Origin of the sequence: Ramlibacter sp., from assembly GCF_041916345.1 — a bacterium.
GTDB lineage: Bacteria > Pseudomonadota > Gammaproteobacteria > Burkholderiales > Burkholderiaceae_C > Ramlibacter.
The window spans coordinates 1-54,971 of record NZ_JAYRZR010000017.1 but is presented as its reverse complement, the minus strand read 5'-3'; the positions used below and the strand labels follow the sequence as shown (position 1 = coordinate 54,971).

Sequence of the window (54,971 nt, the reverse complement as noted above, 5' to 3'; positions counted from 1 at the left end):
TGCAGGCCGTGGGCGCCGCCATCCTCGAAGGCAGCCTGCCGGCCGAGGGCGCGGCGCGCACCGCCGCCCTGGCGGGCCTGCTGAGCCGTCTGGATGATCTGGTGGCCGGCCTGCCGCCCCATGCGCAGCGCGAGCTGGCGCAACTCCTGCAACTGCTCGGCACCGCGCCCGGCCGCCGCTGGCTGGCCGGGGTGGAGGCCCCCTGGCCCGAGGCTTCGGTGGCGCAGGTGCAGGCCGGCCTGCAGGGCATGCGCGTCTCGCGCCTGAGCCTGCGCCGGCAGGCCTACCAGGCCCTGCACGACCTGGTGGCGGGGGCGTACTTCGCCGATCCGCGCACCTGGGCGCAGCTGGGCTATCCGGGGCCGAGGAGCCTGTGAGATGAGCCGCATCCCCGACCCCATCGCCGAAGGGCTGCAGCGCGGCTGGAAGGTGCACGGCGGCCCGCATGCCCCGCTGCCCGAGACGCTGCAGTGCGACGTGGCCATCGTCGGCACCGGCGCCGGCGCCGGCGTCACCGCCGAACTGCTCACGCAGGCCGGCCTGAAGGTGGTGCTGGTGGAAGAGGGGCCGCTGCGCAGCAGCCGCGACTTCCGCCAACTCGAATCCGTGGCCTACCCTGAGCTGTACCAGGAGAGCGCGGCCCGCAAGACGGCCGACAAGGCCATCAACATCCTGCAGGGGCGCTGCGTCGGCGGCTCCACGGTGGTCAACTGGACGAGTTCCTTCCGCACGCCCACGGCCACGCTGGACTTCTGGCGGGCGCGCTTCGGCCTCTCCGATTTCGACAGCGACCGCCTCGCGCCCTACTTCGCCCAGGCCGAGCAGCGGCTGCACATCGGCCCCTGGCTCACGCCGCCGAACGAGAACAACGACCTGCTGCGCCGCGGCGCCGCGCGCCTGGGCATCGCGGCGGCGGCCATTGCACGCAACGTGCACGGCTGCTGGAACCTGGGTTCCTGCGGCATGGGCTGCCCGACCAACGCCAAGCAGTCGATGCTGGTCACCACGCTGCCCGTGGCCCTGGACCGTGGCGCCACGCTGCTGGTGGAGACGCGCGCCGAGCGCTTCGAGCTCGCCAACGGCCAGGTGCGCGCACTCATCGCCACGCCGCGGGGGGGCACCGGCGCGCGCGAGGTGCGCATCCGCGCCGCCCACTACGTGCTGGCCGCCGGCGCCATCAACTCGCCCGCGGTGCTGCTGCGCTCGCAGGCGCCGGACCCGCATGGCTTGCTGGGCCGCCGCACCTTCCTGCACCCGGTGGTGATGTCGGCGGCCACCATGCCGAACCAGGTGGAAGGCTGGCAGGGCGCGCCGCAGACGATCTACACCGATCACTTCCTGGAGACGCAGCCGATTGACGGCCCCATGGGCTTCAAGCTCGAGGCGCCGCCGCTGCACCCGGTGATCTTCGCTTCCACCGTGGTCGGCATGGGCCACTCGCAGGCCGAGCTGCTGCGCCAGTTCCCGCGCACGCACGTGCTGCTGGCCCTGCTGCGCGATGGCTTCCACGCGGAGTCGCCCGGCGGCCGCGTGCGGCTGCGCGCCGACGGCTCGCCCGAGCTGGACTACCCGCTGAACGACTTCGTGATGGAAGGCGCGCGCCGCGCGCTGCTGGCCATGGCCGAGATCCAGTTCGCCGCCGGCGCGCGCCAGGTGCTGCCGGTGCACGAGCTCGCGCAGCCGCTCGCCGACTGGCCGGCGGCGAAGCAGGCCATCGCCGCGCTGCCGATGCAGCCGCTGCTGACGAAGGTGGTGAGCGCGCATGTCATGGGCGGCTGCGGCATGGCGGCGGATGCCGTGCGCGGCGTGGTGGCGCCCGATGGCACGCACTGGCAGATCGGTAACCTGTCGGTGCACGACGGTTCCATCTTCCCCACCAGCGTGGGCGCGAACCCGCAGCTGTCGATCTACGGCATCGTGAACCGGCTGGCGCAGGGTCTGGCGCACCGGCTCACCGGCCGGCAGGTGGCCCTGGGCGCGCCGGCGGCATGAAGCCGGTCTCGCGCCTGGCCTGGCTGCTGCGCAGTGTGCAGCTGGCCCAGCTGCTGGTGATCGCAGCGGCGCTCGTGGGGCTGTGGCCGCGTTCGCCGGCCTGGGCGCTGGGCGTGATCGTCGGCGTCGTCCTGCTGCTGCCGGCCGTGCTGGCCCTGCAGTTCCTGCTGCTGGCGCACGTGGCCCGCACCGACACGCCGCCCGTGCCCACGGCCGCGCAACTCGTGCGGGCCTGGTGGGCCGAGCTGTGCTGCTTCGTCGTCGTGTTCGGCGGCCGCATGGCCTGGGCCTGGCGCCGCGTGCCGGATCAGCTGCCGGCTGCAGGGGGCGGTCCCGCGGGCGTGGTGTTCATCCACGGCTTCGTCTGCAATCGCGGCCTCTGGACGCCCTGGATGGAGCGACTGCGCGCCGAGGGGCGGCCCTTCGTCGCGGTCAACCTGGAGCCGGTGTTCGGCTCCATCGAGTCCTACCGCCCCATCGTCGACGAGGCCGTCGCGCGCCTGCAGGCCGGCACGGGCCAGCGCCCCTGGCTGGTCTGCCACAGCATGGGCGGGCTGGCCGCGCGCGACTGGCTGGCCCGCACGCCGGGGGCGGCGCAGCGGGTGGCCGGGCTCGTGACCCTCGGCTCGCCACATGGCGGCACCTGGCTGGGCCGATTGAGCTCGGTCACGAACGGGCGGCAGATGCGCCTGGCCAGCCGCTGGCTGCAGGCCCTGGCGCAGCAGGAGGGCGGCCTGCCGCATCCGCGCACCATCTGCTGGTACGCCAACTGCGACAACATCGTCTTTCCCACCTCGTCGGCCATGCTGGCTGGCGCCGACAACCGCCTGGTGCCGGGCGCGGCCCATGTGGACCTGGCCTTCTGCCCTGAAGTGGTGGAGGCCACGCTCGATCTGATGAAGTCATAAGGTTGAACACGAAAGTTGCCGTTTCGGGCGGCGTCGTGCTAGAGTGCCGTGCGGAGGATCAGCACATGACGGCAACTCGCATCGCCTCGGACCAGCAGAAGCTGCTGGCCCAGCTCGATCCGGCCCTGGGCCGGCTGGCGGCCAGGGGCATCTTCCGCACCTATCGCAAGAACACGGTCATCCTCACCGAGGGAGAGCCCGGCGATTCGCTCTTCGTGGTGCTGCAAGGGCAGGTGAAGGCCTACTCCACCGACGAGGAAGGCCGCGAGGTCATCTACGGCACCATCGTCAGCGGCGACTACTTCGGCGAGATGTCGCTCGATGGCGGCACCCGTTCGGCCTCTGTCATGACCGTGGAGCCGACGCTGGTGTCGGTGGTCTCGCGCCAGGGCGTGCAGGAGCACCTGGAGGCCGAGCCCGCCTTCGCCATGCGCCTGGTCACGCAGGTGATCCGCCGCGCGCGCGGCGCCACCGAGAAGGCGCGCCAGATGGCGCTGATGAACGTCTACGGCCGGCTGATCCACGCGCTGGAGGAGAAGGGCGCCGCCCAGCCGCAGCAGCCCATCGAGCTGAAGCCCGTCACCCACCAGCAGATCGCCAGCCAGGTCGGCGCCTCGCGCGAGATGGTGAGCCGCCTGCTGAAGGACCTGGAACGCGGCGGCTACGTGGAGCTGGGCGTCAAGCGGATCACGCTGATGAAGAAGCTGCCGGCGCGCTGGTAGCACGCCCCGGCGGGCGCGCTCAGCCCTTCGTGCCCGTGTCCAGCACGCCACGTCGCATCTGGTCCAGCTCCATCGTCTCGAACAGGGCCTTGAAGTTGCCTTCGCCGAAGCCTTCGTTGCCCTTGCGCTGGATGAATTCGAAGAAGATCGGTCCCAGCTGGTTCTCGCTGAAGATCTGCAGCAGCAGCTCGTTCGGCGTGCCGTCCACCAGGATGTTGCGCTGCTTCAGCGCCTCGATGTCCTCCGCCAGGCCCGGGATGCGCCGGGGTAGCAGCTCGTAGTAGGTCTCGCTGGTGTTCAGCAGCTTCACGCCGTTCATCTGCAGCGCGTCCACGCTGTCGTAGAGGTTGGTGGAGCCCAGCGCGATGTGCTGGATGCCCTCACCGTGGTAGCGGTCCAGGTACTCCTGGATCTGCCCGGGCTTGTCGTTGCCCTCCTCGTTGATCGGGATGCGGATCTTGCCGCAGGGGCTGGTCATGGCCTTGCTCTTCACGCCGGTGGCCTGGCCCTCGATGTCGAAGTAGCGGATCTCGCGGAAGTTGAACAGGCGTTCGTAGAAATCGGCCCACTCCTTCATGCGGCCCCGGTGCACGTTGTGCGTGAGGTGGTCGATGTAGGTGAGGCCGATGCCCGCCGGGTCGAGCGCGTCGGCGGCCTGCGCGCCGGGCAGCGGCTCGAAGTCCACGTCGTAGAAGCCGATGTTGCCGATCTGGCCCGGCTGGGCGCCGTTCTTGCCGCGCCAGCGGTCCACCAGGTAGATCAGGCTGTCGCCGATGCCCTTGATGGCGGGGATGTTCAGCTCGCCCGGGCCGGCCTGGCCGGCATAGCCCCAGGCGCCCAGCGACACGGCGCGCTCGTAGGCCGCCTTGGCGTCATTCACGCGGAAGGCGATGGCGCAGATGCTGGGGCCGTGCAGGCGCGCGAAGCGCTGCGCGAAGGAGTCCGGCTCGGCGTTCAGGATGAAGTTGATTCCGCCCTGGCGGTACAGGATGACGTTCTTGTGGCGGTGTCGGGCGATGGCGGTGAACCCCATGCGCTCGAACAGTTCGCCCATGGCCTTGGGGTCGGGCGCGGCGTACTCGATGAACTCGAAGCCGTCGGTGCCCATGGGGTTCTCCCAGGCGGTGACGGCGGCGGTGGTCTCGGCGGGCAGGGCAGTGTTCATGGGCGGTGTCTCCTCGGGGCAGATCGATGGGCCGCACTGTAGAAGCGCGGGTCATCAACAATCCGTCGAAATCGGGCTTCATGGACCCGCAAGACGCAGTAAAGTTGCGTCATGACCGAATCCGCCGCACTGGACAAGCTCGACCGGGCGATCCTGCGCCGCCTGCAGGAGAACGGCCGCGAGACCTACGACGTCATCGGCGCGCAGGTGGGCCTGTCGGCCAGCGCGGTGCTGCGCCGCGTGAAGCGGCTGGAGGAGTCCGGCGTGGTGGACCGCTACGTGGCGCTGGTGCGGCCCGAGGCCGTGGGCGTGGGCCTCACCGCCTACCTCAACGTGCGGCTCGAAAAGCACACCGAGGGGCACAAGCGCAACCCGATGGAGGTGTTCCGCGCCTCGGTGCAGAACTGGCCCGAGGTGGTGGAGTGCGCCGCGCTGACCGGCGAGATGGACTTCCTGCTGCGCGTGGTGGTGCGCGACATGGCGCACTACAGCCGCTTCATCATGGACACGCTGCTCAAGCACCCGAGCGTGCAGGACTGCAAGAGCAGCTTCGTGCTGGACCGCGTCAAGAGCACCACGGCGGTGCCTGTGTAAGCCCTAAGCATTGGCGGCGCGTACGTAGTGCTACGCAAGCGGGCGCGTCGGTCGGCTTTAGAGAGGCTGCCCGCGTTTTCTTTTCAGGGAAAACCCGTAAATTCCGCCCATGTCTGAAAAGCCGGAGGCGCAGTCCTCCCTCGTCGTCCCCATCCGCTCGCTCGGCCCCGGCCATCGCGAGCGCATCGCCGCGCACCTGCGCGCGCTGGAGGAGCACGACCGCTACCTGCGCTTCGGCTACATGGCCAACGACGAGCAGATCGACCGCTACGTCGCACAGCTCGACTTCGACCGCGACGACATCTTCGGCATCTATAACCGCAAGCTGGAGCTGCTGGCCATGGCGCACCTAGCCTTCATGCACGACCCGGGCGGGCCGACGGGCGCGGAGTTCGGTGTCTCCGTGCTCAAGAAGGCGCGCGGCCGCGGCTACGGCACGCGCCTGTTCGAGCGCGCCGCCATGCATGCGCGCAACGAGGGCGTGGAACTGATGTTCATCCACGCGCTGTCGGAGAACACGGCCATGATCAAGATCGCCCGCAATGCCGGCGCCACGCTGGAGCGCGCGGGCGGCGAGACCGAGGCCTACCTGCGCCTGCCGCCGGCCACGCTCGACACGCGCATGAGCGAACTGGTGGAGGAGCACGTGGCGCAGACCGACTACCAGCTGAAGCTGCATGCACGCAACCTGCTGCAGCTGATCGCGGGCCTGCAGGAAATCCGCCAGGGCGTGCGCGACGCACGCCACAAGGCCGGCAACTGAGGCCCTGGGCCGGTGCCATGCGGCGACCGGCACCAGCTCGACCGCGCCCGTCGGCCCGCCGCGCCCGCCGTGGCGGGCTTCCGGTATCCTAGCGGTCCCTCCACTTCGCCTTCCAGGCTGTGTCAGACCCTCACCCTGCGCGTGCGTCAGCCGAGCGACCGGACAAGCGGACCTTCCTGCAGAAGGTTGCCGAATTCATCCACCCCGGCCCCGACTCGACCGAGGAGCTGATCGAGACCCTGGCCGACGCCGAGGACAACGACGTCATCGGCCCCGAGTCCCGCGTGATGCTCGAAGGCGTGATCCGCCTGGCGGAGCTCACGGCCGGTGACGTGATGGTCGCGGCGCCGCGGATGGACCTGATCCACATCGACGCGCCCTACGACGAGATCCTGCACGTCGTGATCGCGACCGCGCACTCGCGCTTCCCGGTCTACGAGGGTGACCGCGAGAACATCATCGGCATCCTGCTCGCGAAGGATCTGCTCAAGCTGCAGCGCGCGCCCGAGCTGAACCTGCGTGCCCTGCTGCGGCCGGCCGTCTTCGTGCCCGAGAGCAAAGGCCTGAACGACCTGCTGCGCGAGTTCCGCGGCAACCGCAACCACCTGGCCATCGTCATCGACGAGTTCGGCCGCGTGGCCGGCCTCGTGACCATCGAGGACGTGCTGGAGCAGATCGTGGGCGAGATCGAGGACGAATTCGACATCGCCGAGGACGAAGGCGACATCTTCGGCCTGGCCGACCGCACCTACCGCGTGAGCGGCGACACGGCCATCGAACGCGTGAACGAGGCCTTCGGCGTGCAGCTGGTGCCGTCCGAAGCCGACCAGGACTTCGACACCATCGGCGGCCTGGTCGCGCATGAGATGGGCCATGTGCCCAAGCGCGGCGAATCGCTGGTGCTGGGCGGGCTGCGCTTCGTGGTGCTGCACACCAAGGGGGGGGCCGTGCGCTGGTTCAAGGTGTCGCCGGCCACCGACGGCGCCGCGCCGGCTTGAACGCACCCGCGCTGGCGCTGGCCGCGTTCGCCGGCCTGCTGCACGCCGCATCCATTGCCTGGCCCTGGGGCGGCGAGCCGCTGTGGCCCTTGCAGGTCCTGAGCCTGTCGGTGCTGGCCGGCCTGCTGCTGCGCACCCCTTCACCCTGGCGTGCCACCTGGCTCGGCGCCGTGTTCGCGCTGGCCTGGCTGGCCGGCAGCTTCTGGTGGCTCTTCATCTCCATGCACCGCTACGGCGGGCTCGCGGCACCGCTGGCGGCGGCGGCCGTCGGGGCGCTGGCGGCCTTCCTCGGGCTGTACACGGCGGCCGCGGCGCACATCGCAGTGCGCTGGCGATCCGGCGTCGGCGCGGCGTGGCCGGCCCTCTTCGCGGCCGGCTGGCTGCTGGCGGAGCTGCTGCGCGCCACCTGGTTCACCGGCTTCCCCTGGGGCGCGGCCGGCTATGCGCATGTCGACGGGCCGCTGGCGGCGCTGGCGCCGTGGATCGGGGTGCATGGCATGGGCGCCGTGTCGGCGGGCTTCGCGGCGCTCATCGCACAGCTGGCCATGGGGGCGCATGGCACCCGGCGTGCGAGCGGCATCGCGCTCGCCGGCCTCTCGGCCTTCGTCGTGGCGGCGCACCTCGTCCCCCCCGGTGACACCCGACCGCTGGCGCAGCCGCCGCTCAGCGTGGCGCTGCTTCAAGGCAACATCCCGCAGGACGAGAAGTTCCAGCGCGGCACCGGCGTGGCGGTGGCCCTGAAGTGGTACGGCCAACAGTTGCGCGAGGCGCGCGCGGATCTGGTCGTGGCGCCGGAGACGGCGTTGCCGATGCTGCCGCACCAGCTGCCGGATGGCTACCTGCCGGCGATCCTGGCCACCTATGCGGATGCCGGGCGCATCGCACTGGTGGGGGTGCCGCTCGGCAGCTACGAGGAGGGGTACACCAACTCCGTCATCGGACTGCGCGGCGGCGAGATCGCCTACCGCTACGACAAGCACCACCTGGTGCCCTTCGGTGAATTCATCCCGCCGCTGTTCAAGTGGTTCACGCGCATGATGAACATCCCGCTGGGCGACTTCAACCGCGGCGACGTGGGCCAGCCCTCGATGGCCTGGCGCGGCGAGCGGCTCGCGCCCAACATCTGCTACGAGGACCTGTTCGGCGAGGAGCTGGCGGCCCGATTCCAAAGGCCCGGGGACGCGCCGACGGTCTTCGTCAACGTGAGCAACATCGCCTGGTTCGGGGACTCGGTGGCGATCGACCAGCATCTGCAGATCAGCCGCCTGCGCGCGCTGGAGTTCCGCCGCCCCATGCTGCGCGCCACCAACACCGGCGCCACCGTGATCATCGACCGCGAAGGCCGCGTCACGCACAGCCTGCCGCGTCTCACGCGCGGCGTGCTCGCGGGCACGGTGCAGGGGGGTGAGGGCCTCACACCCTATGCCTGGTGGGCCTCGCGCTTCGGCCTGTGGCCGCTGTGGCTGCTGGCGCTGGGCACGCTGGCCCTGGCGGCCGGGGCCAGCCGACGGCGAGCTGGCGCGCCTTGATGCGCTGCGGCCTCAGTGCCCGGCCCGCACCAGCCGGCCCGGCCGTGCGGGCGTGAGCGCATCGCCCTGCCGCACGCACTCACCGGCGACCCAGGTGCCCAGGTAGCCGCGGGCCTTCTGCAGGAAGCGCCGCCCGCCAGCCGGCAGGTCGCGCACCAGCTCCGGCGTGCCCACGTGCAGGGCGGCGGGGTCGATCAGGTTGAGGTCCGCCCGCAGGCCCGGCGCAATGACGCCGCGGTCGGCCAGGCCCAGGTAGCGCGCATTGCGCGACGTGAGCAGTTCCACTGCCTGCTCCGGCGCGAGGCGCTCGCCCTGGCGGTGCTGCGCCCAGTGGGTGAGCAGGAAGGTGGTGCAGCTTGCGTCGCACACCGTGCCCACGTGTGCGCCCGCATCCGACAGGCCGAACAGCGCCTGCGGGTGGCGCAGCATGCGGGCCACGGTGTCGAGGTTGCCCTCGTTGTAGTTGAAGATCGGGAAGTAGACGAGGTTGCTGCCGTCGCCAGCCGCGAACCAGTCGTACAGCGCCTCCAGCGCGCTGCAGCCGCGCATCTTCGCGCGGGCAGCGAAGCTGTCGCGCACCGACGGCTCGTAGTCGGGGTCTGCGGCCAGCAGCGGGAACATGCGGCCGCTGATCAGCTCGATGCGTTCCAGCAGGATGTCCACCAGCGGCGGGATGGGCGTGCCATCCCCCGCGAGCTTCTGCGACTTCTCGGCCAGGATGCGCGCCTTGCGCGCCGGGTCGCGCAGGGCCGCCGCCCGTTCGGCCAGGGGCAGCTGTGCCACCTCCAGGTAGCCGGGGAAGCCCATGAAGGGGTGGAAGCTCGCATCCAGCCCGTTGATCACGCCGATCCCGCGCGAGGCCGTCTGCAGGTACACGGGCAGGCCGGCTGCGCGCGCGGCCTCCGCGCGCTGCTGGATGGCCTTGTACTGCTCGCCGCCGGGGTCGCGCTGCAGCCAGGTCATCGAGAGCGGCCGGCCGCTGGCCCGCGCCAGCACGTCGACCAGGTCGAACTCGGCACCGAAGCGCGCCGGGTCGCGCAGCAGGTCGAAGTCGCTCACGAGCTGCACCACGCCGTGACCCAGGCCTTCGAAGGCGCCTGCCAGCCCTTGAAGCTCCGCCACGCTGGCTTCGGAAGCGGGCGTCCAGGCGCCGCGCGAGGTGCGGTGGTTGTCGGTGCGGCCGGTGGAGAAGCCCACGGCGCCCGCCTCCAGCGCCGCGCGCAGATGCATGCGCATGGCGGCGATGTCCTCCGGCGTGGCGGGCGTCTGCGCCTGCGCCCGTTCGCCCATCACGAACATGCGCAGCGGGTCGTGCGGCACCAGCGCCAGGAAGTCCACGCTGTGCGGCATGGCATCGAGGGCGTCCAGGTACTGCGGAAAGCCCTCCCAGCCCCAGCGGATGCCCTCGGCCAGCGCGGCGCCGGGGATGTCTTCCACGCCTTCCATCAGCTGGATCAGGTCCGCCTCGCGGCCGGGCCGCACCGGTGCGAAGCCAACGCCGCAGTTGCCCATGACCAGCGTGGTCACGCCGTGCCAGATGCTCGGGCTGAAGGTCTCGTCCCAGGTGGCCTGGCCGTCGTAGTGGGTGTGAATGTCCACGAAGCCGGGCGTGAGCCAGGCGCCGTCGGCGGCCACCGTCTCGCGCGCGGGCTCGTCCACGCGGCCCACGGCGACGATGCAGCCATCGCGAACACCGACATCGGCGGTGGCCGGCGCGGCGCCGGTCCCGTCAAGGACCGTTGCCGACTTGAACAGCAGATCGAGCATCCTGTCTCCTCCAGGTGAACGCGCAGGCCAGGCCGCTGACGATGTGCCAGATGCCCCACAGGCTGGCGATGATGACCATGCCCAGGTCGCTGCCGAACTGCACCGCGATGATGCCGAGCGCGAGGCCCGAGTTCTGCATGCCACCCTCGATCATGATGGCGCGGCGCTCGCGCAGGCCGACGCGGAACGCCATGGCGCAGGCCCAGCCGAGGAACAGGCCGAGGGCGTTGTGGGCGATCACCAGCGCCAGGCTGGGCAGCAGGCCCAGGTTCAGCAGCTGCCGCTCCTTCACCAGGCCCACCGCGATGAACAGGAACAGCGCCGCGAGCGAGAAGTTGGCCAGCGGCTTGCGCAGGCGCAAGGTGAGCGCTGGCGCGCGGTGCGCGACGATCAGGCCCAGCGTCATGGGCAGCGCGAGCAGCACCGCCAGGCTGCGCCAGATGGCGCTGCTGTCGATGGCGAGCTGGCGCAGCCAGGAGTCGGTGGCCGGATTGGTGGCCACCATCCACGAGAAGTTGAAGGGTGTGGCGAACAGCGCGATCACGCTGGCGACAGCGGAGATGCTGACCGACAGCGCGGCGTTGCCGCGCCCCATGTGCGTGACCACGTTGGAGAGCGAACCGCCCGGGCAGCAGGCCACCAGGATCATGGCGGCCTCCACGTTGGGCGGCAGGTCCAGGGCCAGCGTCAGCAGCCAGGTGCCGACCGGCAGCAGGATGAACTGGGGGATGAGGCCCGCCACCACGGCCCTGGGCATGTGGGCCACCCGGCGGAAGTCTTCGACGTGCAATTCCAGCGCCACCGCGAACACCATCGTGAACAGCACGGCGCCCAACACCCATTGCTGTGCAGGCATGCGGCGAGGTTATACGCGGCCCCTGCCTCTAAAATCAAGGGTTTACGCCAACGAGAGGCCGGGCGCATGCGCCCGCCGGACATGCTGAGCTTTCAACAGATCATCCTCAAGCTCCAGTCGTACTGGGACGCCCAGGGCTGCGCCCTGCTGCAGCCCTACGACATGGAGGTGGGTGCGGGCACCTCGCACACCGCCACCTTCCTGCGCGCCCTCGGCCCCGAGCCCTGGAAGGCCGCCTACGTGCAGCCCAGCCGCCGCCCCAAGGACGGCCGCTACGGCGACAACCCCAACCGCCTGCAGCACTACTACCAGTACCAGGTGGTGCTGAAGCCGGCACCGGCGAATATCCTCGACCTGTACCTCGGCAGCCTGGAGGCGCTGGGCTTCGACCTGAAGCACAACGACATCCGCTTCGTCGAGGACGACTGGGAGAACCCCACGCTGGGCGCCTGGGGCCTGGGCTGGGAGGTGTGGCTGAACGGCATGGAAGTCACGCAGTTCACCTACTTCCAGCAGGTGGGCGGGATCGACTGCAAGCCCATCACCGGAGAGATCACCTATGGCCTGGAACGCCTGGCCATGTACCTGCAGGGCGTGGACAACGTGTTCGACCTGAAGTGGACGGAGGGTCTGACCTATCGCGACGTGTACCACCAGAACGAGGTGGAGCAGTCGGCCTACAACTTCGAGCACAGCGACGCCGACTTCCTGTTCACCGCCTTCGGCGCGCACGAGAAGCAGGCCAAGCACCTGATGGAGCAGCAGCTCGCGCTGCCGGCCTATGAGCAGGTGCTGAAGGCCGCGCACACCTTCAACCTGCTGGACGCGCGCGGCGCCATCAGCGTGACGGAGCGTGCGGCGTACATCGGCCGCATCCGCAACCTGGCGCGCAGCGTGGCGCAGAGCTACCTGCTGAGCCGCCAGCGCCTGGGCTTCCCCATGGCCCCGCGTGACTGGGCCGAGGCCGCCACGGCAAAGATGGTCGCCGACAAGCCCGTGCCGGAGGCTGCATGAGCGCTGCCGTGAAGAATCTGCTGGTCGAACTCTTTGTTGAGGAGTTGCCGCCCAAGGCCCTGCGCAAGCTGGGCGATGCCTTTGCGGGCGTGCTGTTCGAGCAACTCAAGGCGCAAGGCCTGGCCACCGCGGAGTCGCGCCTGAGCGCCTTCGCGTCGCCGCGCCGGCTGGCCGCGCACGTGACCGCCGTGGCGGATCGGGCCGCCGACAAGGCTGTGTCGCAGAAACTCATGCCGGTCAGCGTGGGCCTGGACGCCGCTGGCAACGCCACGCCTGCGCTGTTGAAGAAGCTGCAGGCGCTGGGCGCGGATGCCGCCGCCGTGGCGCAACTGCGCCGCGCGCCGGACGGCAAGGCGGAGGCGCTGTTCCATGACAGCACCGTGCCGGGCGCCACGCTGGCCGAGGGTCTGCAGAAGGCCCTGCACGAGAGCCTGGCCAAGCTCCCGATCCCCAAGGTCATGACCTACCAGCTCGCTGACGGCTGGAGCGACGTGAAGTTCGTGCGGCCGGCGCATGCGCTGGTGGCGCTGCATGGTGCCGACGTGGTGCCCGTCACCGCACTGGGCCTGCAGGCTGGGCGTGTGACCCACGGGCACCGCTTCGAGGCGGCGATGGAGCAGGTGACGATCCCCGACGCCGACAGCTACGCCGCCACGCTGGCGCGCGATGGCGCGGTCATCGCCAGCTTCGACGAGCGCCGGGCCGAGATCGTGCGCCAGTTGCAGGCGGCAGCGGCGCAGGTGGGCGGCGGCGTCCGGCCGATCGAGGACGATGCCCTGCTGGACGAGGTGACGGCCCTGGTGGAGCGCCCCAACGTGCTGGTCTGCCAGTTCGAGCCCGAGTTCCTCGCGGTGCCGCAAGAGTGCCTGATCCTCACGATGAAGGCCAACCAGAAGTACTTCCCGCTGCTCGACGCCGCCGGACGGCTGACGAACCGCTTCCTGGTGGTGAGCAACATCCGACCGGCCGACGCCAGCGCGGTGATCGGCGGCAACGAGCGCGTGGTGCGCCCGCGCCTGGCCGACGCCAAGTTCTTCTTCGACCAGGACCGCAAGCGCACGCTGGAGTCGCGCGTGCCTGGCCTCGCGAAGGTCGTCTATCACAACAAGCTCGGCACGCAGGGCGAGCGCATCGAGCGCGTGCGCGCCATCGCGAAGGTAGTGGGCGCGCAGATGGGCAGCGACCATCTGGCGCATGAGGCCGACATCGCCGCGCGCCTGGCCAAGGCGGACCTGCTGACCGACATGGTGGGCGAGTTCCCGGAGTTGCAGGGCATCATGGGTGCGTACTACGCGCGCCACGACGGCCTGGGCGACGAGATCGCCAACGCCATCGAGGACCACTATCGTCCGCGTTTCGCGGGCGACGAATTGCCGGCCAGCCAGACGGGCCTGGTGGTGGCCATCGCCGACAAGATCGAGACGCTCGCCGGCCTGTTCGCCATCGGCCAGCTGCCCACCGGCGACAAGGACCCGTTCGCGCTGCGCCGCCATGCGCTGGGCATCGTGCGCATGCTGATGGAGCGCGACCTGCCCATCCGCCTGAACGAGCTGGTGATCGAGGCCCTGGGCCTGTTCCCGCAGGCGCAGCCCGACACGGCGACGCAGCTCACCGACTTCATCTACGACCGCTTCGCCGGCCTGCTGCGTGAGCAGGGCTACAGCGTGCAGGAGGTCGAAGCCGTGCTGGCGCTTCGGCCGCAGCGCCTGGGCGACGTGGCCAAGCGGCTGGCGGCGGTGCGCGCCTTTGCCGCGCTGCCCGAGGCGCCGGCGCTGGCGGCCGCCAACAAGCGCATCGGCAACATCCTCAAGAAGGCCGACGGCGCGGTGGACCCGCACGTGAGCGAGGTGCTGCTGCAGGAGGACGCCGAGAAGGCGCTTTATGCGGCGATGCGCAAGCTGGCGCCCGAAGCGCTGGCGCAGTTCGAGGCCGGCGACTACACCGCCTCGCTGCGCACGCTGGCCGCGCTGCGCGGCCCGGTGGACGCCTTCTTCGACGACGTGATGGTGAACGCCGAGCAGACCGACCTGCGCCTGAACCGCCTGGGCCTGCTGGCTACGCTGCATCAGGCGATGAACCGAGTGGCGGATCTGTCGCGGCTGGCGACCTGAGGGGCGCCATGAAGCTCGTCATCCTCGACCGCGACGGCACCATCAACGCCGATAGCGACGAATTCGTCAAGTCGCCCGAGGAATGGCGGCCGCTGCCGGGTGCGCTCGAGGCGATCGCGCGGCTCAACCACGCGGGCTGGCGCGTGGCCGTCGCGTCCAATCAGTCGGGGCTGGGTCGCGGCCTGTTCGACGTGGCGGCGCTCAACGCCATCCACGCCAAGATGCACAAGGCGCTGGCGGCGCTGGGCGGGCGCATCGACGCGGTGTTCTATTGCCCGCACGGGCCGGACGAGGGCTGCACCTGCCGCAAGCCGCTGCCGGGCCTGTTCGAGCAGATCGGCGAGCGCTTCGGCGTCGACCTGCCGGCTGTGCCGGCGGTGGGCGACAGCCTGCGGGACCTGCAGGCCGGCGCCGCCGTGGGCTGCCCGCCGCACCTGGTGCTGACGGGCAAGTCCGAGCGCCTGCGCGGCCAGCTGCTGCCGGCCGAGTACCCGGTGCACACCGTCGTCCATACCGACCTCGCCGGTTTCGCCGACTGGCTGCTGGCCCAGCCGCAAGCCCCCCGCCCCGGCGCGTAAGGCCACAGGCTGCGATACTCACGGCCCATGTCGTTCCTGCGTTCGGTCCTGCACGCGTTGCTGATGCTCGTGACGGTGGTGCCCTGGGGCATCTGGATGGTCACCGCCTCGATCTGGGCGACCGGCGAGGAGATGTACTGGAAGGCCGCGCGCTGGCTCGGCTGGCAGATCCGCGGCGCCCGCGTCCTCTGCGGCATCGAGGTGCGGGTGACAGGGATGGAGAACCTGCCCACCGGCAAGACCAGCCCCGCGATCCTGCTGGTGAAGCACCAGTCCACCTTCGAGACCTTCCTGATGCCCACGCTGATGCCGCACCCGCTGGCCTACGTGTTCAAGCGCGAGCTGATCTACATCCCCTTCTTCGGCTGGGCCATGGGCCGCATGGACATGATCCACATCGACCGGCGGCTGCGCACGCAGGCCTTCGCCAAGGTGGTGGAGCAGGGCAAGCGGCTGCTGGCGCAGGGCATCTGGGTCATCATGTTCCCGGAAGGCACGCGCATCCCGCGCGGGCAGAAGGGCACCTACAAGACCGGCGGCACGCGGCTGGCGGTGGAGACCGGTGCGCCGGTGATCCCGATCGCCGTGACCTCGGCCAAGTGCTGGCCGCGCAAGGCCTTCGTCAAGCATCCCGGCGTGGTGGATGTGTCCATCGGGCGGCCCATTCCCAGCGAAGGCCGCGAGGCCGACGAGCTGATGCGCGAGGTGGAGACGTGGATCGAGGCCGAGATGCGGCGGCTGGATCCCGAGGCCTACGCGCATGAGGCCCCCGCCGCGGCCACCACCCCCGCTGCGCCACCCGCGCCCGAGCGCGGCTGAGCCGGCGGATCCGCTGCCCATGCGTTCACCGTTGCAGCTGATCCTCGATCTGTTCGACGAGCCGCCCGCGCCAACGGCGCCGCGTGCCGCTCCACCTGTTGCTGCCGTGCCGGTACCCGCCGGTCCGCCGGCCGAACCGCTGGCGCGCGTGCTCACGCCGCAGGCCTTCCGCCACCCCGAGGCGAACCGCGAGATCCTGCTGGGCGATCTGGTGGTGGGCTACGCCTTCCGCCGCGCCCGCCGCAAGAACATCGGCTTCGTCGTCGGTGCCGAAGGCCTGGTGGTCAGCGCGCCGCGCTGGGTGCCGCTGACCGAAGTGGATGCGGCCCTGCGCGCCAAGACGCGCTGGATCACCGCCAAGCTGGAGCAGGCGCGCGAGCGCCAGCAGCGGCTGGAGGCGGCGCGCATCGAGTGGCGCGATGGCGCCACCTTCCCCTTCCTGGGCGAACCGGTCATCGTCGTCATCGATCCCCGCCATGACTTCCGCGAGACGGGCGCCGTGCTGCACACCGACGCCGAGGCGCTGCCCGGCGTGCCGCGGCTCACGCTGCACGTGGGCCTGCCGCACACAGCGCAGCCGGCCCAGGTGCGCGATGCGGTGCAGGCCTGGCTGATGCGGCAGGCGCGACGCCTCTTCACCGAGCGGCTGGACCACTTCGCGCCGCGCCTGGGCGTGCAGTGGCGCAAGCTCAGCCTCAGCAGCGCCGGCACGCTGTGGGGCTCGGCCCATGGAAGCGGCGCCATCCGCCTGAACTGGCGCCTGGTCCATTTCCGCATGCCGGTGATCGACTACGTGGTGGCGCACGAGCTGAGCCACCTGCGGGTCATGGACCACAGCCCGCGCTTCTGGGAGACGGTGGCCTCGGTCGTGCCCGACTACCCCGCGCTGCGTGCGCAGCTCAAGGACGAAGCGCTGCCGCCCTGGCACTGAGGGCGCGCCGGCCGCAGCCGCCTGGCGTTGACGTTGACGTAAACGTCAGATGTAATCCGCAGCCATGGCTGCACCCCAGACCACCTACACCATCAGCGATCTCGCCCGCGAGTTCGACCTGACCACCCGCGCCATCCGCTTCTACGAGGACATGGGCCTGCTCACGCCCGAGCGCTCCGGCCCCGGCGGCCGCAACCGCATCTACAGCTCACGTGACCGCACGCGGTTGAAGCTCACCCTGCGGGCCAAGCGCCTGGGCCTGTCGCTCACCGAGGCGCGCGACATCATCGACATGTACGACAGCCCGCGCGACACCGGGCCGCAACTGCGCAAGTTCCTGGCTGTGCTGGCCGAGCACCGCAGCCAGCTGGAAGAGCAGCTCGCCGAGCTGCAGGCCAACCTGGACGAGGTGAAGACGCACGAGAAGGAGGCGCGGGCGCTGCTCGCTCGCCTGGAAAAGCCGGTCAGGGCATAATTGACGTTTACGTAAACGTCAACTTGGGGACGCCATGGAACCGCAGCGCTTCGAGCCGGCTGATCCGGCCTACGCCGACCGCGTGCGCGCCAGCTTCGCCCGCCAGGCGGCCATGGGCACCATCGGTGCCACGCTGGCCGCGGTGGAGCCCGGCCGCGTGGTGATCGAGCTGCCGTGGCAGCAGGCGCTGACGCAGCAGCACGGCTTCCTGCACGCGGGCATGGTGGCCACCGCGCTCGACTCCGCCTGCGGCTACGCCGGCTTCAGCCTCATGACGGCCGATGCCGCCGTGCTCACCATCGAGTTCAAGATCAACCTCATCGCGCCGGCCGAGGGCGAACGCTTCCGCATGGAAGGCGTGGTCATCAAGCCGGGGCGCACCGTCACCGTGACCGAGGGCCGCGCGTATGCGCTGAAGGGCGGACGCGAGAAGCTCATCGCCACCATGGGCGCCACGTTGATGGCCGTGCGCGGCCGCGAGAACATCCAGAACTGATCCACCGAGAAGGAGACATCCCATGGAACTGCCAGGCCTGAATTTCGAGCTGGGCGAAGACATCGACGCCCTGCGCGAGGCCGTGCGCGCCTTCGCCGAGGAGCAGATCGCGCCGCGCGCGGCCGAGATCGACCGCAGCGACCTCTTCCCCGCCGACCTGTGGCGCAAGATGGGCGATCTGGGCGTGCTGGGCATCACCGTGCCCGAGGCCTATGGCGGCGCCGGCATGGGCTACCTGGCCCACATGGTGGCCATGGAGGAGATCTCCCGTGCCTCCGCCTCGGTCGGCCTCTCGTACGGCGCGCACAGCAACCTGTGCGTGAACCAGATCAAGCGCAACGGCAACGAGGCGCAGAAGCAGAAGTACCTGCCGAAGCTGATCTCCGGGGAGCACGTGGGCGCACTCGCCATGAGCGAGCCAGGCGCCGGCAGCGACGTCATCAGCATGAAGCTCAAGGCCGAGGACAAGGGCGGCTACTACCTGCTGAACGGCAGCAAGATGTGGATCACCAACGGGCCGGATGCCGACACGCTGGTGGTCTATGCGAAGACCGAGCCTGAGCTCGGCGCCCGCGGCGTCACCGCCTTCCTGATCGAGAAGGGCATGAAGGGCTTCTCCATCGCGCAGAAGCTCGACAAGCTGGGCATGCGCGGCAGCCACACGGGCGAGCTCGTGTTCCAGAACGTGGAGGTGCCGGCCGAGAACGTGCTCGGCAACCTGAACGGCGGCGCGAAGGTGCTGATGTCCGGCCTGGACTACGAGCGTGCGGTGCTCGCGGCCGGGCCGGTGGGCATCATGCAGTCGGTGATGGACAACGTGGTGCCCTACATCCACGACCGCAAGCAGTTCGGCCAGAGCATCGGCGAGTTCCAGCTGATCCAGGGCAAGGTGGCCGACATGTACACCATCCTGCAGGCGAGCCGCGCCTACTGCTACATGGTGGGCAAGAACCTCGACCGCCTGGGCGCCGAGCACGTGCGGCAGGTGCGCAAGGACTGCGCGGCCGTGATCCTGTACACGGCCGAGAAAGCCACCTGGATGGCCGGCGAGGGCATCCAGATCTTCGGCGGCAACGGCTACATCAACGAGTACCCGCTGGGCCGCCTGTGGCGCGACGCCAAGCTGTACGAGATCGGCGCCGGCACCAGCGAGATCCGCCGCATGCTGATCGGCCGCGAGCTGTTCGCCGAGACGATGTAGCCCCGCGCCGCCCTTCGCTACCATCGGCGCATGAGCGACAACGACACTTCCCTCCAGCACCTGCTGGACCACAACCGCGCCTGGGCGGCGAACATGGAGCGGGAGCGTCCCGGCTTCTTCACGAAGCTGTCGCAGCAGCAGCACCCGCGCTACATGTGGATCGGCTGCGCCGACAGCCGCGTGCCGGCCAACCAGATCACCGGGCTGGATCCGGGCGAGGTCTTCGTGCATCGCAACGTGGCCAACGTGGTGGTGCACTCCGACCTGAACGCGCTGTCCACCATCCAGTTCGCGGTGGAGCACCTGAAGGTGCAGCACATCATGGTGGTGGGCCACTACGGCTGCGCGGGCGTGCGTGCCGCGGCCCGTGGCCTGCGCGTGGGCCTGGCCGACAACTGGCTGCGCCACATCCAGGACGTGCGGCTGCGCCACCGCAAGCGCATCGAGCACCTGCCGGAGGCGCAGCAGGAAGACGTGCTGTGCGAGGTGAACGTGATCGAGCAGGTGGGCAACGTGGCCTTGTCCACCGTGATGCAGGATGCCTGGGCCCGGGGCCAGCAGGTCACCATCCATGGCTGGGTCTATGGCCTGAAGGACGGCCTGCTGAAGGACCTGCAGGTCAGCATGAGCCACCCCGGCGAGGTGGTGGACGTGTTCCGCAACGCACTCAAGCGCTATCCGCGCGCCGCCGGCGTCGCGCATGAGGAGGATTGAGCCGATGTTCCCCCAGCGCCTGGACTCTCCCCATGCCTACGACATCGCCAAGGCGATGATGGACGGCTTCAACCGCCACTACCGCCTGTTCCGCACCGAGTCGGCGCGCGCCAAGCACCGCTTCGAGACGGCCGACTGGCACGGCCAGCAGCGCGCCCAGCGCGAGCGCATCGAGTTCTACGACCTGCGCGTGAAGGAGGCGGTGACCCGGCTGGAAAAGGAGTTCAAGGCCGGCGAGCAGCCGATGGAGGTGTGGCAGCAGGTCAAGCTGCACTACATCGGCCTGCTGATCGACCACCACCAGCCGGAGCTGGCGGAGACCTTCTTCAACTCGGTCACCACCAAGATCCTGCACCGCACCTACTTCCACAACGACTTCATCTTCGTGCGGCCGGCGGTCAGCACCGAGTACATCGAGAACGAGGAGCCGGCGGCGGCGCCCACCTACCGCTCGTACTACCCCACGCGCACCACGCTGCACGACACGCTCGTGCGGCTGGTCAACGACTTCGGGCTGCAGCGGCCTTTCGACGACCTGGCGCGCGATGCCGGCTACGTGCTGGAGGCCATGGACGGCCGGCTGAGCCAGGTGAAGCTGCGCGCCAACTTCCAGATCCAGGTGCTGTCGTCCCTGTTCTTCCGCAACAAGGGTGCCTACGTGGTGGGCAAGATCATCAACGGCTTCACCGAGCTGCCGTTCGCCCTGCCCATCCTGCATCGTCCGGCGCGCGAGGGTGCCAGTGGCAGCCAGCTGGTGATCGACGCCTGCCTGTTCGGCGAGGACGAACTGCAGATGCTGTTCTCCTTCGCGCGTGCCTACTTCATGGTGGACATGGAGATCCCCTCGGCGTACGTGCAGTTCCTGCGCTCGCTCATGCCGCGCAAGCCGCGCGCCGAGATCTACAACGCGCTCGGCCTGGCCAAGCAGGGCAAGACGCTCTTCTACCGCGACTTCCTGTACCACTCGCGCCACTCCAGTGACCGCTTCCGCATCGCGCCTGGCATCAAGGGCATGGTGATGCTGGTGTTCGACCTGCCCTCGTTCCCGTACGTCTTCAAGGTCATCAAGGACTTCTATCCACCGCAGAAGGACACCACGCGCGAGCAGATCCAGGGCAAGTACCTGCTGGTGAAGCAGCACGACCGCGTGGGCCGCATGGCCGACACACTGGAGTACAGCGAGGTGGCCTTCGCCCGCGACCGCTTCGAGGAGGAGCTGATCGAGGAGATCCGCAAGTTCGCGCCCAGCCAGCTGGAGATCTCCGACCGCGACGGCGACGGCCAGGAGGAGGTGATCATCAAGCACCTCTACATCGAGCGCCGCATGATCCCGCTGAACATCTACCTGCAGGAGGCCTTTGACGCCCTGCAGTCCGGCGATGCCTCGGCGGTGGCGCCGGCGCAGGCGCAGATCGAGCGCGCGGTGGTGGAGTACGGCAACGCCATCAAGGACCTGGTGGCCGCCAACATCTTCCCCGGCGACATGCTCTGGAAGAACTTCGGCGTCACCCGCAACGGCAAGGTCGTGTTCTACGACTACGACGAGATCGAGTACATCACCGACTGCAACTTCCGCCGCGTGCCGCCGCCGCGCAACGAGGAAGACGAGATGTCGGGCGAGATCTGGTACTCGGTCGGCCCGAAGGACGTGTTCCCCGAGACCTTCGGCCCCTTCCTGCTGGGCAACACCGCCGTGCGCGAAGTCTTCATGCGCCACCACGCCGACCTGCTGGACCCCGCCTTCTGGCAGGCCCACAAGGAGCGCATCGCCGCCGGCCACGTGCACGACGTGTTCCCGTACGACCGCGAGCGCCGCTTCAATCGCCGCCAGCAGGCGGCGGCCGCCGGCGCCGAGACCGAGGCCGTGTCGGCCGAGTAGGCCCGGCCGCCATCCACCCGTTCCATTGAAGGAGAACCATCATGGCTGAATCCATCGTCATCGTCGGCGCCGCGCGCACCCCCATGGGCGGCTTCCAGGGCGACTTCACCGCGCTCGCCGCGCACGACCTGGGCGGCGCCGCCATCCGTGCCGCCGTGCAGCGCGCCGGCGTGCCCGCCGACGCCGTGGGCGAGGTGATCTTCGGCAACTGCCTGATGGCGGGGCAGGGCCAGGCGCCCGCGCGCCAGGCCGCCTTCAAGGGCGGGCTGCCCAAGAGCGCGGGCGCGGTGACGATGTCCAAGATGTGCGGCTCCGGCATGAAGGCCGCGATGTTCGCGCACGACATGCTGCTGGCCGGCACGCACGAGGTGATGGTCGCCGGCGGCATGGAGAGCATGACCAACGCGCCCTACCTCATGCTCAAGGGCCGCGGCGGCTACCGCATGGGCCACGACCGCATCTTCGACCACATGATGCTCGACGGCCTGGAGGACGCCTATCAGCCCGGCCGCTCCATGGGCACCTTCGGCGAGGACTGCGCCGCGAAGTACAGCTTCACCCGCGAGCAGCAGGATGCCTTCGCCGTGGCCTCGGTCACGCGTGCCAAGCAGGCCACCGAGAGCGGCGCCTTCGCCGCCGAGATCACGCCCGTGACGGTGAAGGACCGAGCCGGCGAGCGCGTGGTCAGCATCGACGAAGGCCCGGGCAAGGTGAAGCTGGACAAGATCCCGCAGCTCAAGCCCGCGTTCAAGAAGGACGGCACCATCACGGCCGCCTCCAGCAGCAGCATCAACGACGGCGCGGCCGCGCTGGTGATGATGACCGAGTCGACCGCCCGCCGCATGGGCGCGCAGCCGCTGGCCCGCATCGTGGCGCACGCCACGCACGCGCAGGAGCCGGAGTGGTTCGCCACCGCGCCGGTGGGCGCCACGCAGAAGCTGCTGGCCAAGGCCGGCTGGTCGGTGGGCGACGTGGACCTGTGGGAGGTGAACGAGGCCTTCGCCGTGGTGCCGATGGCGCTGATGGCGGAGCTGAAGATCGCGCACGACATCGTCAACGTCAACGGCGGCGCCTGCGCCCTCGGCCACCCCATCGGCGCCTCGGGCGCGCGCATCATGGTCACCCTGCTGCACGCGCTCAAGGCCCGTGGCGGCAAGCGGGGCGTGGCCACGCTGTGCATCGGCGGCGGCGAGGCGACGGCGGTGGCGCTGGAACTCGCTTGAACGTCCTCGTCCTCGGGGCCTCGCGCGGGATCGGGCTGGAGTTCGTCCGGCAATACGCGCATGCGGGCCACACCATCACCGCGACGGCGCGCGACAGCGAAGGCCTCGCGCGGCTGCAGGCCCTGGGCGCGCGGGCACTGAAGGTGGATTTTGCCGAGCCGGCCAGCGTGAGCGGGCTGGCCTGGCAGCTCGATGGGGAGCAGTTCGACGTGGCGCTCTACGTGGCGGGGGTCATGTCGCGCGGCAATGCCACCGTGCCGCCCACCCGCGAGGACTTCGACCGCGTGATGCGCACCAACGTCTGGGGCGCGATGCAGGCCATCACCCAGGTCGCACCGCTGGTGGAGGCGGCCGGTGGCCGCTTCGCCTTCATCAGCAGCGAGATGGGTCACATCGCCGGTGTGCCCTCCAGCTACTCATGGGTCTATCGCACCAGCAAGGCGGCCTTAAACATGGCTGTGGCCGCGGCGCGGCACGACTACCCGCGCGCGGTGATGGTGGCGCTGAGCCCGGGCTGGGTGAAGACCGACATGGGCGGCGCCGGTGCGCCGCTCTCGGTGGAAGACAGTGTGGCGGCCATGTGCCGCACGATCGAGGGGCTCACGGCCGATGACCGGGGTCGCTATCTCAGACACGACGGAGCGCCCTTTGCGGGCTGGTGAACCATGCTGCTGACCCAGGACCAGGAAATGATCCGCGACGCGGTGCGCGACTTCGCCCGCGAGCAACTGTGGCCCCATGCCGCGCGCTGGGACCGCGAGCACGTGTTCCCGCGCGAGGCGCACCAGGGCCTGGCCGCGCTGGGCGCCTATGGCATCTGCGTGCCCGAGGAACTGGGCGGCGCCGGCCTCGACTACGTGACGCTCGCGCTGGTGCTGGAGGAGATCGCCGCCGGCGATGGCGGAACCAGCACCGCGATCAGCGTCACCAACTGCCCGGTCAACGCGATCCTGATGCGCTACGGCTCCGCGGCGCAGCAGCAGCGGTGGCTCACGCGGCTGGCGCGCGGCGAACTGCTGGGCGCGTTCTGCCTGACCGAGCCGCACGTGGGCAGCGATGCCTCGGCGCTGAAGACCACCGCTCGGCGTCAGGGCGATGGCTATGTGCTCAATGGCGTCAAGCAGTTCATCACGAGCGGCCAGAACGGCCACCTGGCCATCGTCATCGCCGTCACCGACAAGGCTGCTGGCAAGAAGGGCATGAGCGCCTTCCTGGTGCCCACCGACACGCCCGGCTACGTGGTGGCGCGCCTGGAGGAGAAGGTGGGCCAGCACTCCAGCGACACCGCGCAGATCAACCTGGAAGACTGCCGCATTCCGGCCGACCATCTGATCGGCGAGGAGGGCGAGGGCTACAAGATCGCGCTGTCGGCGCTGGAGGGCGGTCGCATCGGCATCGCGGCGCAGAGCGTGGGCATGGCCCGTAGCGCCTTCGAGGTCGCCCTGCAGTATGCGAAAGATCGCCAGAGCTTCGGCACCGCCATCTTCAACCACCAGGCCGTGGGCTTCCGCCTGGCCGAGTGCGCGACGAAGCTGGAGGCCGCGCGCCAGCTGATCTGGCACGCGGCCAGCCTGCGCGATGCCGGCCGGCCCTGCCTGAAGGAGGCCGCCATGGCCAAGCTGTTCGCCAGCGAGATCGCCGAGCAGGTGTGCAGCGCCGCCATCCAGACGCTGGGCGGCTACGGCTACGTGAGCGATTTCCCGGTGGAGCGCATCTGGCGCGACGTGCGCGTCTGCCAGATCTACGAGGGCACCTCGGACGTGCAGAAGATCCTGATCCAGCGGGCGCTGTAGGGGAGCTGCCACGCGCCAGCACGGCCGTGGCTATGATCGCGGGCAGGCGCGGCCCCGGCCGGCGGCACGCGACCCCGAGGCATCATGCGAATCATCATCCTGGGCGCCGGCCGTGTCGGCGAAAGCGTGGCGGAGAGCCTGGTCTCCGAGCGCAATGACATCACGGTGATCGACCCCGATCCGCAGCGCCTGCGCGCGCTGGAGGAGCGGCTGGACCTGCGGGGCGTGCCGGGCAACGGCATCCATGCCGAGGTGCTGCGCCGCGCCGGCGCGCCCGATGCCGACATGCTGGTGGCCTGCGCCTCGCTGGACGAGACCAACCTGGTGGCCTGCAAGATCGCGCATGACCTCTTCAGCGTGCCCACCACCATCGCCCGCCTGCGCGCGCCGGAATTCGTGGAAGGCGCCCCCCTGATGGACAAGTCCGGCTTCGCGGTGGACCACGTGATCTGCCCCGAGGAATCGGTGGTGCGCTACGTGCAGAAGCTGATCGACTACCCCGAGGCGCTGCAGGTGCTGGAGTTCTCGCGCCAGCGCGCGGTGCTGATCGCGGTGCGCGCCGCCGCCGGCAGCCCGGGCGTGAACCACACCATCGCCGAATTCCGTGAGCTGTTCCCGGATGCGCCGATGCGACTGGTGGCCCTGTACCGGCAAGAGACGCTGATGCAGTGCGAGGGCCCCACGCGCATCCTGCCTGGCGACGAGATCTTCCTGCTCGCCGACAGCCGCCGCATCGGCCCGGTGCTGCGCGCCATGCACCAGTCGGACGCCCCCGTGCGGCGCGTGATGATCGCCGGCGGCGGCAAGGTGGGCCTGCGCCTGGCGCGCCGCCTGGCCGGCCAGTACCAGGTGAAGCTGATCGAGCGCGATGCCAAGCGCTGCGAATACCTGGCCAGCCAGCTGCCGGCCGACATGCTGGTGCTGCAGGGCGATGGCACCGACGAGGAGCTGCTGGCCGACGAGAACGTGAAGGACATGGACATGTTCCTGGCCCTCACGAGCGACGACGAGGACAACATCCTCGCGGCCATGCTGGCCAAGCGGCTCGGCGCGCGCCGCGTGCTGTCGCTGATCAACCGGCGCGCGTACGCCGACCTGATCCAGGGCAGCACCATCGACATCGCCGTGTCGCCCGCGCAGACGGTGATCGGCGAGCTGCTGGCCCACGTGCGGCGCGGCGACGTGAAGGCCGTGCACAGCCTGCGCCGCGGCGCGGCCGAGGCGCTGGAGGGCGTGGCCCGTGGCGACGCGCGCACCTCGCGCCTGGTGGGCCGGCGCGTGGGCGAGGTGCCGCTGCCGCCGGGTGTGCGCATCGGCGCCATCGTGCGCGGGCAGGGCGACGATCCGCAGGTGCTGATGCCCTTCCACGACACGCAGATCGAGACCGACGACCACCTGATCATCTTCATCCCCAGCAAGCGCCAGGTGCGCGAGGTGGAGAAGCTGTTCCAGGTGAGCGCCACCTTCTTCTGATGGACAGCCTGCAACCCGTCCTGGCGGTGCTGGCGCGCGTGCTCGCCGGCTTCGCCTTCGCCTTCCTGGTGCCGCTGGCCTGGGCCGCCGGCCTGCGCGAGGACCCGACCCGCATCGTCTGGGCGACGGGGTTCGTGCTCACGCTGGTCGCGGGCTGGGCGCTGGGGCGATCGGTGCGCCGCTACCGGCGCGAGCTGCAGCCGCGCGACGGTTTTCTGCTGGTGAGCCTGGTGTGGGTGGTGCTGCCGGCCGTGGCGGCGCTGCCGCTGCTGTGGACGGTGCCGGGCATCGACTTCGCCATCGCCTACTTCGAGGCCATGAGCGCGCTCACCGCCACCGGCGCCACGGCGCTGTCGGGGCTGGACCAGCTGCCGGTGAGCGTGAACGTGTGGCGCTGCTTCCTGCAGTTCGTCGGCGGCCTGGGCATCATCCTGCTGGTAGTGGCGGTGCTGCCGCTGCTGGGCCTGGGCGGCATGCAGCTCTATCGGGCCGAGACGCCGGGGCCGATGAAGGACGACAAGCTGACGCCCCGCATCGCGGACACCGCGCGCGGCCTGTGGTCGGTCTACTTCAGCCTGTCGATCGTCTGCCTGCTGGCGTATCGCTGGGCCGGCATGGACTGGCCGGACGCCTTCATGCACATGTGCAGCACCATGGGCCTGGGCGGCTTCTCCTCGCACGACGCCGGCTTCGCGCACTGGAATTCGCCGCTGATCGAGGCGGTGGCCATCGTCTTCATGACGCTGGCCGGGGTGAGCTTCGTGCGCTACTTCGCGGTCTGGCACATGCGTTCGCTGGGCGTGCTGCTGCGCGACGTGGAGGTGCGCACCTATGCGGGCGTGCTGCTGGGCGCCGCCCTGCTGCTGAGCCTGGTGCTCGCAGCCCATGGCACGTACGACACCTACCTGGCCAGCCTGCGCGCCTCGGCCTTCCATGTGGTCTCGCTCGCCACCACCACCGGCTACGCCGCCACCGACTACACGCTGTGGCCGGCCTTCGCGCCGGTGCTGATGATCTTTCTCGGCTGCTTCGCCTCGTGTGCCGGCTCCACCGGCGGCGGCATCAAGATGGTCCGCATGATCCTGCTGGTGAAGCAGGCGCGGCGCGAACTGGTGCGCATCATCCACCCGCGCGTCATCAACCCGGTCACGCTGGGCGGCGCCACCGTGCCGGCCACCGTGCTGGCCGCGGTGCTGGCCTACATGCTGATCTACGGCGCCAGCATGGTCGGCCTGACGCTGCTGATGCTGATGTCGGGCCTGGACCTGGTCACCGCCTTCTCGGCCGTGATCGTGTGCGTCAACAACATCGGCCCCGGCCTCGGCCTGGTGGGGCCGGCCAGCAACTTCGGCGTGCTGAACGACTTCCAGCTCTGGATCTGCAGCTTCGCCATGCTGCTGGGCCGGCTGGAGCTGCTGTCGGTGCTGGTGCTCTTCACGCCCCAGTTCTGGCGAAAATAGCGGTCAACACAGGAGACGATGCATGCCCATCACCAAGGGATTTCGTGCGCTGGTGGACGAAGCCATGGCGCAGGTGAAGACCTACACCGTGGCCCAGGTGCGCGAGCGTGCGGCCGACGCGAAGCTGCAGATCGTGGACATCCGCGACGTGCGCGAGCTGCAGGCCGAGGGCACGGTGCCCGGCAGCTACCACGCGCCGCGCTGCATGCTGGAGTTCTGGGTCGACCCGGAGTCGCCGTATCACAAGAAGATCTTTGCCGACGAGGGCAAGGAGTTCGTGCTGTTCTGCGGCGCCGGCTGGCGCAGCGCGCTGGCGGCCAAGACGCTGCAGGACATGGGCATGACCAACGTCGCCCACATCGACGGCGGCTTCACCGAGTGGGTGAAGCAGGGCGGCCCGACCGAGACGCTGGAACAGCGCAAGGCGCGCAAGCCGGCGTGAGGCGCCGCACGGGGCCGGGCCGGCCATGAACGTCGCGGCCGACGCGCCCTGCCCCTGCGGCCGCCTGGATGCGCGCGGGCGACCGCTCCTGCACGCCGCCTGCTGCGGGCCGTGGCTGGCGGGCGCGCCCGCACCGGATGCCGAGGCCTTGATGCGGTCCCGCTACTGTGCCTTCGTGCTTCAGGACGCCCCGTATCTGCTCGCCACCTGGCACGCCTCCACCCGCCCGCCCGCGGTCGACTTCGAGCCGGGCCTGAAGTGGCTGGGCCTGGACGTCCGGTCGCATCGGCAGACGGACGATGACCGGGCCGTAGTGGCCTTCGTGGCGCGCTCGCGCCTGGGTGGCCGCGCCCACCGGCTGCAGGAGTGGAGCCGCTTCGTGCGCGAAGACGGCCGCTGGTTCTATGTGGATGGCGATGTGGCGTAGATTCCGTCGACTCGCGCTGCTCGTGGCGGTGCTGCTCGTGCTGGTGTGGACGGTGGGCATCGAGCCCCGCTGGGTGGCCGCGCGCGAGATCGAGGTGGCCGTGCCGAAGTGGGCCGGCCCGCCCGGGTTGAAGGTGGCGGTGGCGAGTGACTGGCATTTCACCAAGCGGCCGTTGCGCCGGGTGATGACGGTGGAGCGCGCTCGGCGCATCGTGGCCGAGATCAACGCGGCGCGGCCGGACGTGATCCTGCTGCCCGGCGACTTCATCGCCGATGCCGACTACCGCCCCGAGCACGCGGCCACGCCCGAGGACGAGATCGCCCAGGAACTGGGCCGCTTGAAGGCGCCGCTGGGCGTGTTTGCCGTGCTGGGCAACCATGACTGGTGGCATGACGGCCCGCGCTTCATGGCGGCGCTGCGCCGGCAGGGCATCGTGGTGCTGGAGAACGAGGCGCGTGCCATCGACGCCAACCTGTGGGTGGTGGGCGTGGGCGACCACTCCACCGGCCACTCGCGCCCGCGCGAGGCGATGGCAGGCGTGCCTGCGCGGGCGCAGGCGCTGGTGATGATGCATGACCCGGCCAGCCTGTTCGATCTGCCCCCGGTGCAGGGCCTGGTGGTGGCGGCGCACACGCATGGCGGCCAGATCCGCCTGCCCTTCATCGGCGCCCCCGTGGTGCCCGGCGCTGCGCCGCGGGAGTGGGCCCATGGCTGGGTGGCACACGGTGACCGGCAGATGTACGTCACCAGCGGGCTGGGCGTGAGCATCCTGCCCGTGCGCTTCAACAGCCGGCCCGAGTGGGTGCTGTTCCGCCTGGCCGGCGCCATGGGTTGAAGGAACAACGATGATTCGAAGCAGGAGGCGCCATGGCGCGATATGACGCGGTGCTGTTCGATTGCGACGGCGTGCTGGTGGACAGCGAGGGCATCACCAACGGCGTGCTGCGCGACATGCTGGAGGAGCTGGGCTGGAAGCTCACCCGCGCTGAGTGCATGCGGATCTTCGTCGGCAAGGCGGTGAGCGACGAGCGCGCGCTGATCGAGGCGCACACCGGCCAGCCCCTCACCGAGGACTGGTTCGTGCGCTTCCGCGAGCGCCGCAACCAGGGCCTGATCGCGCACGTGGGGCCGATTCCCGGCGCGGTGGAGGCGGTGCAGGCGCTGCACGCGGGCCTGCAGGGCCGCATCGCCTGCTGCTCGGGCGCGGACCGCTTCAAGGTGGAGATGCAGCTCGGCAAGTGCGGCCTGCTGCCGTACTTCGAGGGCCGTGTCTTCAGCGGCCACGAGATGCCGCGATCCAAGCCCGCGCCCGATGTCTACCTGGCCGCCATGGCCCGGCTGGGCGTGGCGCCCGGGCGCTGCCTGGTGGTCGAAGACACCGTCACGGGCGTGCAGGCCGGTGTGGCCGCCGGCGCCACCGTGTGGGGCTATTGCCCGCCCGAGGCCGGGCACGACGCGCCCGATGCCCTTCGGTCGGCCGGGGCGGTGGGGCTGTTCGCGGCGATGGGCGGCCTGGCGGGGTCGGTGCTGGCCGATTGAGGCCCGCGCGGGCGACACGCCCGCCGCCCGGGGCCGGGATTCAGGCGGTGCCCACTTCCTCCGCGTGGTTGCCCACATGCATCGCATGCGCGGCGGCGTACTGGCGCTTGTCCAGCCGGCCGTACGCGAAGTGCGGCATCAGCGGCCCGGCATGGGCCTGGAATCGCGTGATGGCCGCGCGCAGGCGGTCGGCGCCGGGCTGCAGGTCGGCCGTCATGGGCAGTGCCGGTGCACCCGGGATGGGCTCGGCCAGGCCGTGGCTCATGCGGCCGCGCCACTGGAAGAAGGCGAAGGCGGCCGCGCCGGCCGTGGCCTGGAACAGGGCGCTCTTCGGGGCGGGGTAGCCGTCCAGGCTCATCTCGATGCTCTGCGCCAGGTGCTGCAGCACGGTGCCGATGGGCCACTGGCCGCGCATCGTGACTTTGGGGGCGCGTTGCAGCGTGTCCAGCCAGCGTAGCGCGTCGTCCAGCGTGTGAACGGGAATCGATGCGGGTGTGGCAGGCTGGCTCATGGCGGGGCGGGTGAGGGCGGGCAGGGTCAGCGGCAGGCTGGCCAGCAGGAGGTGACGGCGGCGCATGGGCGCCCATCGTATCGGCTGAAAGCCCGTCCGGCGGGACAATTGCACGCGCATCCGGGTTGGCGTCGGCGTGGCCCGGCAGGCCGCCGGCCCCGGTGCGGTAGGCTTGCGCCCATGCGAACCGTCCTCCGTGCCCTGCCCGTCCTTGCGGCCCTCGTCCTCGCCGGCTGTGCAAGCGCCCCGCCGGCGCCGTCCGCGGCCAGCCCCGCGCGCATCACCTTGCCCAGCGGCGTGGTCGTGGAGACCGTGCAGACAGGCCTGGGCGATCCGCCCGGCCCGCGCGACGTGGTGCGGGTGCACTACCGCGGCACTTTCGAGGATGGCCGCGAGTTCGACAGCAGCTACGCCCGCGACCGCCCGGCGGAGTTCCCGCTGGACCGCGTCATCCGCTGCTGGACGGAAGGCCTGCAGCACATGCGCGGCGGCGGCAAGGCCCGGCTCTACTGCCCGTCGGCCACCGCCTATGGCGAGAAGGGTGCGCCCCCCTTCGTGATGCCCAACACCCCCCTCCAGTTCGAGATCGAGCTGCTGCTTGTTCTGCGCCGCTGAGAACCCACCGCCCCCAGGAGACGACGATGCTCACCTTCTACTACGGCCGCGGCACCTGCGCCGTGGCCACCCATCTCGCGCTCGAGCACACCGGCGCCCCCTACGACGCGCAGCGCGTGGACCTCAAGGCGGACCAGCAGCGTTCGCCCGAGTACCTGAAGCTCAATCCCAAGGGGCGGGTGCCCGTGCTCGTCACGCCGCAGGGCGTGCTCACCGAGACCCCGACCCTGCTGCTGTACGTGGCGCAGGTGCATCCCCAGGCGGGGCTGGCGCCGCTGGATGACCCGTTCGCGCTGGCGCGCATGAACGAGTTCAACAGCTATCTGTGCAGCACGGTGCACGTGAACCACGCCCACAAGGGCCGCGGCCATCGCTGGGTCGATGCCGCGGACACCGCCGCCATCGAGGCCATGCGCCGCAAGGTGCCGCAGACCATGGCCGATTCGTTCGCCCTGATCGAAGGCGGCATGCTGCGCGGCCCCTGGGTCCTGGGCGACGTGTTCAGCACCGCCGACTACTACCTCTACACCATCGCGAGCTGGCTGGAGGGCGATGGCGTGGACATCGCACGCTTCCCGCGCGTGGCGGACCACTTCGCGCGCGTGGGGGCGCTCCCGGTCACGCAGCGCGTGCTGGCGGCGCAGGCGGCGGACTGAGGCGTCCGCGCATGGGTGACGGGGAACGCGGCGCCGCGGACCTGTCCGTGGCGCCCCTGGCGGCGCGCGTGGCGCGGCACTTCTTCGTGCACAGCGGCCACGTGCCGCTGGTGCTGCTGATCCTGGAGGCCTTGCTGGCGGCGCCCGGCTACTTCAGCCGGCCCGACGCCTACATGCTGCTGGCCGCTGGCGTGCTGCAGGCCTGGGTGGCCGAGGGGCCGGCAGCCCGTGACCGCAGCCTGCGGGCGCTGGCGAACTTCGCCGGGCCCCTGGTCTACACGCTGCTGGAGTGGGGCCTGGAGGGGCCGGTCTTCTTCACGCAATGGCATCACCAGGCCTACTGGGTCTTCGCGGCCCTGTTCGCCCTGCTGCACGCGGTGCCCGAGCGGGCGGCCGGGGTGATCGCGGAAAGCGTGGTGCGGTCCTCCATCCCGTTGATGCTCTATGCCCTGTTCGAGGCGCGGCTGAAGAACGTGGTGCCCACCCCGGCCTGGTTCTTCGCCGATGCCGCGCATGTCTTTCTCGCCATCGTGCAGGTGCTGCTGGGCCTGCTGCTGGGGCTGGCCGACTGGCACCTGCGCCGCTCCATGGCGACCATCGCCGCGCTCACCGCCCGGCTCGCGCGCTACTCGCAATGGGCGCTGGGCGCGGGCGTGCTCGGACGCGCGCTCACCGACGAGCGAACGCTGTCCCTGCAGCGGCTGGAGCGCACCGTGCTCTTCATGGACGTGCGGGGCTTCACGGCGTGGAGCGAGACCCAGTCGCCCGAGGCGGTGGTGGACCTGCTGCATCGCTACTACGCGGCGGCCGAGCAGTTCGCCACCGGGCCGCGGCTGGTCAAGCTCAAGTACACCGCGGACGAGGTGATGGCGGTGTATGACGATCCCTCGGCCGCGCTCTCGGCCGCCGCCGGGATGCTGAAGGCGGCAGGCGCCGTGCTGGCCGCGCAGGGCCTGGGCGCCGGCTGCGGCGTGCACCAGGGCCTGCTGGTCGAAGGGGTGCTGGGTGGTGCGGACAGCAAGGCCTATGACTTCATCGGCGACACGGTCAACACGGCGCAGCGCCTCTGCGACGCGGCGGGCCGTGGCGAATTGCTCGCCACGCTGGCCACCTGCCGCGCGGCCGGGCGCGTGCCGCGCGAGGAACGGGCGATCACGGCCAAGGGCAAGCGCGAACCGCTGGCCGTGGGCGTGCTCGCAACCTGAAAGCTGGAAGGAGACGACATGGACCCCCTCATCCGCCGCCAGACCCTGGCGGACCTGCTGCATCGCACGGCCCGGCGCCTGCCCGGCAAGCCGGGCCTGATCTGCGGCGACACGCGCTGGACGTTTGCCGAGTTCGACGCCGTGGTGGACCGCGTGGCCGCCGGACTGGCCGCGCTGGGCGTGGGCCACGCCACCCGCGTCGCGGTGCTGGCGCGCAACTCCCATGGCTTCGCCGCGCTGCGCTTTGCCCTGGCCCGGCTGGGCGCGGTGCTGGTGCCGATCAACTTCATGCTCAAGGCGGACGAGGTGGCCTACATCCTGCGGCATGCCCAGGCCGGCATCCTGGCCACCGATTCCGGCCTCGCCGATCTGGCCCGGGCCGCCGCGGCGCTGGACACGGCGGTGCGGCAGTTCATCTGGCTGCCCTCGGAAGACCCGTCGCCGCCGGTGGCCGGCATGGTGTCGTTCGACGCCCTGGCGCGCACGGCGGCGGCTCCGCCCCCGGTGGCCGTGCGCAGCGACGACCTGGCCCAGATCGTCTACACCAGCGGCACCGAGAGCATGCCCAAGGGCGCGATGCTCACGCACGACGCCATCATCTGGCAATACGCGAGCTGCGCGGTCGACGCCAGCATCGCCAGCGGTGACGTGATGCTGCACGCGCTGCCGCTCTACCACTGCGCCCAGCTCGACGTGTTCCTGGGCCCCTGCGTCTATGTGGGCGCCACCAGCATCATCACCGCCAAGCCCACGCCCGAGAACCTGCTGCCGTTGCTGCAGCGGCATGCCATCACCTCGTTCTTCGCGCCGCCCACGGTGTGGATCTCGCTGCTGCGCTCGCCGCTGTTCGATGGCACCGATCTCTCACGCCTGCGCAAGGGCTACTACGGCGCCAGCATCATGCCGGTGGAGGTGCTGCGCGAGCTCGCGCGGCGCCTGCCGGCGGTGGGCTTCTGGAACCTGTATGGCCAGACCGAGATCGCGCCGCTCGCCACCATGCTCGGCCCGGAGGACCAGCTGCGCAAGCCCGGCTCCTGCGGCCGCGCGGTGCTGAACGTGGAGACGCGCGTGGTCGACGACGCGCTGCGCGACGTGGCGCCCGGTGAGGTGGGCGAGATCGTGCACCGCTCGCCCCACCTGATGCTGGGCTACTTCCACGACGACGAGCGCACCCGCGCCGCTTTCGAGGGCGGCTGGTTCCACAGCGGCGACCTGGCCACCATCGACGAGGAGGGCTACATCACCGTCGTGGACCGCAAGAAGGACATGATCAAGACCGGCGGCGAGAACGTGGCCAGCCGCGAGGTGGAGGAGATGATCTACCGCCTGCCGGCCGTCAGCGAGGTGGCCGTGATCGGCGTGCCGCATCCGCGCTGGGTGGAGGCGGTGGTGGCGGTGGTGGTGCCCAAGGCGGGCCAGGCGCTCACTGAGCAGGCGGTCATGGACCACTGCACCGCGCACATGGCCGGCTTCAAGGCGCCCAAGGCGGTGGTGCTGGCCGAATCGCTGCCCAAGAACCCCAGCGGCAAGTTGCTCAAGCGCGAGCTGCGCACGCAGTACCAGGGCGTGTTCGCATAAGGGTGGCCTCAGGCCTCGGCCGTCGGCAGTGGCTTCACTTCTTCCAGCGGGCCCTCGCGCGTTTCGCCGAAGACGATGCGGCTGGGCGTGGCGAAGGCCGCGCGCGACAGGGCGCGGGCAGTGGCTACGGCGGCGCCGGCGCCGTCGCGACCCTTGCCCAGCGTGATGCCGATGCCGGCCTCGGCCACCCAGTCGGTGGCGACGGTGGCGCCCTCGGTGTCGCTGGCGGCGGTGTCCACGTGCACCGGCTGGGTGAGCGCGCGCAGCACGCGCGCGGCAATGTGCTTCAGCAGGGCCGGGTCGTCGGTCCGCATGAGCACCAGGAAGCCGTCATCGCCCAGGCGGCCCAGCTCGCTGCCCAGCGGCGCGGCGCGCCGCAGGCGCACGGCGCAGATGTAGAGCGCGTGGTTGTAGGCGGCGCGGCCGTGCAGGCTTTCCAGCGCGCCGAGGTTGGCCACCGAGACCGCGACCACGCCCAGCGGCATGGAAGGCCCGGCACGCAGGAAGCGGCCGACCAGCCGGCCGGCCTGCGCGTGCGAAGGCAGGCGCGTCACCGGGTCGAAGCTGGGTCCCTGGGCCATCACCTGCCGCAGGTCCAGCGCGTGGCTGTAGCGCATCCACATGGTCCAGCCCATCACGGTGACGTAGCCGATGCAGGCCGTTGCCGTGAGCCCATGCACCGCCACGGGCACGCGCCCGCCGTGGGTGTGGATCCACACCATGCCCACCAGGCTGGTCAGTGCCAGTGACACGCCACCCACCGAGAGCCACGCAATCGGGTTGCCGCGCAAGGCCTTGCGCAAGGCGGCGGCGGCCACCCACAGGCACTGCAGCGTCGCGTAGGCCGTGGCCAGCCACAGGCCTTCGCGCGCGGGCAGCAGCCACGAGACGCCCAGCACCACCGCGCCAGCCAGCAGCAGGGCGACCTGCAGGCGCTGGTCGGTGATGGGCTTGCGGTAGCTGCGCAGCACCAGCATGAGCTGCAGCATGAGCACCACGGTGCCCAGCACGTTCAGGTGGATCAGCCAGCGGGTCAGCACGGACTGGTCGCGCAGCGGCAGCAGGCCGACGTAGGCCAGCACGAAGAGCGCCGGCACCACCGAGTAGGTGACGCCCGCTGCCGCCAGCACGCGGAAGCCGCGCGCCGCCGCGCCCACGGCGGCGGCCAGCATGAAGGTGGCCACGGTGAAGAAGCCACCCCAGAATGCTGCGGCGAGCGGGTCCATCCGTTCCAGCGTAGCGCAGCCGGCGGCCGGCCGCCACTGCGGGCGTCCCGCAGGCGGCGTCGGCGCGATTGGCGGCGCGCGCCGGGCGCCAGGCGGCGTCAGCCGCCGTCCCGGAAGGCCAGCGGCGACAGGCCCGTCCAGGCCTTGAAGGCGCGGCCGAAGCTCTTCTCGTTGCGGAAGCCGACCGCGGCGGCCACCTGCTTCAGGGGGCGGGTGGTGCGCAGCAGCATGTCGCGCGCACGCTCCAGGCGCACCTCGTCCTTCAGCTGCTGCAGGCTGGCACCCTCCTCCTTCAATTGCCGGTGCAGGGTGCGCGGCGACACGTTCAGCAGGGCGCCCAGGCCCTCGGCGCTGTGCGCCTGTGCCGGGTGCGCGGCCAGCGCCTGGCGCACCTGCGGCACCAGCAGGCGGTCCCGCCGGTAAGGCAGCACGGTGATGGAGAGCGCGCGCTGCAGCATCTGCGCCAGGGCCCGCTCGTCGCGGCGCAGCGGCAGCGCCAGGTAGCCGGCGTCGAAGCGCACCTCGCCACGCGGTGCACCGAAGGTGATCGGCCCGGGAAACATGTGGGCGTAGGCATCGGCATGCGGCGGTGCGGCAAAGGGAAAGTCGGTCCCCAGCAGGGGAATGCGCGAGTCCACGTACCAGCAGGCCAGTCCGTGGATGTTGCGCAGCACGAAGGCCAGGCTCAGCTCGCGCAGCTCGGCCGGCAGGGGCGCACGCTCGACGTGGGAGACCACGGCCTGACCGTCGCGCACGTCGACGCCGAGCGCGATGTCGTCGGTCAGCAGGCCGTGATGGCGGCACCAGCGCTTGAGCGCCACGCCCAGCGTGGGCGCAGTGAGCGAGGCACGGGCCAGCATGCCGTAGCTGCCCCAGGGCAGGCGGCGGCGGAAGGCGCCCAGGCCCTCGTCGTCCAGCTCCTGCATCGCGTGGGCGGAGAGCTGCTCCATCTGGCGGGCGGTCATGCGCGCCTCGGCGCGCTGCAGCTGGGCTGGCGTGATCTGTGCCAGGCGAAGCGCCGGCGCCGGATCCAGTGCGCGCTGCCGGTAGGCGGCGGCGATGGCCCGTGCGAAAGCCATGGGCGTCACGGCCGCCGGCGTGGCACGGCTGGGAGAGGGGCGGGGCCGTTGCGCGGTGGGCATCGGCCGAGTGTGGCCGGCGTTGGCACGATTTGCAACCTGTGCGGCAACCCCGGGCCGACCCGCTGGCCTAAGCTGTCGGGGCCGCGCTATCGTGCGGCGTGCCGTGACCCGAGGAGACAGCGTGCCCACCCTGCGTTCCCAGTTGAACCCCCGTTCCGCCGACTTCCAGGCCAACGCCGCCGCCATGGCGGCCATGGTCGATGACCTGAATGCCCAGATCGCCCTGCATGCGGCCGGCGGCGGCGAGGCCGCTCGCAAGAAGCACTCGGCCCGCGGCAAGCTGCCGCCGCGCGAGCGCGTTCAGATGCTGCTGGACCCCGGCACCCCCTTCCTGGAGATCGGGCCGCTGGCCGCGCACGGCATGTACCTCAACAAGGAAGGCGTCATGGACGCGCCCTGCGCCGGCATCATCACCGGCATCGGCCGCGTGAATGGGGTCGACTGCGTGGTGGTCTGCAACGATGCCACCGTCAAGGGTGGCACCTACTACCCCATGACGGTGAAGAAGCACCTGCGCGCGCAGGAGATCGCCTTCCAGAACCGGCTGCCCTGCGTCTACCTGGTGGATTCCGGCGGCGCCAACCTGCCCAACCAGGACGAGGTATTCCCGGACCGCGAGCACTTCGGCCGCATCTTCTACAACCAGGCCAACCTCAGCGCCCAGGGCATCGCGCAGATCGCGGTCGTCATGGGCTCGTGCACCGCCGGTGGCGCCTACGTGCCGGCCATGAGCGACGAGACCATCATCGTCAAGGAGCAGGGCACCATCTTCCTGGGCGGCCCGCCGCTGGTGAAGGCGGCCATCGGCGAGGTGGTGAGCGCCGAAGACCTGGGTGGCGGCGACGTGCACACGCGCCTGTCCGGCGTGGCCGACCACCTGGCCCAGAACGACGAACACGCGCTGGCCATCGCCCGCGACATCGTGGGCACGCTCAACCGGCCCAAGCAGCCGGTGGTGCAACTGCGCACGCCGCGGCCGCCGCGCTTCGACGCGAAGGAGCTGCATGGCGTGATCCCCACCGATGCGCGCAAGCCTTTCGACGTGCGCGAGATCATTGCCCGCATCGTGGACGACAGCGAGTTCCACGAGTTCAAGGCGCGCTTCGGTGCCACGCTGGTGTGCGGCTTCGCGCACATCGAGGGCATGCCGGTGGGCATCGTCGCCAACAACGGCATCCTGTTCTCGGAGTCGGCGCAGAAGGGCGCGCACTTCATCGAGCTGTGCTGCCAGCGCAAGGTGCCGCTGGTCTTCCTGCAGAACATCACCGGCTTCATGGTGGGCCGCAAGTACGAGAACGAGGGCATCGCGCGCCATGGCGCCAAGATGGTCACGGCCGTGGCCACCGCCACCGTGCCCAAGTTCACCGTCATCATCGGCGGCAGCTACGGGGCGGGCAACTACGGCATGTGCGGGCGCGCCTACTCGCCGCGCTTCCTGTGGATGTGGCCGAACGCGCGCATCAGCGTGATGGGCGGCGAGCAGGCGGCCAGCGTGCTCGCCACCGTCAAGCGCGACGGCATCGAAGGTCGCGGCGGCAGCTGGAGCGCCGAGGAGGAGGCGGCCTTCAAGAAGCCGCTGCTGGAGCAGTTCGCGCACCAGTCGCACGCGTACTTCGCGAGTGCCCGCCTGTGGGATGACGGCGTGATCGACCCGGCCGACACCCGCCGCGTGCTGGCGCTGGGCCTGTCGGCCGCGCTGAATGCGCCGATTCCGGAGCCGAAGTTCGGGGTGTTCCGGATGTAGAATGTGTATCTTGGAAGATTATCATACACATCATGCGCACCAACATCGACATTGACGATGCGCTCATGGCCGATGCCATGAAGGCAGGCCCCTTCCAGACCAAGAAGGACGCGGTCGAGGCCGGCCTGCGCCTGCTCAAGCGCCAGGCGGCCTACCGGGAGATCCTCAAGTGGGAGGGGCGCCTCCGCTGGGAGGGGGGCGAAGACGTGGACTGGACAGCGCCGGCCGGCGCTGCCCCGTTGCTGGCCCAGGAGCCAGCGCCAAGGCGCGCCCGTGCTCGTCGTTGACGCCAGCGTCTGGATCGACTTCTTCAACGGCCGCGAGAGCGCGGGTCGCGTGGCCTTGCGCCGGCTGCTGAACGAGGGTGAGGTGCGTGTGGTCGTGCCGGATCTCGTGCTGTACGAGGTGCTTCGCGGCTTCCGCCACGAAAGGGATCATCGCAACGCCCGCGCGCTGATGGAAAGCCTGGACATCGAGGTGATCGGCGGCCATGCACTGGCGGTCTCGGCTGCCCAGCACTACCGCGCCCTGCGCGCGCAGGGCATCACCGTCCGCAGCGCGGTCGACGTGCTCGTGGCCACCTTCTGCATCGAGAACGACTACGCCCTGCTGCACGACGACCGCGACTTCACCGCCTTCGAGCAGCTGCGCGGCCTGCGGGCCTGGATCCACTGAGAGAGAGAAGGACACGCCTTGGACTCCATCTACCTCACCCCCGAGCACGAGCTGCTGCGCGACCAGGTGGCGAAGTTCATCGCCCGCGAGGTCGAGCCGCATGGCGACCGCTGGGAAGAGCAGGGCTTCGTGCCGCGCGAGGTGCTGCGCCGCATGGGCGCCGCCGGCCTGCTGGGCCTGATGTACGAGCCGGCCTACGGCGGTGGCGGCGCGGATGCCCTCACCAACCTCGTGTTCGCCGAGGCGCTGTCGCAATCCACCTACGCCGGCTTCATCATCACCGTGCTCGTGCACACCGACATGGCGGGGCCGCACCTGCACCACGCGGGCCACCCGGCGCAGAAGGACCGGTACCTGCGCGCCGTGTGCGCCGGCGAGAAGATCTGCGCCGTGGGCATCACCGAGCCGGGCGCCGGCTCCGATGTCGCGGGCATCCGCACGACCGCGCGGCGCGACGGCGATCACTGGGTGCTCAACGGCACCAAGATGTTCATCACCAACGGCGTGCACGCCGACCTGTACTTCGTGGCCGCGAAGTCGGGCCCGGGCAAGCGCGAGGTCTCGATGTTCATCGTCGAGAAGGGCACGCCGGGCTTCAGTGTCGGCCGCGCGCTGAAGAAGACCGGCTGGCTCTCGTCCGACACCGCTGAACTGGTGTTCGACAACGTGCGCGTGCCGGCCTCGCACCTGCTGGGCGAGGAGGGCAAGGGCTTCTACTCGGTGATGAAGAACTTCCAGACCGAGCGCATCGCGCTGGCCGCCATGGCGGTGGGCCATTGCCAGCGGGCCATCGCACTCACCCTCGACTACGTGCGCCAGCGCCAGGCCTTCGGCGGGCCGCTGTGGAACCAGCAGTCCATCCGCCAGCGGCTGTCGATGATGGACGCGAAGACGCGCGCCGCACGGCAGTTCATGTACCACTGCGCGTGGCGGGTCACGCAGGGCCACGATATCGTGCAGGATGTCTCCATGCTCAAGGCGCTGACTGGTGAGCTGGTCAACGAGGTGGTGCAGACCTGCCAGCAGTTCCACGGCGGCATGGGCTACATCCGCGAGACCGCCATCGAGCGCCTGTGGCGCGATGCACGGGTGCTGGCCATCGGTGGCGGTGCCACCGAGGTCATGCTGGAAGAAGTGGCCAAGCGCTATTGATGATCCATGGACAAGCCCAGATGACCCTCCCCCTCTTCACCCCCGGCTTCGCGCGCGCGCTGGCCACTGGCGCGTGGCTGGCACTGGCCGCGCTCGGTGCCCACGGGCAGCTGCAGCCGCCGGCGCCGGCCCCGGCGCAGTCCTCGGCCATCGGGGCCGCGACGGACCTGGACGCCGGCCTCAACGAATCGGTCATCACGCTATCGAAGAAGGTCGGCCCCTTCACCGTCGACCTGGAGACCACGGTCTACCGGCCCGATGGCGACGGCCCGTTCCCGGTGGCGATCATCAATCATGGCAAGGCGACGGGCGATGCCCGTTTCCAGGGGCGCTACCGGCCGGCCCAGGCCGCGCGCTACTTCCTGCAGCGGGGCTACGCGGTGGTGGTGCCGATGCGGCAGGGTTTCTCCAAGTCGTCCGGCAGCTACGTCACCGGCCAGTGCCATGTGGAGAGCAACGGTCGCCTGCAGGCCGAGGATGTGCAGGCCGTGCTGTCGCAACTGGCCACGCTGCGCTGGGCCGACCGCGAGCGGATCGTGGTGGTCGGTCAGTCCCACGGCGGATGGACCACGCTGGCGCTGGGGGCCACGCAGCCGGCCGGCGTGAAGGGGCTGGTCAATTTCGCCGGCGGCCTGCGCCAGGAGACCTGCCCTGGCTGGCGTGACAACCTGGTCGATGGCGCCGCGGCCTATGGCCGCACGACGCGGCTGCCCTCGCTCTGGTTCTACGGCGACAACGACAGCTTCTTCGACCGCGACACCTGGACCCGCATGCATGCCCGCTACACGGAGGCGGGTGCGCGCGCGCAGCTGGTGGCCTTCGGCAGCTTCGGCACCGATGCGCACAACCTGTTCGCCTCGCGCGAGGGCACCAGCATCTGGCAGCCCGAGCTGAGCCGCTTCCTCGCGGCCATCGGCCTGCCGCACGAGGTGCGCTCCGAGTACGCGCACTACGGCCAGCGGGGCGGCCTGCTGCCGCCGCCGCGCACCGACCACGCGCCGCTGGACGAGGTGATGCGCGTGCCGTACCTGCGCAACAACGGCCGCGGCGGCTACCAGGCTTTCCTGGCCAAGCCGACGCCGCGGGCCTTTGCCATCGCGCCCAACGGCGCCTGGGGCTGGGCCGAAGGCGGTGACGACCCGCTGCAGCGCGCCCTGGACAACTGCAACCGGCATGCGGCGGCAGGTGGTTGCCGCCTGTATGCCGTGGACGACTACGTGGTCTGGAAGGAAACCCCATGAAGAACCTGCTGCTGCACGTGCAAGGCGGTATCGCCACCGTCACCCTCGACCGCCCGGAGATGCGCAACGCCTTCAATGACGAGGTGATCGCCGAGCTGGCCGACACCTTCGCCAGCCTCGGCGCCCGCGACGATGTGCGCTGCATCGTGCTGGCGGCCAACGGCCCCGCCTTCTGCGCCGGCGCCGACCTGAACTGGATGAAGCGCATGGCCGACTACAGCCGCGAGGAGAACGTGGCGGACGCCACCGGCCTGGCCGCGATGCTGCGCACGATCTACCAGTGCCCCAAACCCACTATCGCCAAGGTGCAGGGCGACGTGTATGCCGGCGGCACCGGCCTGGTGGCCGCCTGCGACATCGCCGTCGCGGTGGAGACGGCGGGCTTCTGCCTGAGCGAGGTGAAGCTGGGCCTGATTCCGGCCACCATCAGCCCGTACGTGATCCGCGCCATGGGGGCGCGCGCGGCACACCGCTACTTCCTCACCGCCGAGCGCTTCAGCGCCGCGGAGGCGCACCGCATCGGCTTCATCCACGAGGTGGTGGCGTCCGAGGCGCTGGACGACCGCGTGGCCGAACTCGCGAAGCTGCTGGTCAACGCCGGCCCCGCCGCCATGAAGGCCTGCAAGCGCCTGGTGCAGCAGGTGGCCGGCGCCGAGATCGACGACGCGCTGATCGAGTCCACCGTCGAGCAGATCGCCGACATCCGTGCCAGTGCCGAAGGCCGCGAGGGCGTGCAGTCCTTCCTCGGCAAGCGCAAGCCCGCCTGGCTGCTGGCCAGCTGAGCGCACCCGTCGCCCGCCGTCATGGAAGCCTGGAAGGACCTGCTCGACGCACCGCAGCTGCTGGCGCTGGCGGCCGCGCTGGGCTGGCTGAGCGGCATCCGGCTGTACGCGGTGGTGTTCCTGGTCGGCGCGGCCGGCTACCTGGGCTGGTGGACGCTGCCGGCGGGCCTGCAGATCCTGCAGCACCCGGCGGTGCTCGCGGCGGCCGGCTTCATGTGCTTCATCGAGTTCTTCGCCGACAAGGTGCCGCTGGTCGATTCGGTGTGGGACGTGGTCCATACCGTGATCCGCATTCCCGCAGGTGCCGCACTGGCCGCCGCCGCGCTCGGCGCCGAAGGCCAGGCCGCGGCTTGGGTGGCCGCCATCCTGGGCGGCACGCTCGCGGCCACCGCGCACACCACCAAGATGACCACGCGTGCCGCGGTCAACACCTCGCCCGAGCCGTTCTCCAACATCGGCGTCTCGCTGCTGGAGGACGGTTTCACCGTGTTCCTGCTCTGGCTGGCCGCCACGCAACCGCTGGTGTTCGCGCTCGTGCTGCTGCTCACCGTCGCGGTGTCGGTGCTGCTGCTCGTCGTGCTGTTCCAGTTCCTGCGCGCGGTGCTCTCGCGCCTGCAGGCGTTCTTCGCGGGCACACGCTCGCCCCAAGGAAGCTGACCCATGTTCAAGAAGATCCTGATCGCCAACCGTGGTGAGATCGCCTGCCGCGTCGCGGCCACCGCGCGCCGCCTGGCCGTGCGCACCGTGGCCGTGTACTCCGACGCCGACTCGAACGCCAAGCATGTGGCCGCCTGCGATGAGGCCGTGCACATCGGCGGCAGCGCCCCGCGTGACAGCTACCTGCAGTGGGAACGCATCATCGCGGCGGCCAAGGCCACCGGCGCCGAGGCCATCCACCCGGGCTACGGCTTCCTGAGCGAGAACGAGGGCTTCGCGGCCGCCTGCCACGAGGCCGGCATCGTCTTCATCGGCCCGCCCGCCTCCGCGATCCAGGCCATGGGCCTGAAGGCGGAGTCCAAGCAACTGATGGAGAAGGCCGGCGTGCCGCTGGTGCCCGGCTACCACGGCGCTGACCAGGATCCCGAGCTGCTGCAGCGCGAGGCGGATCGCATCGGCTACCCGGTGCTCATCAAGGCCAGCGCGGGCGGTGGCGGCAAGGGCATGCGGGCGGTGGAGAAGGCTGGGGATTTCGCCGCGGCGCTCGCCTCCTGCCAGCGCGAGGCGCGCAACAGCTTCGGCGATGCCGCGGTGCTGATCGAGAAGTACGTCACCCGGCCCCGCCACGTGGAGATCCAGGTCTTCGGCGACACCTTCGGCAACTACGTCTGGCTGTTCGAGCGCGATTGCTCCGTGCAGCGCCGGCACCAGAAGGTGCTGGAGGAGGCACCCGCCCCCGGCATGACCGAGGCCCTGCGCCAGCGCATGGGAGAGGCGGCCGTGGCCGCCGCCCGCGCGGTGAAGTACGTGGGCGCGGGCACGGTGGAGTTCATCGTCGAGCAGCGCCACGGCGAGATGAACTTCTTCTTCATGGAGATGAACACGCGACTGCAGGTGGAGCACCCGGTCACCGAGGCCATCACCGGGCTGGACCTGGTCGAGTGGCAGCTGCGCGTGGCCTCGGGTGAGCCCCTGCCACTGCGCCAGGACGACCTGCGCATCCACGGTCACGCCATCGAGGCCCGCATCTGCGCCGAGAACCCCGAGAAGAACTTCCTGCCCGCTACCGGCACACTCGCCGTGTATCGCAAGCCGGCTGCCACCGCGTTCACCCATGGCGCCGTGCGCATCGACGACGGCGTGCGCGAGGGCGATGCGATCTCGCCGTTCTACGACTCGATGATCGCCAAGCTCATCGTGCACGGGGCGACGCGTGAGGAGGCACTGGCCCGCCTCGACGCCGCCCTGGCGCAGACGCGCATCGTGGGCCTGGCCACCAACGTGCAGTTCCTGCGCCACGTGGTGAAGTGCCGTTCGTTCGCCCAGGCGGATCTGGACACGGCGCTGATCCAGCGCGAGCAGGCGGCGCTGTTCGGCCAGCAGCCGGTGGGCCTGCCGGTGGCCGCCGCCGCCGCGGTGGCGCGCACGCTGCTCGATGAGCAGGCGCGCGCCGGCACCGACCCGTTCAGCCGGCGCGACGGCTGGCGCTCGCATGGCGTCGCCTCGCGCCGCTTCGCCTTCGAGTTCGGCGGCCAGCACACCGATGCCGTGCTGACCTACCTGCACGATGGCGCGCTGCGGCTGGCCGTGGGCGTGGACGCGCGGCCGCTGGCCTTCCAGGCCGCCGGGGATGCCATCGACCTGCACTTCGGCGCCGACCGCATCCGCGTGCATGTGCACGTGCAGGGCGAGACCGACCACGTGTTCACCACCGACGGCGCCGCGGCCATCCTCTCCATCGACACCCTGGCCCATGCCGGCGAGGGTGCGGTCGAGGGCGGCCGGCTCACCGCGCCCATGCCGGGCAAGGTGGTCTCGTTCGCGGTGAAGGCCGGCGACACGGTGACCAAGGGCCAGGCGCTGGCGGTGATGGAGGCGATGAAGATGGAGCACACCATCGCCGCGCCCGCCGATGGCACGGTAGCCGAACTGCTGTACGCGCCCGGTGACCAGGTGGCCGAGGGCGCGGAGCTGCTGAAGTTGAGCGTCTAGGCATCCGGCGGCCCCGGCGCATCTGGGTTAAGGTCACGCGCCATGCGCATCCTTTTCTGTGCCTCCCATACCAAGGCGGCCCCCTGGCTGGACGCCCTGCGCGCCGCCCTGCCCGGCGCCGACGTGCAGGAGTGGCAGCCCGGCGCGCCAGCGGCCGAGCACGCGGTGGTGTGGTCGCCGCCGCAGCAGTTCTTCGACGAGCAGCCGGGCCTGAAGGTGATCTTCAACATGGGCGCCGGCGTCGATGCCCTGCTGTCGCTGGAGCTCCCGCGTGACGCCCTGGTCGTGCGGCTCGACGATGCCGGCATGTCGGTGCAGATGGCCGAGTTCGTCTGCCATGCGGTGATCCGCCACTTCCGCGAGCTGGACCAGTACGCGCGCGATGTCGCCGTGGGCCGCTGGTCGTACCGCCGCCCTCGCGCGCGGGCAGACTACCCAGTGGGCATCATGGGCCTGGGGGTGCTGGGCGAGCGCGTGGCGCGCGCGGTGGCGCAGTTCGAGTTCCCGGTGCGTGGCTGGAGCCGCAGCCCCAAGGCGATCCCGGGCGTGCAGTGCTACGCGGGCGCCGAGGAGCTGGACGAGTTCCTGGCGGCCACGCGCATCCTGGTGTGCCTGCTGCCGCTCACGCCGGACACGGCCGACATCCTGAACCGCCGCACGCTCTCACAGCTCATCCCGGGTGCCTACGTCGTGAACGTGGCACGCGGCGGCCACCTGGTGGACGAGGACCTGCTGGCCCTGCTGGACGAAGGCCACATCGCCGGCGCCACGCTGGACGTGTTCCGTGAGGAACCGCTGCCGCGTGACCACGCCTTCTGGCGGCACGAGGCGATCACCGTCACGCCGCACACCTCCGCGCGGACCCTGCGCGAGGAGACGGTGGCGCAGATCGTCGACAAGATCCACGCCCTCGGCCGTGGCGAGGCCATCGCCGGCGTGGTGGATCGCCAGCGCGGCTACTGACCCCCGCATCGAATGGAGAGATGAACATGCAACTGCCAACCCGCGTGAAGCTGGTGGACGTGGGCCCGCGCGACGGCCTGCAGAACGAGAAGGGCACGGTGCCGGCCGCCGTCAAGATCGAGCTGGTGCACCGCCTGCAGGCGGCCGGCCTGAAGGAGATCGAGGTCACGAGTTTCGTGTCGCCCAAGTGGGTGCCGCAGATGGCCGACAACGCCGAGGTGATGGCCGGCGTGCAGCGCCAGCCCGACGTGCGCTACTCGGTGCTCACGCCCAACCTCAAGGGTTTCGAGGCCGCGGCCGCCTGCCGGCCTGACGAGGTGGTGGTGTTCGGCGCCGCGAGCGAAGCCTTCAGCCAGCGCAACATCAACTGCTCCATCGCCGAGAGCATCGAGCGCTTCGCGCCGGTGGTGGAGGCTGCGCGCGCCCAGGGCATCGCGGTGCGCGGCGCCATCTCCACCGCGGTCGGCTGCCCCTACGAGGGCGAGGTGTCGCCGGAGCGGGTGGGCTACGTCGCCCGCCTCATGAAGCAGATCGGCGTGCAGCACGTGGGCGTGTGCGACACCATCGGCGTGGGCACGCCGCGCAAGGTGCAGGCCGCGATGGAGGCGGCGCTGGCGCACTACGAGCTGGACGAGGTCTCGGGCCACTTCCACGACACCTACGGCCAGGCGCTCGCCAATACGCTGGCCAGCCTGGAAATGGGCGTGTGGCAGTACGACACCTCCGTCGCCGGCCTCGGCGGCTGCCCGTACGCCAAGGGCGCGACTGGCAACGTGGCGACCGAAGACGTGGTCTACCTGCTGCACGGCATGGGCATCGAGACCGGCGTCGACCTGGATCGCCTGATCGACGCCGGCCAGTACATCAGCGACTTCCTCGGCCGCAAGCCGAACTCGCGCGCGGCCACGGCCATCCTGAACAAGCGGGCGGGTTGAGGCGCCGGGGGCGGATCGCATGGCCGACATGCGCACGGCGCCCCTGTCTTCGACGCTGGCCTTCGTGCCGGCGCCGCCGGATCTCGCGCCGGCGATGCTGGGCGTGGTCGTGCAGCAGGCCGGGCCGGGGCACGCGGTGGCCGTCCCGGCGCATGCGCTGGCCCTCTGCACGGTGGTGCTGTCGACGGGCGCCGGGCCGGGCGGATCGGCCTTCGTCACGGGCAGCGCCACGCAGGGGCGCCGGGTGGAGGCGCCGGCGGGCCTCTCGCTCAGCGTGTTGTGGCGCGCCAGCGTGCTGCCGCGGCTGAGCGGCGAGCCGGCCAGCACCTTCACCGATCAGGTGTTCGACGCGCAGGATCTGTTCGAGCCCCTGCCGCTCGCGCAGTGGCAGGCCTGCGCCGCGGACGGCCCGGCTGGCCCCGGTGTGCTGGCGGGGCCTGTCTTCGACTGGGCGCGCCGGGTGCTCGCTTCGATGGCGGCGCCGCGTCCGGCCGCGGCACGCTTTGCGCAGGCACTCGCCGCGTGGCGCCCCCAGCTGGGTCAGGGCCTGCCCGACGGTTGGGGTGAGCGCCAGTGGCAGCGCGCCTGCCGTGATGAACTGGGTGTGCACCCGGGCCTGCTGCGGCGGCTGGCCCGGCTGCATGCCAGCGTGCGTGCGCAGGCGGACCACCCGGCCCGCTGGGCCGAGCATGCGGCGGATGCCGGGTTCAGCGACCAGGCGCATCTCGCGCGGGAGTATCGGGAGCTGGCGGGCCTGACGCCCTCCCGCGGGCAGGGCGTCGATGCGTTGCGGCTGAGTGCACAGGCCCTGGCCCCCCGCTTCTTCGGCGCCTGACGGATTTTTTCAAGACGGGCGCACGCAGGCCCGCTACGCTGGCCCCATGCCGATGCCGCACGAGATCCAGCACCAGATCGACATCCAGGTTCCGCCCTCCGTGGCCTACCAGGCCTATGCCGACGTGGCCCGATGGTCCGAGTGGGACCCCGACACGCGCGCCGCCGCGCTGGAAGGGCCGCCGGTGGCGGGCACGGACGGGTGGCTGCAGCCCCGCAAGGGCCTGCGGGTGCGCATGCGGGTCACCGAGGCGCGGCCGGGTGAGGTGTTCACCGTCGTCTGCCCGGTGCTGGGCAGCCGCATGCGCTTTGCGCATCGCATCGAGGCCCTGGCCGACCGCGTGCGCGTGACCCACCACGTGCGCTTTGAAGGCTGGCTGGCCCCTGTGCTGGCTGCGACCGTGGGCCGTGACGTGCAGAAGGGGCTGCCCGTGACGCTGCAGCGCTTGAAGCACCACCTGGAGCAAGGGTCAGGCGCGCCCGGCTAACATGCGCGCATGTGCGGATCCGAACTGAGCCAGCTGCCTGAAGGCGTGCAGCGCGTCGCGCGCGTGCTGCAGGAGAAGGGCCATCCCCATGCCCCCGTGATGCTGGACGACGCCGCGCGCACCGCGCAGCAGGCGGCCGATGCGCTGGGGATCCACGTGGGGCAGATCGCCAAGAGCATCATCTTCCGCCGCAAGTCGGACGACGCGGCGGTGCTGGTCATTGCCTCCGGTGACCGGCGGGTGGATGAGAAGAAGGTGGATGCCATCGTCGGCAAGACCGGCCGCGCGGATGCCGAGTTCGTGAAGGCGAAGACGGGGTTCACCATCGGGGGTGTCTCGCCCGTGGCGCATGCGCAATCGCCGGTGACGCTGATCGACCGCGAGCTGTTCCGGTTCGAGGAGATCTGGGCCGCGGCCGGCCATCCGCATGGCGTGTTCAAGCTGCGCCCGCACGACCTGGAGCGCCTCACGGGCGCGCCGGTGGCGGATGTGGTCACCGCCGTCGTCCCCGCGCAGGCGGGGACCCAAGAGGTGCCGGCGGGCAAAACCCTTCGGGATTCCCGCCTGCGCGGGAATGACGGGGAGTCATGACACCCTCTCAGCGCGATACGCTGGCCGCCCGCTGGCAAGCCGTGGTCCGCGGCGGAGAGCCGGTGTCCCCCTGCAATGGCGTGTGCCGCATCGATGCGGACACCGCGCTGTGCGCCGGCTGCCTGCGCACCATCGACGAGATCACGGCCTGGAGCACGCTGCCCCTGGCCGGTCGGCGCGCGGTGTGGCTCGCCATCGCGCAGCGCGGGGCCCTGGCGGGAGTGACGGCCGAATGAAGCCCATCACCTGCTGGCTCGACTTCATCTCGCCCTATGCCTACCTGGCGTTCGAGCACCTGCCCGTGGCCCTGCAGGGCCTGAGCTACCGCGTGGACTACCGGCCGGTCCTGTTCGCGGGCCTGCTCAAGCACCACGGCCAGCTCGGCCCGGCGGAGATCCCGGGCAAGCGCACGTGGACGTACCGCCAGGTGCAGTGGCTCGCGCGCACGCACGGCATCCCCCTCGATCTGCCGGCCGCGCACCCCTTCAACCCGCTCGGCCTGCTGCGTCTCGCGGTCGCCTGTGGCCGCGACGGGCTGGCCAACCGCTATGTGTGCGAGACCGTGTTCCGCCATGCGTGGCGCGGCGGTGCCGATGCGGCCGACGCCGCGCGGCTGCAGGCGCTCACCGCGCAGCTCGCCCCCGCGCGGGATCCGTCGGGTGACGAAGTGAAGGCCGAGCTGAAGTCCAACACCGATGCAGCCATCGCGGCGGGCCTGTTCGGTGTGCCCACGTTCACCGTGGACGATCAGGTGTTCTGGGGCTTCGATGCACTGCCGCTCCTGCGCGCGTGGATCGAGGGTGACGCCTGGTTCGCCGATCCGCGCTGGATGCACGCCGGGGATCGGCCGGGCGCGCAGCGGCCCCGCTGAGCAGGCCTCGCATATCCGGACGCCCGTCCGGTTCGGGGGCCTGAGGCCTTCCTTCATCGCATCATGAAACGCGCCCTCAGGGTTTACCCCTGACTGGTAAGTGCGTGTTCAGATTCACGCAAGCCATCGTTGGTTTGGGGTCAGGGCTGGGTCAGAGCGGACGCGAAGAATCCGCATCCACGCATCCGCCGGATGCACCCCCCTTTTGAGGAGACAAACCATGGCAAGCGCAGTGGCCGAGAACCGGCCCATGACCCCGGAGGAGAAGAAGGTCATCTTCGCCTCGTCGCTCGGCACCGTGTTCGAGTGGTACGACTTCTACCTGTACGGCTCGCTGGCGGCCATCATCGCCAAGCAGTTCTTCAGCGGCCTCGACGCGGGCTCGGCGTTCATCTTCGCGCTGCTGGCCTTCGCCGCCGGCTTCATCGTGCGTCCGTTCGGCGCCATCGTGTTCGGCCGCCTGGGCGACATGATCGGCCGCAAGTACACCTTCCTGGTCACCATCCTGATCATGGGCCTGTCGACCTTCATCGTCGGCATCCTGCCCACGTACGCCAGCATCGGCGTGGCCGCCCCGGTCATCCTGATCGGCCTGCGTCTGCTCCAAGGCCTGGCGCTGGGCGGTGAGTACGGCGGCGCGGCCACCTACGTGGCCGAGCATGCCCCGCACGGCAAGCGCGGCGCCTACACGGCGTGGATCCAGACCACCGCCACGCTGGGCCTGTTCCTGTCGCTGATGGTCATCCTGGGCACCCGCACCGCCATCGGCGAAGCGGCCTTCGCCGACTGGGGCTGGCGTGTTCCGTTCATCGTCTCCATCGCGCTGCTGGCCATCTCGGTGTGGATCCGCCTGAGCATGAACGAGTCGCCCGCCTTCCAGAAGATGAAGGCAGAGGGCAAGACCTCCAAGGCGCCGCTGACCGAGTCCTTCGGCCAGTGGAAGAACCTGAAGATCGTGATCCTGGCGCTGATCGGCCTGACCGCCGGCCAGGCCGTGGTGTGGTACTCGGGCCAGTTCTACGCGCTGTTCTTCCTGACGCAAGCCCTCAAGGTCGATGGCGCCACCGCCAACATCCTGGTGGCCGCCTCGCTGCTGATCGGCACGCCGTTCTTCATCGTCTTCGGCGCGCTGTCCGACAAGATCGGCCGCAAGCCCATCATCATGGCCGGCTGCCTGCTGGCCGCGCTGACCTACTTCCCGGTGTTCGAGGCGCTGACCAAGGCCGCCAACCCCGACCTGCACGCTGCCCAGCAGAAGAACAAGGTGGTCGTGACCGCCGATCCGGCCGAGTGCTCGTTCCAGTTCAACCCGACCGGCACCGTCAAGTTCACCAGCTCGTGCGACATCGCCAAGCAGGTGCTGGCCGGCGCTTCGGTGAGCTATGAGAACGCCGTGGCCGCCGCCGGCACGCCCGCCACCATCAAGGTGGGCGAGACGGTGATCCCGGGCTACAGCAGCAAGGGTCTCTCCGCCGATGAAGCGAAGAAGAAGGACGCCGAGTTCAAGAAGGGCGTGGCCGACGCGCTGAAGGCGGCGGGCTACCCGACCAAGGCCGATCCGGCCAAGGTGGACAAGGTCATGATCGTCGTCATCCTCACCTACCTGGTGCTGCTGGTGACCATGGTCTACGGCCCGATCGCCGCCATGCTGGTGGAACTGTTCCCGACCCGCATCCGCTACACCTCGATGAGCCTGCCGTACCACATCGGCAACGGCTGGTTCGGCGGCCTGCTGCCCACCACCGCCTTCGCCATCGTGGCGCAGACCGGCAACATGTACAACGGCCTGTGGTACCCGATCATCATCGCCGCCGCGACCTTCGTCATCGGCACGCTGTTCGTGAAGGAAACCAAGGACGTGGACATCTACGCGCAGGATTGATCGCGCAAGCGAGGACTCTCGCTGAAGGGCCCTGCGAAGGGCCCTTTGTCGACAGACTCAAAGGAACATCACCATGTGGAAGATCGCAGTCGGATTCGTCGCCTTCGCGGCGCTCGCCATGTTCGTCATCATGAAGGGCGGGGACAACCTCGACATGGGCGGCGAGAAGCACGGCGCCGATGCGGTGCACGCGCCGGCGGCCCCGGCCTCAGCGGCGGCGCCTGCTGCGGCCGCTGCGCCCGCAGCGTCGACGCCCGCGCCTGCCGCGGCGCCCGCCTCCGCGGCCAAGTAAGCCCGTTCGCGGCGCGCGTTCAACGCAGGCGAACGAAGGCCGGCTCCAGCGCGCGGATCCGCTCGGCCGCCTGCGACTGGCAGTGCTGGCAGGCCACCTGCTGGAAGATCGCCGCGCGGAGCAGCCACAGCTCCTGCGCGCTGGCCGCCTGGCGCAGCCGCCAGCGCAGGCGTTCGCTTTCGCTGCCCCTGCAATCCGCCAGGCTGGCAATGGCCTGTTGCCGGGCCTCCTCGAGCTCGATGGCCGGCGGGGACGGCAGTGCCGGCGTGTCGTGGCTGCCCAGGCTGGAGAGCCAGCGGGTCCAGGTCGACATGATCGCTTCCATGGCGCGCGCTCAGCGGCGGAAGCGCCCTTCGGCGGTGACGATGGAGAGGTCCGCGAAGTCCAGGCCGGTGTGGTCCTCGGGCGAGAAGTTCAGCTCCAGCCCGCCCAGGTCGAAGCGGCGCATCGATTCCAGCGCGGCCTGCACCTTCTCGCGCGTGGGCTTGGGGCCGGCGCGGCGCAGCGCCTCCATCAGCACCTTGCCGGCCGCGAAGCCTTCCAGCATCGCCGGGCTCACTTCGGCCAGGCCCTGCTCGCGCGCCAGTTCCATCGCCTCCTTCACGAACGGGTAGGCATACGAGCGCTCGTAGGGAAACACCTGCGTGACGATGACGCCGCGGCCCTGGTCGCCCAGGCTCTTCACGAAGCCGGAGGAGGCGTTGTTGGACAGCGTGACCACCTGCGCCGCCGAGCCCGCGGTGCGCAGGGCCTTCACGCCGTCGGCGACGGCGGAGCCGCTGCCGATCCACACCACGGCCTGGCTGCGCGCCTGCACCAGCGGCGGCACGAGCTGCGCGTAGTCGGGCTTGGCGCGGTCGGCCTTGAGCACGGCCACCGCCTTCAGGCCCGACTTGGCAAAGCCCTTGTTCGCGCCTTCCAGGCCGTCGCGGCCGAACGAGTCGTCGGCATGCACGACCGCGATGCGCTCGATGCCCAGGGTGTGCAGATGCACGATGGCTTTCTCGGCCTCGCGCTGGTAGGTGGCGCGCACGTTGAAGACATGCCGGCGCACCGGCTGGTGCAGCACCATCGCCCCGGTGGAAGGCGCCACCAGCGGCACGCCATGCTGGTCCAGCAGCGGCAGGATGGCCTCGGTGTGCGGCGTGCCGCGCGTGAGGAAGAGGGCGACCACGCCTTTGCCCTCGATCAGCTCGCGCGCGTTCTCGGCGGCCTGCTTCGGCTCGAAGCGGTCGTCCAGCGACACCAGCTCCACCTTCTGGCCGTTCACGCCGCCGCGCGCGTTGACGTGCTGGATCCACAGCCGCGCGCCGTCGGTCGTCTCCTTCACGCCCGCGGCCACCGGCCCGCTGAAGCCCGCCGTCTGGCCCACCACGATCTGGCCCCAGGCCGCGCCCGCCAGCAGCACCGCGGCGCCCGCAGCCCACCAGCGCATCCACTTGCATCCGTTCATGGCTTGTCTCCTGTCGTTCAGCCTGTTGTCAGGAAAGTCTAGGCAGTGAACAAGGCCCGGCCACTGTGGAAACTGCGTTGTGGGAACTACGTGGTGGAAACCCACATGACAGATCCAGGCGGAGCGCCCTCCCTAGAATGTTTGGCCTTGTCTTGAAGGACCCTCTGCATGACCCAGGGAAGCATCCGCATCCGCGGCGCCCGCCAGCACAACCTGAAGAACCTGGACGTCGATCTGCGCACGGGGGAGCTGACCGTCGTCACCGGCCCCAGCGGATCCGGCAAGTCCAGCCTGGTCTTCGACACGCTCTACGCCGAGGGCCAGCGCCGCTACGTGGAGACCTTCTCCGCCTACGCGCGCCAGTTCCTGGACCGCATGGACAAGCCCGCGGTGGACCGCATCGAGGGCGTGCCGCCCGCCATCGCCATCGACCAGACGAATCCGGTGCGCTCCTCGCGCTCCACCGTCGGCACGATGACGGAGCTGAACGATCACCTGAAGCTGCTGTTCGCGCGCGCGGCCGACCTGTTCGACCGCCAGACGGCGCGGCCCGTGCGGCATGACAGCCCCGAGACGATCTATGCCGAGCTGATGGCGCGCACGAAGGCCGTGCCCGATGGCGCCGAAGAGCCGCGCCTGGTGCTCACCTTCCCGGTGGAGCTGCCGGCGGGTACGAGCGACGCGGAGATCGAGCAGTGGCTCGCCGCCAGCGGCTTCACCCGCGTGCACGCCCGGCGCGAGGTGGCCACGCCCACCGGCCCGCGCCAGATGCTGGACGTGGTGGCGGACCGCTTCCGCATCCACAGCGTGGAGAAGGCGCGCGCCGTCGAGGCGATCGAGGTCGCGTTGCGGCGCGGGGCGGGGCGGCTGACGGTGTATGCCGCCGACGACGTGTGGAAGTTCTCCACCGGCCTGCACTGCCCCGAGAGCGACATCCGCTACGCGGACCCCGTGCCCTCGATGTTCTCGTTCAACTCGCCGGTGGGCGCGTGCGAGGCCTGCCGCGGCTTCGGCCGGGTGATCGGGGTCGACTACAACCTGGTCATCCCGAACGACAAGCTCACGCTGCGCGCGGGTGCGATCAAGGTGTTCCAGACGCCCGCCTGGGCCGAGCAGCAGGACGACCTGATGCGCCACGCCGAATCCGCCGGCATCCCGCGCGACACGCCCTGGTACAAGCTCACGCCCGAGCAGAAACACTGGGTCATCCACGGCACGCCGGGCTACAAGAACGGCAACTGGAACAAGCAGTGGTACGGCGTGAAGCGGTTCTTCGAGTACCTGGAGACCAAGGCCTACAAGATGCACATCCGCGTGCTCTTGTCCAAGTACCGCAGCTACACCCCTTGCGAGACCTGCGGCGGCGCACGCCTGAAGACCGACAGCCTGCTGTGGCGCCTGGGCAGCCGCGCCGATGCCGATGCGGTGCTGCCGGCCGCGCGGCGATTCCTGCCCGCGGGCACCGGCTGGTCGCGCGAGCAGCTGGAGGCGCTGCCGGGCCTGTGCCTGCATGACCTGATGCTGCTGCCCATTGACCGGCTGCGGCAGTTCTTCGAGCGCATCGCGCCGGCCTCGCGCCCCGCGGACGCCGGCGCTGGCGACGCGCAGGCGCTGAAG

The 54,971-nt window shown here is 70.4% G+C and carries 56 protein-coding genes and 1 pseudogene (1 of these 57 running past the window's edge); 49 read left to right on the top strand and 8 right to left on the bottom strand.

The window, feature by feature from the left end; genetic code table 11:
- The 4 genes from ACE3T5_RS07310 to ACE3T5_RS07295 form a co-directional block, all read left to right on the top strand.
- Positions 1-377, top strand: partial view of a hypothetical protein gene (locus ACE3T5_RS07310; protein WP_374666003.1) — the 3' portion only. The gene continues 130 nt to the left of window position 1, outside the view; 377 of the gene's 507 nt are visible here — the last part of the coding sequence; its start codon lies off the left edge, out of view; it ends in the stop codon at positions 375-377.
- Between the two features lies 1 nt (position 378).
- On the top strand, positions 379-1,992 hold the full coding sequence (locus ACE3T5_RS07305; RefSeq protein ID WP_374666001.1) for a GMC family oxidoreductase N-terminal domain-containing protein: 1,614 nt from the start codon (positions 379-381) through the stop codon (positions 1,990-1,992).
- Positions 1,989-2,900 carry an esterase/lipase family protein gene (locus tag ACE3T5_RS07300; RefSeq protein ID WP_374665999.1) on the top strand — a complete coding sequence of 304 codons (912 nt, stop codon included), beginning with the start codon at positions 1,989-1,991 and terminating at the stop codon, positions 2,898-2,900. The genes ACE3T5_RS07305 and ACE3T5_RS07300 overlap by 4 nt, the downstream gene beginning before the upstream one ends.
- A gap of 65 nt (positions 2,901-2,965) precedes the next feature.
- Positions 2,966-3,622, top strand: a complete 657-nt coding sequence (locus tag ACE3T5_RS07295; RefSeq protein WP_374665997.1) for a Crp/Fnr family transcriptional regulator — start codon at positions 2,966-2,968, stop codon at positions 3,620-3,622.
- 19 nt (positions 3,623-3,641) lie between these two features.
- On the opposite strand, the gene hppD is transcribed toward ACE3T5_RS07295, so the two are convergent.
- Entirely contained in the window at positions 3,642-4,787 is a 1,146-nt protein-coding gene (gene hppD, locus ACE3T5_RS07290; RefSeq protein WP_374665995.1) for a 4-hydroxyphenylpyruvate dioxygenase, read from the bottom strand.
- A gap of 111 nt (positions 4,788-4,898) precedes the next feature.
- On the opposite strand from hppD, the gene ACE3T5_RS07285 reads away from it, so the two are divergent.
- The 4 genes from ACE3T5_RS07285 (at position 4,899) to lnt (ending at position 8,671) form a co-directional block, all read left to right on the top strand.
- Positions 4,899-5,381 carry an Lrp/AsnC family transcriptional regulator gene (locus ACE3T5_RS07285; protein WP_374665993.1) on the top strand — a complete coding sequence of 161 codons (483 nt, stop codon included), beginning with the start codon at positions 4,899-4,901 and terminating at the stop codon, positions 5,379-5,381.
- 109 nt (positions 5,382-5,490) lie between these two features.
- Positions 5,491-6,144, top strand: a complete 654-nt coding sequence (locus ACE3T5_RS07280; protein WP_374665991.1) for a GNAT family N-acetyltransferase — start codon at positions 5,491-5,493, stop codon at positions 6,142-6,144.
- 119 nt (positions 6,145-6,263) lie between these two features.
- On the top strand, positions 6,264-7,142 hold the full coding sequence (locus ACE3T5_RS07275) for an HlyC/CorC family transporter (protein WP_374665989.1): 879 nt from the start codon (positions 6,264-6,266) through the stop codon (positions 7,140-7,142).
- A complete protein-coding gene (lnt, locus tag ACE3T5_RS07270; protein ID WP_374665987.1) occupies positions 7,139-8,671 on the top strand; it encodes an apolipoprotein N-acyltransferase in 1,533 nt (510 codons plus the stop codon). The genes ACE3T5_RS07275 and lnt overlap by 4 nt, the downstream gene beginning before the upstream one ends.
- Positions 8,672-8,683: 12 nt before the next feature.
- On the opposite strand, the gene ACE3T5_RS07265 is transcribed toward lnt, so the two are convergent.
- Both ACE3T5_RS07265 and ACE3T5_RS07260 read right to left on the bottom strand, forming a co-directional pair.
- On the bottom strand, positions 8,684-10,438 hold the full coding sequence (locus ACE3T5_RS07265; protein ID WP_374665985.1) for an amidohydrolase family protein: 1,755 nt from the start codon (positions 10,436-10,438) through the stop codon (positions 8,684-8,686).
- Positions 10,401-11,294: a bile acid:sodium symporter family protein gene (locus tag ACE3T5_RS07260; RefSeq protein WP_374665983.1), complete on the bottom strand. Its 894-nt coding sequence runs from the start codon at positions 11,292-11,294 to the stop codon at positions 10,401-10,403. Before ACE3T5_RS07260 ends, ACE3T5_RS07265 begins: the two co-directional genes overlap by 38 nt.
- An 81-nt stretch (positions 11,295-11,375) precedes the next feature.
- On the opposite strand from ACE3T5_RS07260, the gene glyQ reads away from it, so the two are divergent.
- The 19 genes from glyQ (at position 11,376) to ACE3T5_RS07165 (ending at position 29,869) form a co-directional block, all read left to right on the top strand.
- Entirely contained in the window at positions 11,376-12,308 is a 933-nt protein-coding gene (glyQ, locus tag ACE3T5_RS07255; protein ID WP_374665981.1) for a glycine--tRNA ligase subunit alpha, read from the top strand.
- On the top strand, positions 12,305-14,419 hold the full coding sequence (gene glyS / locus ACE3T5_RS07250; protein ID WP_374665979.1) for a glycine--tRNA ligase subunit beta: 2,115 nt from the start codon (positions 12,305-12,307) through the stop codon (positions 14,417-14,419). Before glyQ ends, glyS begins: the two co-directional genes overlap by 4 nt.
- Before the next feature lie 8 nt (positions 14,420-14,427).
- Positions 14,428-14,997, top strand: coding sequence for a D-glycero-beta-D-manno-heptose 1,7-bisphosphate 7-phosphatase (gene gmhB, locus ACE3T5_RS07245; protein ID WP_374665977.1), 570 nt, complete (start codon positions 14,428-14,430; stop codon positions 14,995-14,997).
- 27 nt (positions 14,998-15,024) lie between these two features.
- Positions 15,025-15,816, top strand: coding sequence for a lysophospholipid acyltransferase family protein (locus ACE3T5_RS07240; RefSeq protein ID WP_374665975.1), 792 nt, complete (start codon positions 15,025-15,027; stop codon positions 15,814-15,816).
- Positions 15,817-15,835: 19 nt separating this feature from the next.
- A complete protein-coding gene (locus tag ACE3T5_RS07235; RefSeq protein WP_374665973.1) occupies positions 15,836-16,747 on the top strand; it encodes a M48 family metallopeptidase in 912 nt (303 codons plus the stop codon).
- A gap of 64 nt (positions 16,748-16,811) precedes the next feature.
- On the top strand, positions 16,812-17,222 hold the full coding sequence (locus ACE3T5_RS07230; RefSeq protein ID WP_374665971.1) for a MerR family DNA-binding transcriptional regulator: 411 nt from the start codon (positions 16,812-16,814) through the stop codon (positions 17,220-17,222).
- A 34-nt stretch (positions 17,223-17,256) separates the two neighbouring features.
- Positions 17,257-17,718: a PaaI family thioesterase gene (locus ACE3T5_RS07225; RefSeq protein WP_374665969.1), complete on the top strand. Its 462-nt coding sequence runs from the start codon at positions 17,257-17,259 to the stop codon at positions 17,716-17,718.
- A gap of 22 nt (positions 17,719-17,740) precedes the next feature.
- The gene (locus ACE3T5_RS07220) at positions 17,741-18,919 is read left to right on the top strand and encodes an isovaleryl-CoA dehydrogenase (RefSeq protein WP_374665967.1); all 1,179 of its coding nucleotides are present in this window, start codon (positions 17,741-17,743) and stop codon (positions 18,917-18,919) included.
- A 30-nt stretch (positions 18,920-18,949) separates the two neighbouring features.
- A complete protein-coding gene (gene can / locus ACE3T5_RS07215) occupies positions 18,950-19,633 on the top strand; it encodes a carbonate dehydratase (protein ID WP_374665965.1) in 684 nt (227 codons plus the stop codon).
- A gap of 4 nt (positions 19,634-19,637) precedes the next feature.
- A complete protein-coding gene (gene aceK, locus ACE3T5_RS07210) occupies positions 19,638-21,512 on the top strand; it encodes a bifunctional isocitrate dehydrogenase kinase/phosphatase (protein ID WP_374665963.1) in 1,875 nt (624 codons plus the stop codon).
- Positions 21,513-21,553: 41 nt separating this feature from the next.
- Complete coding sequence (locus ACE3T5_RS07205; protein WP_374665961.1) at positions 21,554-22,735, top strand: acetyl-CoA C-acyltransferase; 1,182 nt, start codon at positions 21,554-21,556, stop codon at positions 22,733-22,735.
- Positions 22,732-23,397: an SDR family oxidoreductase gene (locus ACE3T5_RS07200; RefSeq protein WP_374665958.1), complete on the top strand. Its 666-nt coding sequence runs from the start codon at positions 22,732-22,734 to the stop codon at positions 23,395-23,397. The genes ACE3T5_RS07205 and ACE3T5_RS07200 overlap by 4 nt, the downstream gene beginning before the upstream one ends.
- A gap of 3 nt (positions 23,398-23,400) precedes the next feature.
- On the top strand, positions 23,401-24,528 hold the full coding sequence (locus tag ACE3T5_RS07195) for an acyl-CoA dehydrogenase family protein (RefSeq protein WP_374665956.1): 1,128 nt from the start codon (positions 23,401-23,403) through the stop codon (positions 24,526-24,528).
- Between the two features lie 84 nt (positions 24,529-24,612).
- A complete protein-coding gene (trkA, locus tag ACE3T5_RS07190) occupies positions 24,613-26,001 on the top strand; it encodes a Trk system potassium transporter TrkA (protein ID WP_374665953.1) in 1,389 nt (462 codons plus the stop codon).
- A complete protein-coding gene (locus tag ACE3T5_RS07185) occupies positions 26,001-27,461 on the top strand; it encodes a TrkH family potassium uptake protein (protein ID WP_374665951.1) in 1,461 nt (486 codons plus the stop codon). Before trkA ends, ACE3T5_RS07185 begins: the two co-directional genes overlap by 1 nt.
- Before the next feature lie 22 nt (positions 27,462-27,483).
- On the top strand, positions 27,484-27,903 hold the full coding sequence (locus ACE3T5_RS07180) for a rhodanese-like domain-containing protein (protein ID WP_374665949.1): 420 nt from the start codon (positions 27,484-27,486) through the stop codon (positions 27,901-27,903).
- Between the two features lie 25 nt (positions 27,904-27,928).
- Positions 27,929-28,330, top strand: a complete 402-nt coding sequence (locus ACE3T5_RS07175; RefSeq protein ID WP_374665947.1) for a YchJ family protein — start codon at positions 27,929-27,931, stop codon at positions 28,328-28,330.
- A complete protein-coding gene (locus ACE3T5_RS07170) occupies positions 28,320-29,165 on the top strand; it encodes a metallophosphoesterase (RefSeq protein WP_374665945.1) in 846 nt (281 codons plus the stop codon). The genes ACE3T5_RS07175 and ACE3T5_RS07170 overlap by 11 nt, the downstream gene beginning before the upstream one ends.
- Before the next feature lie 32 nt (positions 29,166-29,197).
- Positions 29,198-29,869, top strand: coding sequence for an HAD family hydrolase (locus ACE3T5_RS07165; RefSeq protein ID WP_374665943.1), 672 nt, complete (start codon positions 29,198-29,200; stop codon positions 29,867-29,869).
- Positions 29,870-29,909: 40 nt separating this feature from the next.
- Here ACE3T5_RS07165 and ACE3T5_RS07160 read toward each other — a convergent pair whose 3' ends face one another.
- On the bottom strand, positions 29,910-30,446 hold the full coding sequence (locus tag ACE3T5_RS07160; RefSeq protein ID WP_374665941.1) for a DUF1569 domain-containing protein: 537 nt from the start codon (positions 30,444-30,446) through the stop codon (positions 29,910-29,912).
- A 114-nt stretch (positions 30,447-30,560) separates the two neighbouring features.
- Here ACE3T5_RS07160 and ACE3T5_RS07155 point away from each other — a divergent pair, with 114 nt between their 5' ends.
- Genes ACE3T5_RS07155 through ACE3T5_RS07140 form a run of 4 tightly spaced genes read left to right on the top strand, consistent with a single transcriptional unit; the run spans position 30,561 to position 34,434 of the window.
- Complete coding sequence (locus ACE3T5_RS07155) at positions 30,561-30,995, top strand: FKBP-type peptidyl-prolyl cis-trans isomerase (protein WP_374665939.1); 435 nt, start codon at positions 30,561-30,563, stop codon at positions 30,993-30,995.
- 26 nt (positions 30,996-31,021) lie between these two features.
- Positions 31,022-31,651: a glutathione S-transferase family protein gene (locus ACE3T5_RS07150; RefSeq protein ID WP_374665937.1), complete on the top strand. Its 630-nt coding sequence runs from the start codon at positions 31,022-31,024 to the stop codon at positions 31,649-31,651.
- Between the two features lie 11 nt (positions 31,652-31,662).
- Positions 31,663-32,856 carry an adenylate/guanylate cyclase domain-containing protein gene (locus ACE3T5_RS07145; protein WP_374665935.1) on the top strand — a complete coding sequence of 398 codons (1,194 nt, stop codon included), beginning with the start codon at positions 31,663-31,665 and terminating at the stop codon, positions 32,854-32,856.
- Between the two features lie 18 nt (positions 32,857-32,874).
- The gene (locus ACE3T5_RS07140; RefSeq protein ID WP_374665933.1) at positions 32,875-34,434 is read left to right on the top strand and encodes an acyl-CoA synthetase; all 1,560 of its coding nucleotides are present in this window, start codon (positions 32,875-32,877) and stop codon (positions 34,432-34,434) included.
- Between the two features lie 8 nt (positions 34,435-34,442).
- Here ACE3T5_RS07140 and ACE3T5_RS07135 read toward each other — a convergent pair whose 3' ends face one another.
- Both ACE3T5_RS07135 and ACE3T5_RS07130 read right to left on the bottom strand, forming a co-directional pair.
- Entirely contained in the window at positions 34,443-35,660 is a 1,218-nt protein-coding gene (locus ACE3T5_RS07135) for a GGDEF domain-containing protein (protein ID WP_374665931.1), read from the bottom strand.
- A 98-nt stretch (positions 35,661-35,758) separates the two neighbouring features.
- On the bottom strand, positions 35,759-36,802 hold the full coding sequence (locus ACE3T5_RS07130; RefSeq protein WP_374665929.1) for an AraC family transcriptional regulator: 1,044 nt from the start codon (positions 36,800-36,802) through the stop codon (positions 35,759-35,761).
- Positions 36,803-36,986: 184 nt separating this feature from the next.
- On the opposite strand from ACE3T5_RS07130, the gene ACE3T5_RS07125 reads away from it, so the two are divergent.
- From ACE3T5_RS07125 to ACE3T5_RS07045, 17 genes are all read left to right on the top strand, one after another.
- Complete coding sequence (locus ACE3T5_RS07125; protein ID WP_374666009.1) at positions 36,987-38,546, top strand: carboxyl transferase domain-containing protein; 1,560 nt, start codon at positions 36,987-36,989, stop codon at positions 38,544-38,546.
- A 32-nt stretch (positions 38,547-38,578) separates the two neighbouring features.
- On the top strand, positions 38,579-38,833 hold the full coding sequence (locus ACE3T5_RS07120; protein WP_374665927.1) for a type II toxin-antitoxin system VapB family antitoxin: 255 nt from the start codon (positions 38,579-38,581) through the stop codon (positions 38,831-38,833).
- Positions 38,820-39,221 (top strand): PIN domain nuclease, encoded by a 402-nt coding sequence (locus tag ACE3T5_RS07115; RefSeq protein WP_374665925.1) that lies wholly within the window; start codon positions 38,820-38,822, stop codon positions 39,219-39,221. The genes ACE3T5_RS07120 and ACE3T5_RS07115 overlap by 14 nt, the downstream gene beginning before the upstream one ends.
- 18 nt (positions 39,222-39,239) lie before the next feature.
- Entirely contained in the window at positions 39,240-40,373 is a 1,134-nt protein-coding gene (locus ACE3T5_RS07110) for an acyl-CoA dehydrogenase family protein (RefSeq protein WP_374665923.1), read from the top strand.
- 20 nt (positions 40,374-40,393) lie between these two features.
- Positions 40,394-41,614, top strand: coding sequence for a dienelactone hydrolase family protein (locus tag ACE3T5_RS07105; protein ID WP_374665921.1), 1,221 nt, complete (start codon positions 40,394-40,396; stop codon positions 41,612-41,614).
- On the top strand, positions 41,611-42,396 hold the full coding sequence (locus tag ACE3T5_RS07100) for an enoyl-CoA hydratase/isomerase family protein (protein WP_374665919.1): 786 nt from the start codon (positions 41,611-41,613) through the stop codon (positions 42,394-42,396). Before ACE3T5_RS07105 ends, ACE3T5_RS07100 begins: the two co-directional genes overlap by 4 nt.
- A 21-nt stretch (positions 42,397-42,417) precedes the next feature.
- On the top strand, positions 42,418-43,053 hold the full coding sequence (locus ACE3T5_RS07095) for a DUF4126 domain-containing protein (RefSeq protein WP_374665917.1): 636 nt from the start codon (positions 42,418-42,420) through the stop codon (positions 43,051-43,053).
- Positions 43,054-43,056: 3 nt separating this feature from the next.
- Positions 43,057-45,045: an acetyl-CoA carboxylase biotin carboxylase subunit gene (locus tag ACE3T5_RS07090; RefSeq protein WP_374665915.1), complete on the top strand. Its 1,989-nt coding sequence runs from the start codon at positions 43,057-43,059 to the stop codon at positions 45,043-45,045.
- Between the two features lie 42 nt (positions 45,046-45,087).
- Positions 45,088-46,008, top strand: coding sequence for a 2-hydroxyacid dehydrogenase (locus tag ACE3T5_RS07085; RefSeq protein ID WP_374665913.1), 921 nt, complete (start codon positions 45,088-45,090; stop codon positions 46,006-46,008).
- 20 nt (positions 46,009-46,028) lie between these two features.
- On the top strand, positions 46,029-46,943 hold the full coding sequence (locus ACE3T5_RS07080; protein ID WP_374665911.1) for a hydroxymethylglutaryl-CoA lyase: 915 nt from the start codon (positions 46,029-46,031) through the stop codon (positions 46,941-46,943).
- 28 nt (positions 46,944-46,971) lie between these two features.
- Entirely contained in the window at positions 46,972-47,778 is an 807-nt protein-coding gene (locus tag ACE3T5_RS07075) for a helix-turn-helix domain-containing protein (RefSeq protein WP_374665909.1), read from the top strand.
- A gap of 46 nt (positions 47,779-47,824) precedes the next feature.
- Complete coding sequence (locus ACE3T5_RS07070) at positions 47,825-48,265, top strand: SRPBCC family protein (protein WP_374665907.1); 441 nt, start codon at positions 47,825-47,827, stop codon at positions 48,263-48,265.
- A gap of 9 nt (positions 48,266-48,274) precedes the next feature.
- Complete coding sequence (locus ACE3T5_RS07065; RefSeq protein WP_374665905.1) at positions 48,275-48,856, top strand: YbaK/EbsC family protein; 582 nt, start codon at positions 48,275-48,277, stop codon at positions 48,854-48,856.
- Positions 48,853-49,092, top strand: coding sequence for a DUF1289 domain-containing protein (locus ACE3T5_RS07060; RefSeq protein ID WP_374665903.1), 240 nt, complete (start codon positions 48,853-48,855; stop codon positions 49,090-49,092). The genes ACE3T5_RS07065 and ACE3T5_RS07060 overlap by 4 nt, the downstream gene beginning before the upstream one ends.
- Positions 49,089-49,727, top strand: coding sequence for a 2-hydroxychromene-2-carboxylate isomerase (locus tag ACE3T5_RS07055; protein WP_374665901.1), 639 nt, complete (start codon positions 49,089-49,091; stop codon positions 49,725-49,727). Before ACE3T5_RS07060 ends, ACE3T5_RS07055 begins: the two co-directional genes overlap by 4 nt.
- A gap of 220 nt (positions 49,728-49,947) precedes the next feature.
- Entirely contained in the window at positions 49,948-51,609 is a 1,662-nt protein-coding gene (locus tag ACE3T5_RS07050; RefSeq protein WP_374665899.1) for an MFS transporter, read from the top strand.
- A gap of 73 nt (positions 51,610-51,682) precedes the next feature.
- The gene (locus ACE3T5_RS07045) at positions 51,683-51,901 is read left to right on the top strand and encodes a hypothetical protein (protein WP_374665897.1); all 219 of its coding nucleotides are present in this window, start codon (positions 51,683-51,685) and stop codon (positions 51,899-51,901) included.
- A 19-nt stretch (positions 51,902-51,920) separates the two neighbouring features.
- Here the strand turns inward: ACE3T5_RS07045 and ACE3T5_RS07040 are convergent, their stop codons facing one another.
- Complete coding sequence (locus tag ACE3T5_RS07040) at positions 51,921-52,214, bottom strand: hypothetical protein (RefSeq protein WP_374665895.1); 294 nt, start codon at positions 52,212-52,214, stop codon at positions 51,921-51,923.
- A gap of 21 nt (positions 52,215-52,235) precedes the next feature.
- Positions 52,236-53,354 carry an ABC transporter substrate-binding protein gene (locus ACE3T5_RS07035; protein ID WP_374665893.1) on the bottom strand — a complete coding sequence of 373 codons (1,119 nt, stop codon included), beginning with the start codon at positions 53,352-53,354 and terminating at the stop codon, positions 52,236-52,238.
- Between the two features lie 168 nt (positions 53,355-53,522).
- On the opposite strand from ACE3T5_RS07035, the pseudogene ACE3T5_RS07030 reads away from it, so the two are divergent.
- A pseudogene (locus ACE3T5_RS07030) lies at positions 53,523-54,971 on the top strand (excinuclease ABC subunit A); the annotation flags it as partial.

Excerpts from the sequence above, each read along its gene's own strand:
- ACE3T5_RS07165 (WP_374665943.1), top strand. The coding sequence starts at position 29,198 with ATGGCGCGATATGACGCGGTGCTGTTCGATTGCGACGGCGTGCTGGTG.
- ACE3T5_RS07220 (WP_374665967.1), top strand. The coding sequence starts at position 17,741 with ATGGAACTGCCAGGCCTGAATTTCGAGCTGGGCGAAGACATCGACGCC.
- ACE3T5_RS07105 (WP_374665921.1), top strand. The coding sequence starts at position 40,394 with ATGACCCTCCCCCTCTTCACCCCCGGCTTCGCGCGCGCGCTGGCCACT.
- ACE3T5_RS07160 (WP_374665941.1), bottom strand. The coding sequence starts at position 30,446 with ATGCGCCGCCGTCACCTCCTGCTGGCCAGCCTGCCGCTGACCCTGCCC.
- aceK (WP_374665963.1), top strand. The coding sequence starts at position 19,638 with ATGTTCCCCCAGCGCCTGGACTCTCCCCATGCCTACGACATCGCCAAG.
- ACE3T5_RS07040 (WP_374665895.1), bottom strand. The coding sequence starts at position 52,214 with ATGTCGACCTGGACCCGCTGGCTCTCCAGCCTGGGCAGCCACGACACG.
- ACE3T5_RS07280 (WP_374665991.1), top strand. The coding sequence starts at position 5,491 with ATGTCTGAAAAGCCGGAGGCGCAGTCCTCCCTCGTCGTCCCCATCCGC.
- ACE3T5_RS07265 (WP_374665985.1), bottom strand. The coding sequence starts at position 10,438 with ATGCTCGATCTGCTGTTCAAGTCGGCAACGGTCCTTGACGGGACCGGC.
- ACE3T5_RS07205 (WP_374665961.1), top strand. The coding sequence starts at position 21,554 with ATGGCTGAATCCATCGTCATCGTCGGCGCCGCGCGCACCCCCATGGGC.
- ACE3T5_RS07260 (WP_374665983.1), bottom strand. The coding sequence starts at position 11,294 with ATGCCTGCACAGCAATGGGTGTTGGGCGCCGTGCTGTTCACGATGGTG.
- ACE3T5_RS07235 (WP_374665973.1), top strand. The coding sequence starts at position 15,836 with ATGCGTTCACCGTTGCAGCTGATCCTCGATCTGTTCGACGAGCCGCCC.
- ACE3T5_RS07095 (WP_374665917.1), top strand. The coding sequence starts at position 42,418 with ATGGAAGCCTGGAAGGACCTGCTCGACGCACCGCAGCTGCTGGCGCTG.
- ACE3T5_RS07070 (WP_374665907.1), top strand. The coding sequence starts at position 47,825 with ATGCCGATGCCGCACGAGATCCAGCACCAGATCGACATCCAGGTTCCG.
- ACE3T5_RS07155 (WP_374665939.1), top strand. The coding sequence starts at position 30,561 with ATGCGAACCGTCCTCCGTGCCCTGCCCGTCCTTGCGGCCCTCGTCCTC.
- ACE3T5_RS07130 (WP_374665929.1), bottom strand. The coding sequence starts at position 36,802 with ATGCCCACCGCGCAACGGCCCCGCCCCTCTCCCAGCCGTGCCACGCCG.
- ACE3T5_RS07170 (WP_374665945.1), top strand. The coding sequence starts at position 28,320 with ATGTGGCGTAGATTCCGTCGACTCGCGCTGCTCGTGGCGGTGCTGCTC.
- gmhB (WP_374665977.1), top strand. The coding sequence starts at position 14,428 with ATGAAGCTCGTCATCCTCGACCGCGACGGCACCATCAACGCCGATAGC.
- ACE3T5_RS07230 (WP_374665971.1), top strand. The coding sequence starts at position 16,812 with ATGGCTGCACCCCAGACCACCTACACCATCAGCGATCTCGCCCGCGAG.
- glyS (WP_374665979.1), top strand. The coding sequence starts at position 12,305 with ATGAGCGCTGCCGTGAAGAATCTGCTGGTCGAACTCTTTGTTGAGGAG.
- ACE3T5_RS07055 (WP_374665901.1), top strand. The coding sequence starts at position 49,089 with ATGAAGCCCATCACCTGCTGGCTCGACTTCATCTCGCCCTATGCCTAC.
- ACE3T5_RS07185 (WP_374665951.1), top strand. The coding sequence starts at position 26,001 with ATGGACAGCCTGCAACCCGTCCTGGCGGTGCTGGCGCGCGTGCTCGCC.
- ACE3T5_RS07125 (WP_374666009.1), top strand. The coding sequence starts at position 36,987 with ATGGCGGCCATGGTCGATGACCTGAATGCCCAGATCGCCCTGCATGCG.
- ACE3T5_RS07300 (WP_374665999.1), top strand. The coding sequence starts at position 1,989 with ATGAAGCCGGTCTCGCGCCTGGCCTGGCTGCTGCGCAGTGTGCAGCTG.
- ACE3T5_RS07140 (WP_374665933.1), top strand. The coding sequence starts at position 32,875 with ATGGACCCCCTCATCCGCCGCCAGACCCTGGCGGACCTGCTGCATCGC.
- ACE3T5_RS07225 (WP_374665969.1), top strand. The coding sequence starts at position 17,257 with ATGGAACCGCAGCGCTTCGAGCCGGCTGATCCGGCCTACGCCGACCGC.
- hppD (WP_374665995.1), bottom strand. The coding sequence starts at position 4,787 with ATGAACACTGCCCTGCCCGCCGAGACCACCGCCGCCGTCACCGCCTGG.
- ACE3T5_RS07295 (WP_374665997.1), top strand. The coding sequence starts at position 2,966 with ATGACGGCAACTCGCATCGCCTCGGACCAGCAGAAGCTGCTGGCCCAG.
- ACE3T5_RS07305 (WP_374666001.1), top strand. The coding sequence starts at position 379 with ATGAGCCGCATCCCCGACCCCATCGCCGAAGGGCTGCAGCGCGGCTGG.
- ACE3T5_RS07080 (WP_374665911.1), top strand. The coding sequence starts at position 46,029 with ATGAACATGCAACTGCCAACCCGCGTGAAGCTGGTGGACGTGGGCCCG.
- ACE3T5_RS07050 (WP_374665899.1), top strand. The coding sequence starts at position 49,948 with ATGGCAAGCGCAGTGGCCGAGAACCGGCCCATGACCCCGGAGGAGAAG.
- can (WP_374665965.1), top strand. The coding sequence starts at position 18,950 with ATGAGCGACAACGACACTTCCCTCCAGCACCTGCTGGACCACAACCGC.
- ACE3T5_RS07175 (WP_374665947.1), top strand. The coding sequence starts at position 27,929 with ATGAACGTCGCGGCCGACGCGCCCTGCCCCTGCGGCCGCCTGGATGCG.
- ACE3T5_RS07120 (WP_374665927.1), top strand. The coding sequence starts at position 38,579 with ATGCGCACCAACATCGACATTGACGATGCGCTCATGGCCGATGCCATG.
- ACE3T5_RS07135 (WP_374665931.1), bottom strand. The coding sequence starts at position 35,660 with ATGGACCCGCTCGCCGCAGCATTCTGGGGTGGCTTCTTCACCGTGGCC.
- ACE3T5_RS07145 (WP_374665935.1), top strand. The coding sequence starts at position 31,663 with ATGGGTGACGGGGAACGCGGCGCCGCGGACCTGTCCGTGGCGCCCCTG.
- ACE3T5_RS07240 (WP_374665975.1), top strand. The coding sequence starts at position 15,025 with ATGTCGTTCCTGCGTTCGGTCCTGCACGCGTTGCTGATGCTCGTGACG.
- ACE3T5_RS07090 (WP_374665915.1), top strand. The coding sequence starts at position 43,057 with ATGTTCAAGAAGATCCTGATCGCCAACCGTGGTGAGATCGCCTGCCGC.
- ACE3T5_RS07085 (WP_374665913.1), top strand. The coding sequence starts at position 45,088 with ATGCGCATCCTTTTCTGTGCCTCCCATACCAAGGCGGCCCCCTGGCTG.
- ACE3T5_RS07195 (WP_374665956.1), top strand. The coding sequence starts at position 23,401 with ATGCTGCTGACCCAGGACCAGGAAATGATCCGCGACGCGGTGCGCGAC.
- ACE3T5_RS07045 (WP_374665897.1), top strand. The coding sequence starts at position 51,683 with ATGTGGAAGATCGCAGTCGGATTCGTCGCCTTCGCGGCGCTCGCCATG.
- glyQ (WP_374665981.1), top strand. The coding sequence starts at position 11,376 with ATGCTGAGCTTTCAACAGATCATCCTCAAGCTCCAGTCGTACTGGGAC.
- ACE3T5_RS07060 (WP_374665903.1), top strand. The coding sequence starts at position 48,853 with ATGACACCCTCTCAGCGCGATACGCTGGCCGCCCGCTGGCAAGCCGTG.
- ACE3T5_RS07285 (WP_374665993.1), top strand. The coding sequence starts at position 4,899 with ATGACCGAATCCGCCGCACTGGACAAGCTCGACCGGGCGATCCTGCGC.
- ACE3T5_RS07150 (WP_374665937.1), top strand. The coding sequence starts at position 31,022 with ATGCTCACCTTCTACTACGGCCGCGGCACCTGCGCCGTGGCCACCCAT.
- trkA (WP_374665953.1), top strand. The coding sequence starts at position 24,613 with ATGCGAATCATCATCCTGGGCGCCGGCCGTGTCGGCGAAAGCGTGGCG.
- ACE3T5_RS07100 (WP_374665919.1), top strand. The coding sequence starts at position 41,611 with ATGAAGAACCTGCTGCTGCACGTGCAAGGCGGTATCGCCACCGTCACC.
- ACE3T5_RS07075 (WP_374665909.1), top strand. The coding sequence starts at position 46,972 with ATGCGCACGGCGCCCCTGTCTTCGACGCTGGCCTTCGTGCCGGCGCCG.
- ACE3T5_RS07180 (WP_374665949.1), top strand. The coding sequence starts at position 27,484 with ATGCCCATCACCAAGGGATTTCGTGCGCTGGTGGACGAAGCCATGGCG.
- ACE3T5_RS07065 (WP_374665905.1), top strand. The coding sequence starts at position 48,275 with ATGTGCGGATCCGAACTGAGCCAGCTGCCTGAAGGCGTGCAGCGCGTC.
- ACE3T5_RS07035 (WP_374665893.1), bottom strand. The coding sequence starts at position 53,354 with ATGAACGGATGCAAGTGGATGCGCTGGTGGGCTGCGGGCGCCGCGGTG.